The organism is Bradyrhizobium sp. SZCCHNS2022 (genome assembly GCF_032377575.1).
Taxonomy (GTDB): Bacteria; Pseudomonadota; Alphaproteobacteria; order Rhizobiales; family Xanthobacteraceae; genus Bradyrhizobium; species Bradyrhizobium aeschynomenes.
In genome coordinates, this window is sequence record NZ_JAUHHZ010000001.1 from 2,903,964 (window position 1) to 2,960,676 (window position 56,713).

A 56,713-nucleotide genomic window follows, 5' to 3' on the forward strand; every position below is an offset into this window, starting at 1 on the left:
TCGGCGCGCTGACGGTCGGCATGCTCAAGACGACGCGCTATTTCGATCCGCAGAAGACCGCTGACCGCTTCGCACGCATCGCGCAGTGGATCGGCCCGAAGCTTCGCGAGCAGCGCATCGGCCGCGACAATCTCACCAAGGCTTTCCCGGAAAAGTCGCCCGAGGAGATCGAGCAGATCCTCGCCGGCGTGTGGGACAATCTCGGCCGTGTCGGCGCCGAGTTCGCCCATCTCGACAAGATCTGGGATTTCGACGAGGAGCATCCCGAGCGCAGCCGCATCGAGCTGTCGCCGCGCACCCATGAGCTGTTCCATCAGCTCCGTCTCGACGGCAAGCCCGCCCTGATCTTCGCCAGCCACCTCGCCAATTGGGAGATGCCGGCGCTCGCCGCCGTCGCCCACAAGCTCGATACCGCGATCCTCTACCGCCGCCCCAACATCGCTGCCGCCGACCGCATCATCCAGGAGATGCGGCAGGTCAAGATGGGCACGCTGATCCCGGCTGGCCGCGACGCACCGCTGCGGCTGGCCGAGGCTCTGAAGGCCGGCCAGCACGTCGCGATGCTGGTCGATCAGTACCTGACCGGCGGCGTCGAGGTGACGTTCTTCGGCCGCAAGACCCGCGCCAACCCGATGCTGGCGCGCCTGCTGCGTCAGGTCGAATGCCCCGTGCACGGCGTGCGCATCATCCGCCTCCCCGGCAACCGCTTCCGCGCCGAGCTGTCGGAGGAAGTGAAGCCGGTGCGCGATGCCAATGGCAAGATCGACATCCAGGGCACAACGCAGGCGGTGACGAACGTCGTCGAGAGCTGGGTGCGCGAATATCCGGAGCAGTGGCTCTGGCTCCACCGGCGCTGGCGGTAATCGCTTCGCGCAGCCAAATTCCACCGCAAGGAAGGCAGCCGATAGCATCGCCCTTCGCCGACAGGCCCTCCGAAGAAAACTCTTACTTCATGTAGCAACGCTCGCTACCTTGGAGCCCTAATCCGACAGCTGTTCGGAAGCTCCAGGGAGAACGACGCGAATGTTTTCGCACATCATGATCGGCACCAACGACCTCGACAAGGCCAAGGCCTTCTACGACAAGCTCTTGGGCACGCTCGGCGTGCGTCCGGCCAAGGTCGACGGCCACCGCATCTTCTACATTACCCCGACCGGCATCTTCTCGGTCTCCAAGCCGATCAACGGGCAGCCCGCGACGCCGGCCAATGGCGGCACCATCGGCTATGCCTGCAGTTCAACCGAACAAGTCGATGCCTGGCACGCAGCTGGCCTCGAAGCCGGCGCCACGACGTGCGAGGATCCGCCCGGCGTACGCCAGGGATCGACCGGCAAGCTGTATCTCGCGTATCTGCGCGATCTCGACGGCAACAAGCTGTGTGCGATGCACCGGCTGGCGTGATCTCGCCGCCGTCATTGCGAGGAGCAACGCGACGAAGCAATCCAGAGTCGCGGTCTCCGCCCTGGATTGCTTCGCTTCGCTCGCAATGACGATAGTGACGACTACCGCCCCGTCTTCACCTTGGTCCACAGCCGGTTGATCACGCGCTGCGTCGCCGGCTCGCGGGCGGTGATGACGAAGAGCTTCTTCAAGGTTGCGTCATCAGGATAGATGTTCTTGTCGCCCAGGATCTTCGGATCGATCAGCTTCTGGCTCGCCAGATTGCCATTGGCGTAGGACAGGAAGTCCGAGTTCTTGGCCGCGACCTCGGGCCGGTACAGATAGTTGATCAGCGCGTACGCCTCGGGCACGTGCTGGGCATCGGCGGGAATCGCAAAATTGTCGAAGAACATCTGCGCACCCTCTTTCGGGATCGCGTAGCCGATCTCGATGCCGTTCTTGGCCTCCTCTGCACGGCTCCTGGCCTGCATGATGTCGCCGGACCAGCCGACGACGAGGCAGATTTCGCCGGTGGCGAGCGCGCTCAGATATTCCGACGAATGAAACTTCCGCACGGAGGACGCGACCTTGCCGACCACCTCGGCCGCCTTTTCCAGATCCGCCTGCTTGGTCGAGTTCGGATCGAGGCCGAGATAGTTCAGCGCCGCCGGAAAGATGTCGTCGGCGGAATCCAGCATGTGGACGCCGCAATCCTTGAACTTGGCCAGGTTCTCCGGCTTGAACACCATATCCCAGCTGTCGATCCGCGCGCCCGGCCCAAGGATCTTCTCGATCGTCTTGACATTGTAGCCGATGCCGGTCGTGCCCCACATGTAGTTGGCGGCGAATTGATTGCCGGAATCGTAGATCGCGAGGCGGTCGGTCACCACAGGCCAGGCATTGGCGAGGTTCGGCAACTTCGACTTGTCGAGCGGCTGGAAGATCCTGGCCTTGATCTGGCGCTGCAGGAAATACGCGGTCGGTACTACGACGTCGTAGCCGGACTTGCCGGCAAGCAACCGCGTCTCCAGGGTCTCGTTGGCATCGAAGGTGTCGTAGACGACCTTGATGCCGGTCTCCTTGGTGAAGGCGTCCAGGACGCCGGGCGCCATGTAGTTCGACCAGTTGTAGAAGTTCACGACGCGATCTTCGGCCGCGGCGGCCGACACCGAAAGCATCAGTGCTGCAACCGCCAGCGCCGAACGAATGCAGCCGCGCGTCATCGATCTCGCCTCCTAGCGCCGGTGGATCGCGTCGGACAGCCGCTCCAGCGCCGTGTCCAGGGTTGCATCCCTCTTCGCGAAGCAAAACCGCACCACCGAGGTCACCGCATCCTTCTCGTAGAACGCCGATACCGGAATGGCCGCCACCTTGTAGTCGTGAACGATGCGCCGGCAGAACTGCTCGTCGGTCTCATTGAGGCCGAGCGGCGACAGGTCGACCGTGAGGAAGTAGGTCCCCTGCGCCTTCAGCACGGGAAAGCCGAGGCTTTCCAGTCCCGCCGTCAGGCGGTCACGGCTCCTGGACAGCTCGGCGCGCATGTTGACGAAATAGTCGTCGGACTTGCCGAGTCCGTAGGCCACCGCGACCTGGAGATTCGGCGCGGTGGTGAAGGTCAGGAACTGGTGCACCTTGGCGGCGACGCGCAGCAGCTGCGGCGCGGCGCAGACGAAGCCGATCTTCCACCCCGTGAGCGAGAAGATCTTGCCGGCCGAGCCGACCTTGATGGTACGGTCGCGCATGCCGGGGATGGTGATCAGCGGGATGTGCTCGCGGCCGTCGAACACCACGTGCTCCCAGACCTCGTCGCAGATCGCGACGGCATCGAACTCCTGGCAGAAGCGCGCCAGCAGCTCGAGATCCTCGCGCGGATACACCACGGCGGCAGGGTTGAGCGGATTGTTGAACAGCACCGCCTTGGTCTTCGGCGAGAACGCGGAGCGCAGCATCTCCTCCGACAACCGCCAATGCGGCGGCTCGAGCCGGACGAGACGCGGAATGCCGCCAGCCTGGCGGATGATCGGCAGGTATGAATCGTAGACCGGTTGGAAGCAGATCACCTCGTCGCCGGGCTCGACCACCGACAGGATCGCCGAGGTCAGCGCCTCGGTGCCGCCCGAGGTGACCATGACCTCGCTCATCGGATCGAGATCGAGCTTGTGCCAGTGCTTGTAGTGCGCAGCGATCGCCTGGCGCAGCTCCGGCAAGCCCATCATCGAGGGATACTGATTGTAGCCGTTCAGCACGGCGTCGGCGGCGGCGCGGCGGATGTCCTCCGGCCCAGGGTCGTCAGGAAAGCCCTGCCCCAGATTGATCGCGTTGTTGTCGCGCGCGAGCTGCGACATCTGTTCGAAAATGGTGACGGGTAGGTCGGCGAAGACCTTGTTCTGCGAGATCATGATCGCGCGTCAGCCGCCGGTCTTGCTTGGCAGACCGGCCGCCTTCCAGCCGAGCATCCCGCCCTGCAGGTGCTTGTCGTAGGGCAGCCCCGCGGCCTGCGCGGCGAGTGAGGCGGTCACCGAGCGCTTGCCCGAGCGGCAGGCGAACACGACGTCCTTGCCCTGCGGATCTGGGATGAGCTTCGGGTCGAAGGCCGACAGGGGAACGACGACACCGTCGGGATAGGCTTCCGCAGCAACTTCGTTCGGCTCGCGCACGTCGACGAGAAGAATTCGCCCTTCGGCGATCCCCTTGGCCACGTCCTGCGGGGTCAAATCGTGCACAACAGCCACGCCCATCCTCCAAGCCTTCGAGGGAGCCGCACCCGGCTCCGAACAGGCGCCAAACTCACCCCAGACGCAGCGAAAATCAAGCGCTTCGGCTGCACGCCCTGCTCGTACCCGGCCGTTCCAGCCAGCCGACCTGCGCTCAGATCGTGACCTGCGTGCCGACCTCGACCACGCGACCGCTCGGGATCTGGAAATAGTCGGTGGCGTCGTTGGCGGAGCGGCTCATGGAGATGAACAGGTGATCCTGCCAGCGCGGCATGCCGGAATGCGCCGCCGGCTTGAGCGCGCGCCGCGACAGGAAGAACGACGTCGACATGATATCGAACTGCCAGCCGAGCTTACGCGCGATCGCCAGCGCCCGCGGCACGTTGGGCGATTCCATGAAGCCGAAGCGCAACGTCACCTTGGAGAAGGTCGGGCTGATCTGCTCCAGCCGCACGCGCTCCGAGGGATCGATGCGCGGCGTCGGCGCGGTCTCGATCGTCAGGATCACGTTCTTCTCGTGCAGCACCTTGTAGTGCTTGAGGCTGTGCATCAGCGCCGTCGGCGCGCTCAGGGGATCAGAGGTCAGGAACACGGCCGTGCCGGGCACGCGCTGCGGCGGCCGCTTCTCGAGCATGGCCACGAGGTCGTCGAGCGGGAACTCCAGCTTGCGCGACTTGTCGAACAGCAGACGGCTTCCCCGTCGCCACGTGTACATCAGCGTCATGACGAAGCCGCCCAGCGCCAGCGGCACCCAGCCGCCTTCGAGCACCTTCAGCAGGTTGGCCGACAGGAAGGTCAGGTCCAGGAACAGGAACGGCGCGATCAGCGCCCCTGCGGCGAGCGGTGACCACCTCCAGACTTTCCAGATCACGACGAAGCCCATCATGGCCGTCACGACCATGGTGCCGGTCACCGAGATGCCATAGGCCGAGGCCAGCGCGCTGGAAGACTTGAAGAGGAGCACCAGCAGCACCACCGAGACCAGCAGCAGCTTGTTGATGCGGGGAATATAGATCTGGCCGGAATGCGCCTCCGAGGTGTGACGGATCTCGAAGCGCGGCAGCAGACCGAGCTGGATCGCCTGCCGGGTCAGCGAATAGGCGCCGGTGATGACGGCCTGACTGGCGATCACCGTCGCCGCCGTGGCCAGCGCCACCATCGGGATCAGCGCCCAGTCCGGGAACATCAGGAAGAACGGATTCTCGATCGCCTTGGCGTCGGCGATCACCAGGGCGCCCTGCCCCAGATAATTCAGCGCCAGCGACGGCAGCACGATGAACAGCCAGGCGGTCTGAATCGGCCGTTTGCCGAAATGGCCGAGATCGGCATAGAGCGCCTCGGCGCCGGTGACGGCCAGGAACACCGCGCCAAGCGTGATGAAGCCGATGATGCCGTGATGCAGCATGAAGGTCACGGCGTTCAGCGGGTTGACCGCCCACAGCACCTCGGGATGACGTAGGATCGGCGGGATCGCCGCGATCGCGATCACCAGGAACCAGATCAGCATGATCGGTCCGAAGAATGCAGCCACCTTGGCCGTGCCCCGCACCTGAACGGCAAACAGCGCGACCAGAATCACGATCGTGAGCGGCACCACGTAGGGATCGAACGCCGCCGTGACGAGCTTGATGCCTTCGATCGCCGATAAGACGGATAAGGCTGGGGTGATCACTGCGTCGCCGTAGAACAGCGCGCCGCTGATGATGCCGAGCAGAACGATGACACTGGCGCCCCGCGTGACGCCGCGCTGGGCCAGCGCCATCAGCGCTAAGGTCCCACCCTCGCCATTGTTGTCAGCCCGCAGCAGGATGACGACGTATTTCAGCGTCACGACGACGACGAGAGCCCACAGGATCAGCGAGAGCACGCCCATCACGGCATGCGGCGCGGGATCGCCGCTGCTGCTGGCTGCCGCGACCGCCTCGCGGAGCGCGTAGAGCGGGCTGGTACCGATGTCACCATAGACCACACCGATGCTGCCCAGGGTGAGTGCAGTGAAGCTGGCCGTGGAGTGGGCCTCGCCATGTCCGTTGGCCGCCGGCGCTTCCGGGGGCGTGGCGACGACGTCAGCTGTCATTGGGGTAGCCCCCTCGAGGACTTGTTGAATGCTTCACTGCACAAACCGGCAGAGCGCGCGGCTTATAGCGACAAGGCTTGGCGACGGACTGGACGAGATTGCGGGTCAGCCATGCAATGCAGCATACATCGGTGACCAGGAGCACGAAAGGTTCTCAGATCGTTACCTGAGTACCAACCTCAACAACCCGGCCGGTCGGAATCTGGAAGTAGTCCGTCGCATCATTGGCCGACCGGCTCAACCCGATAAACAGGTGATCCTGCCAGGCGGGCATGCCGGACTGAGACGACGGCTTCAGCGACCGTCGCGACACAAAGAACGACGTCGACATGATGTCGAACTGCCAGCCGAGCTTGCGCGCCACGGCGAGGGCCCGAGGCACGTTTGGCGATTCCATGAAGCCGAAGCGCAGCCGCACCTTGGAGAACTTCTCGCTGATCTTCTCCATGCGCACGCGCTCCGCCACATCGACCCGGGGCGTCTGCGCGGTCTCGATGGTCAGGATCACGTTGTGCTCATGCAGCACCTTGTTGTGCTTGAGATTGTGCAAAAGAGCGGTCGGCACCGAGGTCGGATCGCTGGTCAGAAACACCGCGGTGCCCTTGACGATATGCGGCGGCCGCTTCTCGAGGCTGGCGACCAGATCGTCCAGCGGGACTTCGATCTTGCGCGTCTTCAGCATCAGGATCGCCGAGCCACGCCGCCAGGTCCAGATCGTCACGACCATCGCCGCGCCGAACAGCAGCGGCACCCAGGCGCCCTCAAGCAGCTTCAGGAGGTTGGCAGCGAAGAAGCTCATGTCGACGATGACGAACGGCGCAATGACCGCCGCGGCCACCGCGGCGCGCAAGTTCCAGAGCTTCCAGATCACCACGAAGCCCATGATGCCGTCGGCCACCATGGTGGTGGACACCGCGATGCCGTAGGCGGAGGCGAGATTGCTGGACGTCCGGAACAGCAGCACCAGCAGCATGACGCCGATCAGCAGCAGCCGGTTGACGCGCGGCAGATAGATCTGCCCGGCATGGCTCTCGGAGGTGTAGCGCACTTCGAAACGCGGCAGCAGCCCGAGCTGCACCGCCTGGCTGACCAGCGAGTACGCACCGGTGATGACGGCTTGGCTCGCGATGACGGTCGCGGCGGTCGCCAGCACCACGAGCGGCAACAGCAGGAGCTCAGGCACCATCCGATAGAACGAGTTCTCGATCGCGGCCGGGTCGGACAGCACCAGCGCGCCCTGCCCGAAATAGTTGATCAACAGCGCGGGCAGTACGAAGAACAGCCACGCCGACTGGATCGGCTTGCGGCCGAAATGTCCGAGATCGGCATAAAGCGCCTCACCGCCGGTAACGGCAAGAAACACCGCGCCGAGCGTGACCAGACCGACGGTGCCGTGTGACAGCAGGAACTGCACTGCGTAATAGGGATTGATGGCGGCGAGGACGGAGGGATCGTCACTGATGTGCACGAGTCCCATGACCGCGAGGCATGCGAACCACGTGACCATGACCGGGCCGAAGGCGGAGGCCACCCGTGCCGTCCCCTTGCTCTGCACCGCGAACAGCACGACCAGGATCATCACGGTCAGCGGCACGACGTAATGCTCGAGCGCGGGCGCCGCGAGCTTGAGGCCTTCGACCGCCGAGAGCACCGAGATCGCCGGCGTGATCATCGAATCGCCAATGAACATCGAGGCGCCGATGACGCCGAGCGCCATCAGGAACATGCTGCGCCGGCCCAGAGCCCGCTGGCCGAGCGCCATCAGCGACAGCGTCCCGCCCTCGCCGTTATTGTCGGCCCGCAACAGCAGCAGCACGTATTTGGCCGTGACCACGATGAACAGCGACCAGAGAATCAGGGAGAGCACGCCGAGCACGATCATCCGGGACACTGGCTGTCCCTGAGCAGCACCGTGCGCGGCCTCGCGGAAGGCGTACAGGGGCGAGGTGCCGATGTCGCCGAACACGACGCCGATGCTGCCGAGCGTCAGCCCCCAGAACCCCGATGGGGTGGCGGTTTCCTGTCCTTCGGTCGATGTAGCCGTGGCCGTCATGTCGCTTGGAACGCATCTTCCCGTTTAGCCCGGCGCGTGTGGACGCAGACCGGCCGCAGGTCAAGTCTCTACCATATCAGACCGTGCTTCCCGGCCTCCAGGCGAGCTGTCTTGCACAGAATGTCTGGTATCGCGCCGCAGCGAGTTCCCGGGCAGCGAGGGTTTTCCGCAGCGGATGTCGGATCAATCGCCCGTAAATCAAGGGCTTGCCGGTGCTGTTGAATGCCGTTCGCAAACAGCTGTGCGGCAATGTGATGCGGCCAGAGCCGGTGCGGCTACGGCTTCAAGTCCGGCGGCAATGGCGGATCTTCCCGCATCAGGGTGATCGTGACGCGGCGGTTCGCGGACAGCGAAGGGTCGTCCGGAAACAGCGGCTGAGTATCCGCTTTGCCGGACACCGCGAAGATGTGGCTCGCCGGCAGGCCTTCCCGCTCCAGGATTTGGCGCACGGCGTTGGCGCGGTCCGCCGACAGGTCGAAACCACCGTAATCGCTGCGGGCCGGAACGAAGCCGGCGGCGGTATGCCCGGTGATCTGAACCCGGAGCGGCGTCGCCTTGAGCGGCGCCGCCAGCTTCTCGATGAGCCGCCGGGTGCGGTCATAGGGCACCTTCGAACCGTCGGCGAACATCGAGCGGCCGTCCTGGTCGACGATCTCGAGGTTGAGCCCCTGCTTGGTCTCCTCGAACATGATGTGCTTGGAGATCTCGGTCATCTCCGGCATGTCCTGCAACGCCTGGCGCAGCGAGGCTGAGGCCAGCGCGAATTGGCGATCGATCTTCAGCTTGGCGCCATTGGTGTGCTGGCGCTCCTCCTGCTCCGGGCTCGGCTCGCGCGCGGTCTCCTCAGGCGAGATGTGGGCGGCGTTCTTGAGCTTCGGCCGGGTCGGCAGGCCGTCGGATTCGACGATGCCGGAATAGCGCGACTCCGACTGCACGCCGAAGGCGTCGCGCATCGAGCCGGCGACGACCTTCAGCTTGTTGTTGTCCATGGTGGAGAATGCGACAAGCATGACGAAGAAGGCGAGCAGCAGCCCCATCAGGTCGGCGAAGGTCACGAACCAGCCGTGACCGCCGCCATGCGCATCGCCCCGTTTCTTCTTGGCCATCTCTCAACCCGCCCCAGATCCCCTTGAGTCCCCGCCGGTCAGGCCGGCACGGGCTCGCCCTCGGCATGGCGGTGCTTCTCCGGCAGATAGGCCAGCAGCATTTCGCGCACCAAGGCCGGGCTCTTGGAATCGCGGATCATCAGGATGCCGTCGATGATCAGGGTCCGATTGGTCTCCTCGTCGAGCAGCTTGCCGTGCAGCTTGTCGGCGATCGGCAGACAGATGAGATTGGCGACGAGCGCGCCATACAGCGTCGCGAGCAGCGCGGTCGCCATGAACGGGCCGAGCTTCGAGGGGTCGGTCATGTTGGCGAACATCTGCACCATGCCGATCAGCGTGCCGATCATGCCGAAGGCCGGCGCGCAGTCGCCGATCGCGCGGTAGATCTTGCTGCCCTCGTCGAGATGCATCAGGAAGTTGTCGCGGTCGCGCTCGAGATTGTCGCGGATGAATTCGAGGTCGTAGCCGTCGGCCACGTAGCGAATGCCCTTGGCGAGGAACGGCTCGTCGGTCTCGACCTTCTCGAGGCCGACCGGTCCCTGCTTGCGAGCGATCTCGGCGATGCGGGCGAGCTCGTCGACCAGCTCGCGGGCCGACAGGCGGCTCATCGTGAACGCGAACTTGATGCCGAGCGGCATGCCGTGCAGCATGGCCCCGAGCGGGAAGCGGATCATGGTGGCGGCGGTCGAGCCGCCGAAGATGATGATCGCAGCGTGGTCGCTGACGAACATCCCGAAGTCACCGCCCAGCAGCATCATGACGGCGATGACGATCATGCCAAACACGAGCCCTGCGCCCGTCATGATATCCATGAGCTTACTCCACCCGCGTACGCGAACCACCGGCCGTCCTGGACGGGCGCGGCGGCCCTGCCCCACGCGCGCTCCACACTAGATGCGCGCAATTAAGGACGAGTTACCGAATTTGGTAGGCATAATGAGACGTAAACGGAAGCCGATGAGCCGCGCATCGGAGATCGTCGGCCGCGTTCACGCCGCCGCCGCGCCGGACTTCAGCAGGTTCGCCTCGGCGAACACGACCGCCTGCTCGAACGATTTTTCCATCTTGCGGACCATCTCCAGCATCTGCGCCGGCTCCATCGTCGCCGAGCCGAGCTCGAGCTCGCGCGACAGGCGCGACAGCGCCGCGAAGCCGAACGTCGCCGACGAGCTCTTGATCGAGTGCGCCTCACGCTTCAGCTCGAGGCGATCCTCGAACTTGCTGGCGAGCGTGCCGAACTTGCTGGAGGTGTCGTCCAGGAACGTTCTGAGCACTTCCAGCGCATCCTCCTCGCCGAGCTCGGAGATCAGGATCTGATAGACGGATTCATCGAATTGCACCAAGTCGGTCATGCAACAAGCCTTTCCTTGTTTGTAGCAGCGGCCGCGCGGAGCAGAGCGGCATTCAATCGATCGCGCGTGACCGGCTTGGTCACGAAGTCGTTCATGCCGGCGTCCGTGCACGCCAGGTGATCCTGGCTGGTGGCGTTGGCCGTCAGCGCGATGATGTAGATGTCCTGCGCCGGGGGCGGCAGCGAGCGGATCATCCGCGTCGCCGTCAGCCCGTCCATCTCCGGCATCATCATGTCCATCAGGATGAGGTCGTAGGTCTGCTTCTGCACGGCGGCGACCGCCTGCGTGCCGTTCTCCACCAGCTCGTAGCTGTGACCCAGCTTGTCCAGAAGCTTCTTGATCACGAACTGATTGGTGAGATTGTCCTCGGCCACGAGGATCTTCAGCGGCTCGACGCTGGCCGGGCGCTCCTCCGCCTTCGTCTCACCGACCGGGACGATGGTCGCCTCGGGCGCGCTGACCTGCTCGACGTCGGGCTGCGGCTGAGGCTGGACCTGGATGGAGAAGGTGAAGGTGCTGCCTTCGCCGACCTTGCTCTGCACCTTGATGTCACCGCCCATGCAGGTGACGAGGCGCTTGCAGATCGCGAGCCCAAGCCCGGTGCCGCCGAAGCGGCGCGAGATCGAGTTGTCGACCTGCGAGAACTGCTTGAACAGGCGGCCGACGGCTTCCGCCGGAATGCCGACGCCGGTGTCGGCGACGGAGAACACCAGGGTCAGGTTCGGCCCGGCGAGATCCTCGGCCCGCACGTCGATATGAACGCTGCCGGCTTCGGTGAATTTGAGGGCGTTGCCGACCAGGTTGAACAGCACCTGGCGCAGCCGCGCCGGGTCGCCGACCACGTAGTTCGGCACCTCCGGCGCGATCGAGGTCGTCAGCTGCAGCCCCTTCTCCTTGGCACGGGACACCAGGAGCTCGGCCGTCGCCGTCACCGAGCGATGCAGGTCGAACTCGATATGCTCGATCTCCAGACGATCGGCATCGAGCTTCGAGAAGTCGAGCACGTCGTTGAGGAGTTGCAGCAGATAGTCTGCCGATTCACGCAAGGTGGTAGCGATCTTGCGCTGCTCCGGCGCGAGATCGGCCGACAGAAGGAGATCGGCCAAGCCGATGACGCCGTTCATGGGCGTGCGGATCTCGTGGCTCATCATCGCCAGGAATTCCGAACGCGCCCGCGTGCCGGCTTCCGCCGCGTCGCGCGAGGCGGCAAGGCCCGCCTGGTAGCGCGCGATCAGGACCGTGATGATGCCGATGACGACGGTCAGCAGCGCTCCCACCAGCAGATCGCGATCGCGATTGACCTTGAAGGCGCTGAAGATCTCCTCGGACGCCTGGCCGACGATGACCACCAGCGGCTGCTCCTTGATACGCTGGAAGGTATAGATGCGGGATACGCCGTCGATCAGACTCTTGACCGTGTAGGAGCCGCTATCCTTCTGCTGGACGGCGGTCATCACCGGGCTGCCGGCGAGCGAGGATCCGACGCCGGCGGGACCCGCCGAGGCGCGCGCGCGCACGATGCCGTCGAGGCCGACAAGCGTGACGTTGCCCTTGTTGCCGAGATCAACCGTGTTGTAGAAGCTCGACAGATATTCCGGATCGAGCGAGACCACGACGACGCCGCCGAACGAGCCGTCCGGCATGACGATCCGCCGCGTCAGCTGGATCGACCATTTGTTGGAGACGCGCCCGAAGATCGGCTTGCTGATGAAGAGGAAGTCGTCCTTGCCGTCGGCGTGGACGCGGAAGTGCTCGCGATCGCGCAGGTCGAGCCCGCGCATTTTCGGATCGATGTTGCTGGACAGCATGATGCCGTCCTTGCCGATCACGACCACCTGGAACGAGAAGTCGGACAAGAACTGGCTGTTCTTCGACCACAGCGACATGTCGAAGTTCTGCGGGTCCTTGGCATAGGAATCGCGGACGTAGCGCAGGGTCTGGTCCGCGGCGCGGATCGAGCGGATGATCTGCTCCTCGAAGGCACGCGCCAGATTGGAGCCGTTCTTGAGCGCCGACTGCTCGGTGCGTGCGTATTCTTCCGAAATCGTATAAAAGATGCCGGACCATACCAGCGCGATCGCCGACAGGCCGATCACCGCGCTGCCGAAATGCCCGATCAGCCGCACCACCCTGTCGACGGCCCGGTCGAGCCGGCCGAAAAACGGCATCGATTTCGATATCAGCCTGCGCATCTCTCTCGCCCTCGAAAGACATGCCTATCCGGACAGGCTAGCCATCAGGTAAAGCTTGATGGATAAAATCTTCTCAACGAGCGAGAGCCGCTTAACCTTCGGCCGATCCGGCGGGCTGACGGGTAATCAGTCACCGAAATCGCGGGTTTGAGCTGGCGCCGACGCCTCGCCCCCGTAATCGCCCGGATGCGCTCTCCGGCCGGGCTGAGGCCGGCATTGCCGGCGAGTGCCGCACCGTCGTGCGGTGCGGCCCCTGAACGTGCTGCGCGCAGCCGTACTCAGTGAATCTCGGCCGAGCGCTTCAGCGCGGCCTTCAGCTTCTCGAGCGAGAAATCCGCCGATCGCGCGATCTCCAGGATCGGCGTCTCGCGGCGGGCGCATAGCTCGGCCGCCTCGGGCAGCTTGGCGGCGATGTCATGGGGGATCACGATCGCGCCGTGACGATCGGAATGGATCAAATCGTCGGAGCGCACCGTCATCCCGGCAACGCGGACCTCGCCGCCGAAACCTTCGGCATGAACCCACGCATGCGAGGGTCCGATCGAGCCCGCCAGCGCCTGGAAGCCATCAGCCCATTGCGGAATGTCGCGGATCGAGCCGTCGGTGATCACGCCGAGGCAACCGAGCGCCTTGTGCACGCTGCTCTGCACCTCGCCCCAGAACGCGCCGTAGCCGATATCGGGGCCGTCGATGTCCTGGATCACCACGATGCGGGGGCCGTGGCCGGTGCCGACATATTCATAGTAGTCGGTGCGCCGCCTCGCCTGCTCCTCGGCGGGCAGGCCGGACTTGACCACGGACCGGATCGTCGCGGTGCGGGCATAGCCGACCATCGGCGGCAGATCAGGGAACGGGCAGACCAGCGGCTTGGTGGTGTAGCCGATCAGGCGGCGCTCGGGCGCCACGATCTCCATGGCATTGCAGATCGTCGGGGTGTCGTAGCGCGCGAGCGCCTCGAGGACGGAAGCAGCGAGGGGCGCGGCGGCAGAGCTTGTCACGGGCGTTTTCTCCGGATGCTGCGGACAGACGTGATCGCCGTCCTTGGATCCGGTATAACTGACGCGTCCGAGCCGGCAAAGCTTCGGGCCGGTCTACGGCCCTGCGCTCAGTGCAGACGATCCGGTGCTCGCGGCTCCTGCTCGGCCGGCACGCCTGCAGGCACGAAGGGCTCCGCCGACGTCGAGGGCGATTGCGCCGCCGCGCCGGCGTCGCCAAGAGCTGCGGCATGCCGCGCCGCCTGCTGACGGTACAGCCGCCAGCCGAACGGCAGGCTGAGCATATAGAGGATCGAGCCCGCCGACAGGATGTGCCAGGGATAGACCACCAGTAGCGCGACGAAGAACACCACCGCGGCGAACACCGGCAGCACGAGCTCAGGGGCGACGCGCATCCGCGCGGTCTTGCCGGAGAACACGGGCAGCCGCGACACCATCAGGAAGGCGATCAGCAGCGTGTAGAACGCGGTCACCAGCGCGGGCGGCTTCGGCAGGTCCAGAAACGCCAGATAGACCGGCAGCAGCACCGTGATCGCGCCGAGCGGCGCCGGCACGCCGGTGAAGAAATTGGCGGCGAAGGGCGGCTTGTTGGGGTCGTCGATGCTGGCATTGAAGCGCGCCAGCCGCAGCCCGCCGCTGATGGCGTACATCATGGCGGCGATCCAGCCGCCGTCGCGCAGTTCGTGAAGCTGCCAGAAATACAGGATCAGGCCCGGTGCCACGCCGAAATTCACGAAATCGGCCAGGCTATCGAGCTCGGCACCGAACTTCGACTGCCCCTTGATCATGCGCGCGATGCGGCCGTCGATACCATCCAGGAAGGCGGCGAAGACGATGGCCCCGACCGCGAGCTCCATCCGGCCCTCGGTCGACAGCCGGATCGCGGTCAAGCCGGCGCAGATCGCCAGCAGGGTGATCATGTTCGGCACCAGCAGCCGCACCGGGATCGGGCGGAAGCGGCGACGGCGCAGTTCGGAAGAGTTCGGATCGAAGCTCATGATCACACCGCAGAGTGGCAGGTCTCGACCTTGTGCCGGATCGCGACCCAAGGTCCCGTTAATGAGTCACACCGGCCCGGCGACGGTTCACTGGCTCCGGAAGCTCAGTCCGGGCACCGCCACGTCGAAATCGGCCAGGATGGTTTCGCCGGCAATGGCGGTCTGGCCTTCCGAGACCAGAACCTCCGTGCCGTCGGGCAGATAGACGTCGAGGCGCGAGCCGAACCTGATCAGCCCGAAGCGCTCCCCGGCCCCGACGGTCTGGCCTTCACGGACGAACGACACGATCCGCCGCGCCACGAGACCGGCGATCTGGACCACGCCGATCTTGCCGTGCGGCGTCGAGATCGCCAGCGAGTTGCGCTCATTGTCCTCGCTCGCCTTGTCCAGCTCGGCGTTGATGAAGGCGCCGGGACGGTAGGAGATCTTCTCGATCCGGCCGGCAATCGGGCTGCGGTTCACATGCACGTTGAACACGCTCATGAAGATCGAGACACGCAACAGCGGCCGGTCGCCAAGGCCGAGCTCGGCCGGCGGCAGTGCCCGCGTGATCATGGAGATGCGCCCGTCGGCCGGCGCCACCACCAGCCCGTCCCGCTGCGGCGTCACCCGGATCGGATCGCGGAAGAACAGCGCGCACCAGACGGTGAGCAAGGTGCCGATCCAGCCGAGCGGCGTGAAGATCCAGAACAGGACCAGACTGGCCAGGGCAAAGCCCCCGATGAACGGATAGCCCTCGGGATGAATCGGCGGAATCTGCGCGCGGATGGAGTTGCTGATCGACATGGCCTGCTTCGTTGAGATGTCGTCCCTCTGACCTCAGAGCGGACCGCCGCCTTGACTAGGTCGATGCGCGGCCAAGGTCAAAATGATTCCTTAACTGTGGATCAAGGCGGTTCGCGGGCTCATTCGGCCGCCGTGGCGACCGGATCCGTGGCCACCGGCGGATTGCGGTTCGGTGCAGCAGCGTCGTCGCCGATCTGCGCCAGCTTCTCGCGCGCCTCCTCGGCCTCGCGCTGCCGGTTCCACATGCCGGCATACAGCCCGCCTCGCGCCAGCAGGTCGGCATGGGTGCCCCGCTCGGCGATCCGGCCGCGGTCGAGCACGATGATCTCGTCCGCCGCCACGATGGTCGACAGCCGGTGCGCGATCACCAGCGAGGTGCGGTTGCGCGACACGCCGTCCAGTGCCTCCTGGATCTCGTGCTCGGTGTGGCTGTCCAGCGCCGAGGTGGCCTCGTCGAGCACCAGGATCGGCGGTCCCTTCAGGATCGTCCGCGCGATCGCCACCCGCTGCTTCTCGCCGCCGGACAGCTTGAGGCCGCGTTCGCCGACCTGGGTCTCATAGCCCTTGGGCGCCATCCGGATCAGGCCGTCGATCTGGGCCAGCCGCGCCGCCTCCTCGACCGCGGCATCGTCGGCGTCCCAGCGGCCGTAGCGGATGTTGTAGCGGATGGTGTCGTTGAACAGCACCGTGTCCTGCGGCACCATGCCGATCTGGGCGCGCAGCGACACCTGGGTGACGTCGCGGATGTCCTGCCCGTCGATCAGGATGCGACCGCCGGAGACGTCATAGAGGCGGAACAGCAGCCGCGAGATGGTCGACTTGCCGGCGCCGGACGGCCCCACGATGGCGACCGTCTTGCCGGCCGGCACCTCGAAGCTCAGCCCTTGCAGGATCGGCCGCTCCGGCTCGTAGGCGAAGCGGACGTCCTCGAAGCGGACATGGCCCGATGTCACGACCAGCGGCGTCGCCCCGGGCGCGTCCTTGACCTCCGCGTCCCTGGTGAGCACGCCGAACATCATCTCGATGTCGATGATCGCCTGCTTGATCTCGCGATAGACCATGCCCATGAAGTTCAGCGGCTGGTACAGCTGGATCATCATGCTGTTGATCATGACGAAGTCGCCGACCGTGTTGCGCCCCTGGCGCACGCCCTGCGCGCACATCAGCATCGCGACCGTGAGCCCGATCGTGAAGATCACGGCCTGCCCGGCGTTCAGCACCGCCAGCGAGGTGTAGGTCTTCACGCTGGCGCGCTCATAGCGCTCCATCGAGCGGTCGTAGCGCTCGGCCTCGCGGGCCTCGGCGCCGAAATACTTCACCGTCTCATAGTTGAGAAGCGAGTCGATCGCCTTGGTGTTGGCGTCGGTATCTGAGTCGTTCATGCGGCGCCGGATCTCGATGCGCCACTCGGTCGCGATGTAGGTGTAGTAGAGATAGGCTGCGACCATGGTCAGCGTCACTAGCACGTAGCGCCAGTCGAACTGCCACAGCAGCACGGCGGTCAGCAGCGAGACCTCGACGATGGTCGGGATCAGCTGCAGGATCACCATCCGCACGATGGTTTCGATCGCGTTGCGGCCTCGCTCGAGCACACGCGTCAATCCGCCGGTCTTGCGCTCCAGATGAAAGCGCAGCGACAATTCGTGCATGTGGACGAAGGTGATGGTCGCGAGCTTGCGCACCGCATGCATCGCGACGCGGGCGAAAATACCGTCGCGCCATTGCGTCAGTACCGCCATCAGCACGCGCATCGCGCCGTAGCTCGCCGTCATCACGATCGGCGAGGCGACCAGCCAGAACGCCCAGTCGTCCGGCTTGATCGGCGCGGTGTTGGCGCCCGTCAGCGCGTCGGTGGCCCATTTGAAGGTGAAGGGCAGCACCAAGGTCGCGACCTTGGCCGCGAGCAGCAGCACGACAGACCACAACACCCGCATTTTCAGATCGGCGCGATCGCTCGGCCAGATGAAGGGCCAGAGATGCCGCAGGGTGCCAGCCAGCGTTCCCTGCTCGAGGGACGCGGGCGGCTGAGCGGCGCCGTGATGGGGGGAGGAATCAGGAGGCATCAAGCGATCTGGAACAGCGAGGGTCTTGGCATGTTGTGATGCCGGGCGTTGCCTGCGTCATATAGAGTGTCCGTGCGCCGGATGCACCCGTGTGCCCACGGAAACCGTTGCGGCGGCGCAGTATTTGCATATTTGTTTTCCGACAAATGGATCGAAACCGTCGGCATCACACGATGAAATCCCGGGAATTCACCCCATCCGCCTCCGTCTTGACGCCTTTCAGCTGCAGTGTCACATCCATCACATGACTGAAATCCGCACCGTCTGTGTCTATTGCGGCTCCGGCCCGGGCACCAATCCCAGCTTCATCGAATCGGCGAAGGCACTTGGCAAGGCGCTCGCCGACAACGGCGTCAGGCTCGTCTATGGCGGCGGCTCCATCGGCATGATGGGCGCGGTCGCCAAGGCCGTGCTCGATCATGGCGGCGACGTCACCGGCATCATCCCTGACTTCCTGGTGAAGAAGGAGGTCATGATGCCGCTGAAGGATCTGATCGTCACGCCCGACATGCACGAGCGCAAGCGGCTGATGTTCGAGCATTCCGATGCGTTCGTCGCCTTACCCGGCGGCATCGGCACACTCGAGGAGCTGGTCGAGCAGCTGACCTGGAAGCAGTTGGGACGCCACGCCAAGCCGGTGCTGATGGCCAATATCGACGGCTTCTGGGAGCCGCTGTTCGCCCTGCTCGCCCACATGCGGGAAACCGAGTTCATCCGCCCCGGCTTCCAGATCGAGCTGCTCAAGGCCGACCGCACCGAGGACATCCTGCCGCGGCTGCGCGAGGCCGCCGCCCGCGTCGCCAAGGAAGAGACCGAGATGGCGCCGGAGATTGCCAAGCGGCTGTGACTCCCTACTCGCTGGGAAACGTCACCGCCTCGATCCGGTTACCATCGGGATCGAGCACGAAGGCCGCATAATAGCGCACGCGATCATGCGGCCGCAGCCCCGGCGCGCCGTCCGAGATGCCGGCTGCTTCAACAGCTGCCGCGTGGAACGCATCGACCTCGGCCGTGGTCTTGGCGCGCAAGCAGAGATGCGAGCCGGTGTCGGCCGGCACGCGCGCCATCGCCGGGCGCAGGTTGATCCAGAGCTCCGGATAGGTTTTGCCGAAGCCGATGGTGGCAGGCCGCTCGACCAGCCGGGTCATGCCGAGCGGCGCCAGCGCAAGCCCGTAGAAGCGCGCGCTGCGGGCGAGGTCGCTGACACCGACGGAGACGTGGTCGATCATGCGTTGACTCCCCGCTCTCTCCATTCGTCATTGCGAGGAGCGAAGCGACGAAGCAATCCAGAGCCGAGGGCGGAACTCTGGATTGCTTCGCTTCGCTCGCAATGACGGCTCCTCATTGTCATCCCGGCGCGCCTGATTTCACCAGCTTGTAGAACACTGAATCCATCAGCGCCTGGAACGAGGCGTCGATGATGTTGGGCGACACGCCGACCGTGGTCCAGCGCTCGCCGGTCTCGTCAGCGCTCTCGATCAGCACCCGCGTCACTGCCTCGGTGCCGCCATTGAGGATGCGGACTCGGTAGTCGATCAGCTTGAGGCCGTCGATGAAGCCCTGATACTTGCCGAGATCCTTGCGCAAGGCAACGTCGAGCGCATTCACCGGGCCGTTGCCTTCGGCGGCGGAGATCAGCCGCTCGCCGGCGACGTCGACCTTGACCACCGCCAGCGCCACCGTGACGCGCTCGCCGAGCGCGTTGTAGCGCTGCTCGACATTGACGTCGAACTGCTCGACCCGGAAATACTCCGGCACGGAGCCGAGCGTACGCCGCGCCAGCAGCTCGAACGAGGCGTTCGCGGACTCATAGGCATAGCCCAAGGCCTCGCGCTCCTTCAGCTCCTCGACCAGCCGCGTCAGCTTCGGATCGCTCTTGCTGAAGGGAATGCCGCCGCGCTCCAGCGCTGCGATCACGTTGGAACGGCCGGCCTGGTCCGACACAAGCACCTTGCGATGATTGCCGACGCTCTCGGGCAGCACATGCTCATAAGTGTGCGGATCCTTCAGCACCGCAGAGGCATGGATGCCGGTCTTGGTGACGAATGCGCTCTCGCCGACGTAAGGCGCATGCCGGTTCGGCGCGCGGTTGAGCATGTCGTCGAGCGTGCGTGACACCTTCATCAGGCCGCCGAGCTGCTGGTCGGAGACGCCGATCTCGAACTTGTCAGCGAACTCCGCCTTCAGCTTCAGGGTCGGAATCAGCGAGCACAGATTGGCATTACCGCAGCGCTCGCCAAGCCCGTTCAACGTGCCCTGGATCTGGCGCACGCCGGCGCGCACCGCGGCCAGCGAGTTCGCCACCGCCTGCTCGGTGTCGTTATGGGCGTGAATGCCGAGATGATCGCCTGGCACATGCTTGGCGACCTCGCCGACGATGGCCTCGATCTCATGCGGCATGGTGCCGCCATTGGTGTCACACAGCACGACCCAACGCGCGCCGGCCTCATACGCGGCTCGCGCACAGGCCAGCGCGAACTCGGCATTCTCCTTGTAGCCGTCGAAGAAATGCTCACAGTCGAGCATCACCTCGCGCCCGGCCGCCTTGGCCGCAGTCACGCTGTCGCGGATCGAGGCGAGGTTCTCCTCGTTGGTCGTCTCGAGCGCGACGCGAACCTGATAGGCTGAGGACTTGGCCACGAAGCAGATCGCATCCGCCTTGGCGTCGAGCAGCGCCGCGACGCCGGGATCGTTCGACACCGACCGCCCGGCGCGCCGCGTCATCCCGAAGGCCGTGAAACGGGCATGTCCGAGCTTGGGCTTGGTCGCGAAGAACTCGCTGTCGAGCGGATTGGCGCCGGGATAGCCGCCCTCGACATAGTCGATGCCGAGATCGTCGAGCATGCGCGCGATGACCTGCTTGTCGGCCAGCGTGAAGTCGACGCCGTTGGTCTGCGCGCCATCGCGCAACGTCGTATCGAACAGATAGAGTCGCTCTCTGCTCATGACTGCGCTCCCGCGCCGAGCGCCTTCTTCATCCTTGTGTTGGCGAGCCACTCGCCATTGATGGAGACGCTGTTGCGCTGCTGCGCGACGTAGCCGCGCTTCCTGAAGAAATCCACCGCAGTGTCGCTGGCATCGACCACCAGCCCCGTCGTGCCGCGAGCGCCGGCAAGCTTCTCCAGCGCATCGCACAGCAGCGCTCCGACGCCCTGCCCCGCGACGCTCGGATGCACGTAGAGCATGTCGATGTGATCGTTGCCCTTCAGCGACGCGAAGCCGACCGGCGCGCCTTTCAGGGTTGCGATCAAGGTCAGCGTCGACGCCAGCTTCTTGCCAAAACACGCCTCGTCGTCGGCAGCGGCGGCCCAGGCCTCCTGCTGCTCCTCGCTGTAGTCGTCCGAGGTCAGCTGCTGGATACTGGCGACGAAGATCGCCGCGAGCAGCGGCGTATCGGCAGCGAGAAACGGCCGGAGCGCCGCCTTCGGAAGAGCCTGTCCCATCGTCTCACCAGAGTCCATAAAGCTTCGTGACCAATGCAACCGCGCCTGCGATCACCGCGAGCTTGAGCAGGATGTAGTACAGCCAGTGCCGCGGGAACGGCGTATCGGGCCTCTTCATCGCGCGATCTCCCAGGTCGTGACCGGCTTGCCGTCGGCGCCCTTGCCATCCTTGAGCACGACGCCCATCGCCGCGAGCTCATCACGAATGCGGTCGGACTCCTTGAAGTCCTTGCGCGCACGGGCGGCGGTGCGCTCGGCGATCAGGCTATCGACCTTGCCGGCGTCGACGCCACGCGCCTGCTGCTTGCGCGCCTCCCATTGCGCCGCCGTTTCGGACAGAAAGCCGAAATAGCGCAACGAGCCGGCAAAAGCGGTGCGAGCGGCGTCATCCCCGGACGACGCCCGTCCGCGCAATGCGTGCAGCTCCGCGATCATCAGCGGCGTATTGATGTCGTCCAGCAGCGCGGCGATGACCGCGGGGTCGGGCTGCTCGCCGGACGCATCGGCCGCGACGCGATACCATTCGTCGAGCGTCTTCGCACTCTCCTCCAGGCCCTTGACCGTCCAATCGGCCGGCGAGCGGTAGTGCATCTTGAGCATGTTGAGGCGTAGCACCTCGCCCGGCCAGTCCGCCAGCAGTTCGCGGATGGTGACGAAGTTGCCGAGACTCTTCGACATCTTCGCGCCCTCGACCTGCACGAACTCGTTGTGCAGCCAGTAGTTCGCCATGACCGAGGTGCCATGGGCGCAGCGCGACTGCGCGATCTCGTTCTCATGATGCGGGAAGATCAGGTCGAGACCGCCGCCATGGATGTCGAAGACGTCACCGAGATAGGCGGCGCTCATCGCCGAGCATTCGATGTGCCAGCCCGGGCGGCCGCGACCCCATGGGCTGTCCCAGCCCGGCTCGTCATCGGACGACTGCTTCCATAGCACGAAATCAGCCGCATCCTTCTTGTGCGCATCGACCGCGACGCGGGCGCCGGCGAGCTGCTCGTCGAGCTTGCGGCCCGACAGCGCGCCATATTCCGGCATCGATCGGGTATCGAACAGAACCTCGCCCGCAGCCTCATAGGCATGCCCGCGCGCGATCAGCTGGCGGATCAACGTCACCATGTCGGCCTTGCCGTCCGCGCGCGGCAATACGAAATCGGTCGCGCGCGGCTCGAAGGTCGGCGGCAGGCTGCCGAGCGCAGCGGTGTCGCTGCGAAACTGATTGGCTGTGACCTCGGTGACCTTCCGAATCGCCTCGTTCAGCGGCAGCCCCGGATAGTCGCGCGCGGCCCGCGCGTTGATCTTGTCGTCGACGTCCGTGATGTTGCGGACATAGGTCACGTGCTCGGGGCCATAGAGATGCCGCAGCAGCCGGAACAGCACGTCGAAGACGATCACGGGCCGCGCATTGCCGATATGGGCGAAGTCGTAGACGGTCGGTCCGCAGACATACATGCGGACATTGTTCGGATCGAGCGGCACGAAGGGGCGCTTCTCCCGCGACGCGGTGTCGTACAAACGCAAGTCCATGGTCAGTCCCCGAATGCCTCAGTCCCGAATGCCTGTGCCCGCGTCTCGCCAAGCGAGACGCAACGGGTGTCCTCCGCCAGATGACGGCCCGAAGACGGGCGGCCACGGCAAACAGCACGCTTCCGACCTGCCGGCGGGGCGTCCTGATCATCTCTGTTGAGAAAAGACGGCCTCAGCCAGCGAATCGCTAGCGCGTAATCTCGCGGCAAATGCAGCAGATGGCGAGGAAACCGTTCATGGGTTTCACCATGATGCAGCGGGATGTTGCCGTCAAGAGCCGCAAATCGGCCGCTTTCACCGCCCAAATCGTCCCGCCCTGCCTCATGGTTAATCATTTTTAACCTTTTTGGCCTAACCGTGAGTTGTAGCCATCATCGACCGGTGCACCATGCGCTTCTCCTCGGGCCTGCTCGCCTGCTGTGTCCTCCTCGCCGCCGCGACCACCGCCTCGGCCGAGAGCCGAATCTTCATCATCGCCAACGAGGCCGACGGCTACGGCGTCGACCAGTGCCTGGCCAAGGGCGACAAATGCGGCGCCCCGGCCGCCCGCTCCTACTGCCAATCACGGGATTTTGCACAGGCCTCCTCCTACCGCCGCGTCGACCCCGACGAGATCACCGGTTCGGTGCCGAAAGCCGGCGCGAGCTGCGCTCATGGCGGCTGCAGCGAGTATGTCGCGATCACCTGCCAGCGCTGACGGCTTCGGGAACGACTGTTCCCGCCACGCCAGCGCCCCGGAAACGACGTGACGCTGCCCGACAAAGCGGCTATGGGATGCGCGCCGCTGCCGCGATTTTTCCGAATTCTGTGCTCGTCCCGCGGCAGCACCCATGGACCGGAATACCGCATCTTGATCGCATCCCTGTCTCCGCGCCTGTTGGCCTGCACCGCGCTGCTCGGACTGACCCTGACCGGCTCGCACGCCCTGGCGCAATCCAGCTCCGATTCCTACGCGCAGATGGCCCCGGGTCAGCCGCAGGCCGGCGTCAACCCGATCTGTCCGCGTCTCGAGGCTCAGCTCGCCTCGATCGACCGTGGCGGTGGCGGCGGTGATCCGGCACGCGAGGACCAGATTCGGCGCTATCAGGACGCTGCCGCCAAGCAGCAGGCCGAGCTCGATCGAGTCAGCATGCAGGCCAAGCGCATGGGCTGCGACAGCCCCGGCTTCTTCTCGATCTTCAACGGTCGCGCGGCCGAATGCCAACCGGTCAACAATCAGATCCAGCAGATGCGCTCCAATCTGGACCAGATCACCGGCAGCCTGGAGCGGCTGCGCGGCGGCGGGTTCGGCGGCGAACGCGACAACCAGCGCCGCTCGGTGCTGGCCGCGCTCGGCCAGAACAATTGCGGGCCGCAGTACCAGCAATACGCGAATCGCGGTGGCGGCGGAAACGCCGGCGGCAATTTCCTGACCAGCCTGTTCGGTGGCGGCGCCGACAGCAACCCGGCGGCCTCGCTGCCGCCGCCGAGCGCCGATCTCGCCGCCCCGCAGGGCACCTATCGCACCGTCTGCGTCCGCACCTGCGACGGCGCCTATTTCCCGATCTCGTTTGCCACCGTTCCCGGCCGCTTCGCCGATGACGAACGCGCCTGCAAGGCGCAATGCCCGGCCGCCGACGCGACCTTGTTCACCTATCGCAATCCCGGCGAGGACATGAATCAGGCGGTGTCGGTCAACGGCCAGTCGTACACCGCGCTGCCGAACGCGTTCAAATATCGCACCGAGTTCAACCCCTCCTGCTCGTGCAAGGCGCCAGGCCAGACCTGGGCGGATGCTCTGAAGTCGATCGACGAGAGGGCCTCGGCCGCCGAGCAGGGTGACATCATCGTCACCGAGGAGAGCGCCAAGCGGATGCAGCAGCGCCAGACCGGCAAGCCTGTCGCCGGCAAGAAGGGCGCGGCGCCCGCAGATGCGGCTCCGGCGACCACGACCGCCGACACCACGACCGGCGCCGGCGGCGACAAGCAGATCCGCACGGTCGGCCCGACCTTCATCCCGGCGCGCTGAGCAGTCTCGCCGGGTCATCTGCATCATCCTTCAGTCTCAGCACGGGCGATGAGATCGGGCGAGATCACCTCGCCCGACGGCCCGCGCGCGTCCGCGGGTGTCCAGCGATTGCGCAGCGCGGCCAGACGAGCAGCCTGCGCCGGGGCGATGTCGCCGAGCGCAGCGACGATGCCGCTCCGGCCGGCGATCCCACCGCTGACATCGACGGCAAGCGCGCCCGATTGATTCGCCAGTGCCGCCAGCAACGTGCTGCGCAGCCGCACCAGCAGATCGCGATGGGCATCGACCGGCAGCGGGCCGGGCAGGATCGTTTCAACACCTTCGATGGCCGCCGCGATCGGCACGATCTCGGCGGCAATACCGAGCCGCGCCGCGAACGCGATCGCCTCGTCCCGCAGCTGCTGCGGCGTGTCCGGCCCGGCCAGCAGCACGGCGCGAACCTCGTCGGCTCCGAGTGCATCGACGGCCAGGGCCAGTGACAGCGCGGATTCGATGCCTGCCGCCAAGCCCAATATCGCGTCGCTGAAGCCTGCCTTGGCGACGCGGTCGCGCAGGCGGAGCACATGGGCGGCATAGTCCGCCTCGTCGCCCTCGATCAGCTCGGCAACCGGCCCGCGGCACTGCCAGCCGTCATCTCCCCTGCGCCATGCCAGCGTGGTCACGTGCTCGACGAAGCCCGGCAACTGCGCGGCGATCGAGAGATCGGCGTTGAGTGCGAAGGACGCGCCGTCGAACACTTCGCCGTCGTGACCGCCGGTCTGATTGAGCCAGAGCAGCGGCAGGTCGCTCTCGGTGACGCGCGCCACGGCCGCCGACAGCCGGCGGTCGCCATCGCCGCGGATGTAGCGCGCGGCGGCGGCGACCACGACCAGCTCGGCGCCGGTCTCGGCCAGCGTCTCGACGACGTTCTCGTCGCTGGGCTGCTCGGGCCAGATGTCCTCGCCGATCGCGACGCCGATGCGCATGCCGCGCACGCTGATCGGGCCGGCCGCGGGGCCGCGCGCGAACAGCCGCTTCTGATCACCCGGCAAATTGGTCTTGAAGCGCGTCGCGGCGATGCGGCCGCCGTCGAGGAGCGCAAGGGCGTTGTAGAGCTTGCCGTTGTCGCTCCATGGCGTGCCGATCAGCATCGCCGGCCCGCCATCGGCGGCCTCGCGCGCCAGGGCTTCGACGGCGTCGCGGCAGTCGGCCTCGATGCGCGGCGTCAGCTCCGCGGCAAGGCCGCCGGCGATGAACAGCTCCGGCAGCACCACGAGATCGGCGTCGGCGGCGTTCGCCAGAACCTCCCGGGCCTTGGCGGCGTTGCCCGCGATGTCGCCCACCGTCGGATTGAGCTGCGCCAGCGTGATCCTGAAACCGTCAGCGGCCATCGCTCAACTCGTTCACAACAGCCCGATCCGCTCGGCGATCGCGAACAGCCAGAAGCCGCCGGACATCAAGAGCGCAACGCCGACTGCGGCCGAGCCGAGATCCTTGACCCGGCCGATCTGCAGATCGTGCTCGGTGGTCAGGCGATCGGCGAGCTTCTCGATCGCTGTGTTCAAGAGCTCGACCACCAGCACCAGCAGGACGGCGCAGACCAGCTCGACGCTGCGCATCGGCGTCACGCCGATCACATAGGCGAGCGGCAGCGACAAAACGAAGGCGATCACCTCCTCGCGCACCGCCTGCTCGGAGCGGAGCGCGAAGGAAAGACCATTGCGCGAGTTGAGCGTCGCGCGCCAGAAGCGCAGCATCAGAAGCCCGCGACCGCCGGAATCGGAGACGACTTGCCGCCGCGCTGCTGCTTCAACAGCTCGGCGATCAGGAACGCCATGTCGATCGACTGCTCGGCGTTCAGCCGGGGATCGCACACCGTGTGATAGCGGTCGTTGAGATCCTCGTCGGTGATCGCGCGCGCGCCGCCGATGCATTCGGTGACGTCCTTGCCGGTCATCTCCAGATGAATGCCGCCGGCATGGGTGCCCTCGGCGGCATGCACCGCGAAGAAGGCGCGGACCTCCGATACGATGCGATCGAACGGCCGGGTCTTGTAGCCCGAGTTCGAGGTGATGGTGTTGCCGTGCATCGGATCGCACGACCACACCACCTTGCGCCCCTCCCGCTGCACCGCGCGGATCAGCCCCGGCAGGTGATCGCCGACCTTGTCGGCGCCGAAGCGGTTGATCAGGGTCAGCCGGCCCGGCTCGTTGTCGGGGTTGAGAATGTCGATCAGCTTGATCAGTTCGTCCGGCTTCAGCGACGGGCCGCATTTCAGGCCGATCGGGTTCTTGATGCCGCGGAAATACTCGACATGGCCGTGATCGAGCTGGCGGGTGCGGTCGCCGATCCAGATGAAATGGCCCGAGGTCGCGTACCAGTCCCCGGTCGTGGAGTCGACGCGGGTGAAGGCCTGCTCGTAGCCGAGCAGCAGCGCCTCGTGGCTGGTGTAGAAATCGGTGGCGCGCAGCTCCGGATGGCTCTCGAGATCGAGGCCGCAGGCGCGCATGAAATTGAGCGCCTCGGAGATGCGGTCGGCGAGCTCCTTGTAGCGCCGCGACTGCGGAGAATCCTTGACGAAGCCGAGCATCCACTGGTGCACGCTGCCGAGATTGGCGAAGCCGCCGGTGGCGAACGCACGCAGCAGGTTCAAGGTCGCGGCCGACTGCCGGTAGGCATCGAGCTGGCGCTGCGGGTTGGGGATGCGCGCCTCCGGGGTGAAGGCGGTGTCATTGACGATGTCGCCGCGATAGCTCGGCAGCTCGACGCCGTTGACCTTCTCGGTCGGCGACGAGCGCGGCTTGGCGAACTGGCCGGCGATGCGGCCGACCTTCACCACCGGCACCGCGCCGGCATAGGTCATGACCACGGCCATCTGCAGCAGCACGCGGAAGAAGTCGCGGATGTTGTTGGCGCCGTGCTCGGCAAAGCTCTCGGCGCAGTCGCCGCCCTGCAGCAGGAAGGCTTCGCCCGCGGCGACACGCGCCAGCGATTTCTTCAGGTTGCGCGCCTCGCCGGCGAACACCAGCGGCGGGAAGGTCGCGAGCTGCGCCTCGACCTCGGCCAGCGCCTTCTGGTCGGGATAGTCAGGCACCTGCTGCACCGGCTTGGACCGCCAGCTCTCCGGGCTCCAGCGCTCCGTCATGGCTCTCTACTCCCTCTGGACATCCGCTCGCTCGTTCCCCCGCAGCGGCGCGCCGCGTTATACACAGCCCGTCTCCGAACTGCCATCCGGAATTTAAGTCGTTCGTCCAAGCCCTTGCTGCTACGGATGGATTTTGGCCCGGCCGAGATTCCGTATGATCCCGTAGCCCCCTCTTTCTCCCCGTCATTGCGAGCGCAGCGAAGCAATCGAGGGTGGTGGGCGGGACTCTGGATTGCTTGCGCCTTCGCTCTCCGAGCTCGTGGACACGTCGCTGCGCTCGCAATGACGTGGGGTGACGACTTTGCCCCGCATGACGACCGCCTGTCTCGGATGGAAGAGCAGTGTCTCCACAATCACCGCTGTCATCGCCCGGCTTGACCGGGCGATCCAGTACGCCGAGACGCCTGTAATGGACTCGATGGGCCGCGGCGTACTGGATCCCCGCTTTCGCGGGGATGACGACCGAGTTCGACGCGCTCAGGTCGCCCCTCTCGCTGAATCCGTCTCAAATGAGCCCACACAGCAGCCACGGGCTCTCATCCTCGCGCGCCGCTTGGGCCGAGTCATGCTGCTCATCCGCCCTCTCAGACATCGAAGGGCGCAGGGAATGCCGGACGATGGCCTCGCCCATGGCCCGCCTGCGGAAAAAATGCAGGCGGCAGGTACCACAGGTTCAGCCGATCATTCCGGCATTCCCTGCGCGACGGTCTTCACGCTTATACGCAGTCTGCCTGGTGCGCCGGGCTTGTTGGCCACCATTGCCCGTGCGGCGCGCAAGCGCCGTCACGAGCGTAGCACCAGCATCGGGGTGCCAGCACGCTGCGACTTCACGTCCGCGCCAAGCCGTTCGTCCGCGCATCCTTTCGGACACGCTGCGGCTCCCTCGCGGCCATCGCTCCCCGCCTCGCGTGTCGTGACGATCGCGCGCAACGCCCCTTCGAGTGAGGCGGGATGCGTGGGAGTAGATCACGAATTCTGAAATTCGTAAAGCAAAATTTTGAGGCAACCGCTCCTGAGCCGATCACACGACCAGCAGCAGCCCCGAGAGCAGCAGAATGCCCAGGATGATCTTCCTGAAAAAGACGTCGTTGACCTTGCGGAACGCGAACACGCCGAGCGCCGTGCCGGCGAGCAGCGCCGGGATGCTCAAGGCGAGGTCGATGATCACCTTGGAGGACAGGTCCTGCCGGGCCAGCATCACCGCGAGCGAGGCGATCTGGATAGCGGCGATGAAGGGCTGCACGAGGCCGCGCTGTTCGGTCTTCGGCAGGCCGTGCATCTCGCACCAGATGGTCGGCAGCGCGCCGGGCATCGCGGTGAGGCTGCCGATCAGGCCGCCACCGAAGCCGATGATGGCGGTGCGGCTTCGGCTCATCGGTTGAAGACTGCCCAGCGCCGGCTTGCACAGCATGGTGCCGGCGTAGATCGCAATGGTGAGGCCGAACACCTGCTGGAACACGCGTGTATCTGCATTGTGCAGCAGCCACAGCGCCAGCGGCACGCCGAGCAGCCCGCCGATGATCAGGACCAAGCTCTCCCTCCAGCGGATGCTGGCGCGCAGCGCCCAGAGGTTCGTCGCCTGCACGCCGACGCTGCACGCCATCATCAGCGGCACCGCCTCCAGGGGCTGAAGCATGTGCAGCAGGATCGCGCCGGCAACGGCCGAAAATGCAAAGCCGGCGAGGCCGGAGACGAAGGCGCCGAAGAACACGGCGACGCTGAGCAGCAAGAATGATCCGAAACCGGGCATGGAAATGCTCCCGCTGATGAGGCTGAAAATGGGTGGTGGTCAATCGATGGATTGAAGCGTCGCCATCGGCTTCGTCGACGCTTCGTCGGGCGTGTCAGCCCCTCGCAGAATCGCAATCGCGACGACGTGCAGGATCAGGAAGCCGACGAGGACGGCGGCGCCGAGCGCCGGCTTCGGCGCGACCGGCTTTCGCTGCGTTGAATCCTGATGGGCTTGCATGTCCGACGTCTCCGGCAAGTGGTATCGGATTGCTAGCAGCCCGCCGTCTCCTCAGCGTCCCCCGAGCGGGGGATGAGGTGTGCCTGGGTTTCTCGCTGTGTGCTGGAGATCACCTCGAGCTCATTTCGCCGCAATCACGCGAGCCCCGTTTGACAAACCCATAACCAATCGGTTATGAATTAACCCATAACCAACAGGCTATGGATTTCATGCCGCGCTCGCCCGATCTGCTGTTCCGCTCGCTCGCCGATCCCACCCGGCGCGCCATCTTCGAAGGGCTGTGCCGGCACGGCGAGCAGACGGTCGGCGCGTTGACGGCCAAGGCCGGCGTGTCGCAACCGGCTGTCTCGAAGCATCTCGGCGTGCTCAGGCAGGCGGGCCTGGTGCGCGAGCGTCACGAAGGCCGCCTGACGCATTACCGCGCGCAACCGAAGGCGCTCGCGCCGCTGCTCGACTGGACCAGCCGCATGGCCACGTTCTGGGAAAGCCGGTTCGACGATCTGGAAAATCTGCTCAACAGGATGGATCAATGAGCTCAGCTGCGCCCGAAACCCGCACCGTCGTCGTCGAGCGCGAATTCGCACATCCGCCGGAAAAACTCTGGCGCGCGTTGACGCAGCCGCATCTGATCGCGGAGTGGCTGATGGCCAACGACTTCGTGCCAGCGCTCGATCATCGCTTCAAGCTGAAGGCCGATTGGGGCGTGGTCGATTGCCAGGTCGTGACCATCGAGCCGCACAGGACGCTGGCCTATAGCTGGGCGGCGCTCGGCCTCGACAGCGTCGTGACCTGGACGCTGACGCCGACGGCAACCGGCACGCATCTGCGCATGGAGCAGACCGGCTTCGCCGCCGATCAGACCCGCGCCTATCAGGGCGCGCGCTTCGGCTGGCCGAGATTCTTCGATGGGTTGGAGCAGACATTGGCGCGGCTCGACTGAGCTGCACCGGCAACAAACTCCGCCGTCATTCCGGGGCGACGCGCGCAGCGCGACGAGCCCGGAATCCATCAAGCCGCGCAACTGCCGCACGATGGATTCCGGGCTCGTGCTGCGCACGCCCCGGAATGACGGAGGAGAGATCTCGCGCATTCGTCAGCATTGTCATCATGGGGAGGAGCAGATGAATTGGTCCAATGCGATCCGGCAGGTGCATCGCTGGGTGTCGATCGCGTTCACCATCGGAGTCATCATCAACATCGCGGCGATGACGCAGACGCAGCCGGCCTTCTGGATCGGGCTGCTGGCGCTCGTCCCGCTGATCGTGCTGCTGGCAACCGGGCTCTATCTGTTTGCTCGGCCGTATTTGACGAGGACGGCCAAGGCTCAGCCCTGAGGATGTCGGCGGGCAAACGCGCGGCCATGCGCTGCCTGCCTCGCGAGACCGCCTACTCCAGCCCGTTCGCCGACACCCAGCCGACGACGCCGTTCCACACCGCACGACACGACGGAAACCGGCTGACACCGTCGCCGGGCATCACGCAGCCGCCGACCATCGCAGTCTCGCCGGCGGGGATGCGCGTCAGGATGTCGGATTTCTGCCCGGGCTCGCGGCGCAGGTTGAGATAGCCCTGCGAGACGTTGCGCTTCACCATGCGCGGCACGAGATGCGGATTGGGCAGAACGGCCTGCGCCCGCTCGGTCGGTGACTCCGCCGGACGCGTTGCGGTCTGCGTCTTCTTCAGCTCCTCGATCCGCGCCCGCGCCATCGAGCCGTAGGGCGTAGCGCCGAACTGGCGCACGAAATCCTCGAGCACGGCGATGCTGGTGGTGTTCTGCGTCACCGCCCAGGCGCGCTCGGCCGGATCGGACGAGGCGGCCGAGGCAGGCTGCGTGGCCGAAGCCGGCGCGAACGTCTGGCCGGCGAAGAAGAAATCGCCATCGACCGGCGAGCTCGACACCCAGGGCTGCTGTGAGCCGGCAGTGGCGCGCTTCACCTCGAGGCCGACCTGGTTGAAGGTCTTGAAGATGTCGAGCCCGGGCCGCTTGATCGTCTCAGCCAGCGCCTTGGTGAACGGGCTGTTGCCGTCGCGGCCATCGAGCGCGACGTTGCCGGGCTGGGTCGCGAACGAGATCAGCGTTCCCTCGGGCGCGCGCATCTGCGCGAGTCCGCTGCCGGCGTCACGCAGCCCGCGGCCACCGAACGGATTGTTGCGGCAGGCATCGAGGATGACGAGGTTGAGCTTGGTGCCCGCGCTCTCCATCTGCCGCAGCACGACGTTGACGTCGAGCATCTGGAAATCGACGTCGGCCTCCCGCGTCGGGTTGGCGTCGACCGGCACGAGATAGTTAGCGCCGCGCACCTGCACGCCGTGGCCCGCATAATAGACCAGCGCCACGTCGGCGCCGCGCGCCTTGCCGCCGAACTCCTGCACGGCGCGGCGCATCGCGGCCTCGTCGAGATCGAACTGCGCGCTGCCGCCGACCAGCGTGAAGCCGAGTCCCTGAAGGGTCTCGGCCATCAGCGCCGCATCATGCTTGGGGTTGTCGAGACGGCTGACCGTCCGATAGGCCGAGTTGCCGATGACGAGCGCGATGCGGGTATCGGCGAGCGCGGGGCTGCCAACGCCGAGCAGGCTCAATCCGGCCAGCGCCAGCATCTTCCATCGTCGCATCGGTTCCCCCGCCATGTCCTGACGGCGGGAGCTTATACGCGGTCGGGCGGAGCTGGAAAGCGCGGCCGCCCTACTGCGCCGCCTGCCTCACATGCCGCTCGGTCACCGTGCGCATCGTCACCAGTTCCTCGGCGGCGGAGGGATGCAGCGCGACGGTCGAGTCGAAATCGGCCTTGGTCGCCTTCATCTTGATGGCGATGGCGACGGCCTGCGTGATCTCGGCAGCCGTGTCGCCGACGATGTGGCAGCCGAGCACGCGGTCGGTCGCGCCGTCGACCACGAGCTTCATCAGCACGCGGGTATCGCGGCCGGACATCGTCGCCTTGATCGGGCGGAAACTGGTCTTGTAGATGTCGACGCGGTCGTACATCTCGCGCGCCTGGGTCTCGGTCAGGCCGACGGTGCCCACTTCAGGCTGGCAGAACACGGCGGTCGGGATGTCGGCGTGATCCACGCGCACGCTCTTGCCGCCGAACACAGTGTCGGCGAAGGCATGGCCCTCGCGGATCGCGACCGGCGTCAGGTTGAAGCGATGGGTGACGTCGCCGATCGCATAGATGCTCGGCACCGAGCTCTGCGAAAACGCGTCGACCGCGATGCCGCCGTTGCGCGGATTGATCGCGACGCCCGCCTTCTCCAGACCGAGATTGGCGACCGCCGGATGGCGGCCGATCGCGAACATCACCTTGTCGGAGGCGATGCTGGAGCCGTTCGACAGGTGCGTGGTGTAGTCACGGCCGTGCTTGTCGACGCTCGTCACCGTGCAGCCGGTCAGGATGGTGATGCCTTCCTTCTCCATCTCCGCGCGGACGTGCTTGCGGACGTCCTCGTCGAAGCCGCGCAGGATGTTGTCGCCGCGATAGACGACCGTCACATCGGAGCCGAAATTGGCGAAGATGCAGGCGAATTCCAGCGCGATGTAGCCGCCGCCCTGGATCACGATCCGGCGCGGCAGCTCCTCCAGATGAAACGCCTCGTTGGAGGAGATGACGTGCTCGATACCAGGGATCGGCGTGCCGTGATTCGGCGCGCCGCCGGTCGCGATCAGGATGTACTTTGCGCGCACCGTCTCGCCGGTCGCGAGCCGCACGGTGTTGGCATCCTCCAGCACCGCACGGGTCTTGACGATCCTGGCGCCGGACTTCTCGACATTGGCGGTATAGGCCGCCTCGAGCCGCGCGATCTCCTTGTCCTTGTTCCTGATCAGCGTCGGCCAGTCGAAGGTCGCGGTCGGGATCGTCCAGCCGAAACCGGCGGCATCGGCGATCTCCTGGCGGACATGCGAGCCGATCACGAACAGCTTCTTGGGCACGCAGCCGCGGATCACGCAGGTGCCGCCCATGCGGTATTCCTCGGCGACCATCACGCGGGCGCCATAGCCCGCCGCGATGCGGGCGGCGCGCACGCCCCCCGAGCCGCCACCGATCACGAACAGGTCGACGTCGAATTCAGCCATCTCTCCCCCGACCTGTTCTCGCCGCGACAAGCCTCAGATCGGCTTGTTGCGCTTGCGCATCTCGGCGCGGAACTGCGCGGTGACGGTGTCGGAAAACTCCGCTGCCCACAGGTTCATCGCCTGCATGCTCATCTGGATCGCCTTCGGCTCCGCCGCAAGCAGCTTCTGGCCGATCGGCGACTTGTAGAAGGTGACGAGGTTGGCGATCTCGGCGTCCGAGAACTCGTTGCAGTAGATCTGCGCCATCTTCTCGCCGATCTCCTTCTCCTTGCCGGCATAGGTCTGGGCGACCATCACGGCGACCTCGTCGAGGTCCTTCTGGTAGTTCAGGTTGGACTGCAGCAGAGCCTGCTTGGTCTGCTGCACCATCCCGGGAACGGCATTGGCGTACATCGCACCCGCGTTCTTCATCGCCAGAATCTCGCGCGCGCCCGCCATGCAGGCGGCCGAGGCCGGCTTCAGGGCCGGCGGCTGGCCCTGCGCGGCAGCGGGGCTCGCAGAGGCCAGAGCCAGCACGATTCCGGCGGCCGGCAAGATTCTGAACACGCTCTTCATTCCAAGTCTCCTGTGAGATTGCCGCCTTGAGCAGACAGTCCTGCTTCACTCAAGGCCGCTGGATAACGCGAATTCCCTGTGCGCCTGCCAGGATCGCGGTGCTGCCGAGGCCGATGAACAGCCCGTGCTCGACCACGCCTGGAATTGCGCTCAAAAGGCCCGCCAGACGCGGGGGATCCTCGATCTCCCCCAGGCGGACGTCGACAATCCAGTGGCCGCCATCGGTGACGAAAACGTGGCCATCTGCGGACTTGCGCACGCTCATTGGCCCGGACACGCCGGCCTTGGCAAAGGCTTCACTCATCTCGCGCTGGGTGGCGGCGAGGCCGAACGGAACCACCTCGACCGGCAGCGGGAAGCGGCCGAGCCGCGCGACCCATTTGGTTTCGTCGGCGATCACGATCATGCGAGCCGAGGCGCTGGCGACGATCTTCTCGCGCAGCAGCGCGCCGCCGCCGCCCTTGATCAGGTCGAGCGCCGGATTGATCTCGTCGGCGCCGTCGATGGTGATGTCGAGGCGGTCGATCTCGTCGAGCGTGGTCAGCGGCACGCCGCAGGCTTCCGCCTGCGCCCGCGTCGCCTCCGAGGTCGGCACGCCCACGACCTTCAGCCCGTCACGCACCTTTTCACCGAGCAGATCGACGAAATGCTTGGCGGTCGAGCCGGTGCCGAGGCCGAGCCTCATGCCGCTCTCGACCTCCTCCAGCGCGCGCGCCGCCGCCTGCCGTTTCAATGCGTCCATATCGACCAAGACACCCGCCCCTCGGATGGACCCCCACCGGGCGGGGGCCGAAAACCGGCGCATATCTAGCGGTGTTTTGCCGCAAGGCCTAGCTCTTGCTGGCTCCCGGCAGTCACGAAATCGGACAAAAAGCAGGCCCGGCCCTCTTGCAAGGGCGAGGGCTGCCCGGTAGCGGATACCGATGGCCATCTCCAGCACCATCGTCTTCGATCTCGACGGCACCCTGGTCGACACGGCGCCGGACCTCATCAACGCGCTGAATTACATCTTGCAGCGCGAAGGGCTGCGGCCGGTGCCGCTGGCCTCGGCCCGCAAGATGATCGGGCACGGCGCGCGCAAGCTGCTCGAGCGCGGGCTGGAGGCGGAGGGCCGCTTCGCCAGCACGGAGGACATGGACCGGCTCACCGCCGATTTCATCGATTTCTATGCCGAGAACATCGCGATCGAATCGCGCCCCTTCGACGGGCTGGAGGCAGCGCTCGACGAGCTCGCCGGCCGCGGCTGCCAGTTCGCGGTCTGCACCAACAAGCTCGAATGGCTGTCCAAGCGCCTGCTCGACCAGCTCGGCCTGTCCGCCCGCTTCGCCGCCATCTGCGGCGCCGATACGTTCGGCGTCGCCAAGCCCGACCCGACGATCCTGCGCCAGACCATCGCGCAGGCCGGCGGCGAGATCGGCGCCGCGATCATGGTCGGCGATGCCGGCACCGATGTCGGCGCGGCGCGTCGGGCCGGCGTACCGGTGATCGGCTGCACGTTCGGCTACACCGACGTCCCGATTGCCGAACTGAATCCGGACCACCTGATCGACCACATGCGCGAGCTGCCGGCCGCAGTCACAGCGCTCGGGTCCTCGCTCAAAAACGGCTGACCAGACCGCGATTTTCAGGAACGCACGCACCGGGATCGATCTCTCCCGCACGGAGAAACGTGCTCTCGATGCAACTCCCGGCCGACAGCGCGGATCTCCGATCCGACTGCCGGATTCCGGATCAACTCCTTGTTCTGCCGACAGAAAATGGGACGACGCGGAACGTTAACGTTCTGTTGAGAATAGGGTTGACCGCAGTTGCGCCGCTGTTCTGACGCTCCTATGGTCGCCTTGGGATTGCGGCCGATGGCCGCAGGGTTGTGGGGCGGACATCATGATGCGGCGTGTCATCGCAATTGCGGTTGCGGGAGCCGGCCTTGCCGGCTGCTCGTCCTTCTCCATGGACAGCTTCAAGCTGGCGGCGCCCGAGGTCCCCGTGCAGCTCGAATCGGTGCCACCAGGCGCCGATGCCAAAACCTCGCTCGGGCCGGGCTGCAGAACGCCGTGCACAGTCCAGGTTCCGGCGCCCGATGCGGGCTTCAGCGTCACCTTCACGATGGACAGATACCTGCCGGCGACCATCCCGGTGCAGGTGATCCGCAACACCGGCGATTTCAACTCGTCGCCGCCGGTCGTGATGGATCCGAGCCCGGTGGTGGCCGAGCTGCAGCCGGCGCCGGGAGCACCGCCGAAAGCGGTCAAGCACATGCGGCCGAAGAAGCCGAAGCCGCAGAAGTCCGCCGCCGCGCCGGCGGCCGCCGCGCCGGCAACCACCGGCTCGGCCTTCCCCGCACCGGTTCCCGGCGCGGCGCGGCAGTAACGGCCGCGCTCGCGTGCGGCGCAACATCGACGATGCGGCGTTGGCGATTGTGAGGCGCGCGGATCATGATTAGATTGGCTCGTAACTGACATCGGCCACGTGCCTCACGCGGCCGCCTCGTGGCATCGCCGCCACCCGCAAGGCCATCCATGACTGCTGAGACGTTGAGCGACACCGCCCTGACGCGCCCGATGACCGACCCGTTCGGCCGTCGCATCTCCTATCTGCGCGTCTCGGTCACCGACCGCTGCGATCTGCGCTGCTTCTACTGCATGTCGGAGGACATGACCTTCCTGCCGAAGGCCGATCTCCTGACGCTCGAGGAGCTCGACCGGCTCTGCTCGGCCTTCATCCACAAGGGCGTGAAGAAGCTCAGGCTCACCGGCGGCGAGCCGCTGGTCCGGCGTAACGTCATGGGCCTGGTGCGCTCGCTGTCGCGACATCTGACGAGCGGCGCGCTCAACGAGCTGACGATGACGACCAATGCGACGCAGCTTGCGAAATATGCCGCAGAGCTCGCCGATTGCGGCGTCCGCCGCATCAACGTCTCGCTCGATACGCTCGATCCCGACAAATTCCGCACCATCACCCGCTGGGGCGATCTCGACCGCGTGCTCGCCGGCATCGAGGCCGCGCAGGCCGCTGGGATCGCGGTCAAGATCAACGCGGTCGCGCTCAAGAACATGAACGAGGACGAGATCCCCTCGCTGATCGACTGGGCGCATGGCAAGGGCATGGCGCTGACGCTCATCGAGGTGATGCCGATGGGCGAGATCGGCGAAGGCCGCATCGACCAGTATCTGCCGCTGTCGCTGCTGCGCAGCCGCCTCGCGCAGAAATACACGATGACCGATCTCGACGAGACCACCGGCGGTCCCGCGCGCTATGTCCGCGTCGCCGAGACCGGCGGCACGATCGGCTTCATCACGCCGATGACGCATAATTTCTGCGAGAGCTGCAACCGCGTGCGCGTCACCTGCACCGGCACCCTGCACACCTGCCTCGGCCACGAGGACGCCTCCGATTTGCGCAAGCCGCTGCGCGCCTCGGCCAGCGACGAGCAGTTGAGCGATGCGATCGACCGCGCCATCGGCCTGAAGCCGAAGGGCCACGACTTCATCATCGACCGCCGCCACAACCGCCCGAGCGTCAGCCGGCACATGAGCGTGACGGGCGGCTGACGACGTGCTGCCCTGGAAGCTGATCGACACCGCTGACGTGCCCGGCGGCGGCGAGCCGCTGCGGCTGATGCAGCGCGGCCGCGAGTTCACGATCAAGCTCGGCCAGAACGAGCTGATGAGCAGCCGCCTCTACGGCTCCGAGGAGGCGCTGGCGACGTTGAGCTGCGCGCGGCTCAAGGACCGTCCTGCCCCGCATCTGCTGATCGGCGGCCTCGGCATGGGCTTCACCCTGCGCGCCGCGCTGAAGGTGCTGGGACCGCAGGCGCGCGTCACCGTGGCCGAATTGGTGCCGGCGGTGATCACGTGGGCGCGCGGGCCGATGGCCGCACTGTCCGGCGACAGCCTGACCGATTCGCGCGTCGACATTCGCGAGGGCGACGTCGTGAAGCTGATCGCGTCCGCGCGCGGCGCCTATGATGCGATCCTGCTCGACGTCGACAATGGCCCGCAGGGCCTGACCCGGCAGTCCAACGACGCGCTCTACGACTCCTCTGGCTTGCGCGCCGCGTTCTCGGCGCTACGTCCCGGCGGCGTGCTCGCGGTGTGGTCGTCGCATCCGGCCGACCACTTCACCCCGCAGCTGCGCAAGGCCGGCTTCGCCGCCGAGGAGATCAAGATCCGCGCCACCGGCCGCGGCGGTCGCGGCGCGCGTCACGTGATCTGGATCGCGACGCGGCCGGCGTGATGAGGCAGCACCGCCGTCGCGCTTGCACCCGTCGCAGTTGAGTTCTCACCCCCGCCTGTTAAGCTCGCAAAGTTCCTTTTGAATTGCTTTTTCGACACGCCCTCTCCGCGAGGCTCATTGGCATGACCGTCGACCTTTTGCAGGACACCAAGACCTATCCGCGGATGACGCGCTGGTTCAATCCACTGCTTCTCATCAAGCTGCTCAACAACGTCGTCACATCTGCGATGTTCGGCCAGTATGCCGACCGACGCCTGATGGTCGCCGCGCTCGACACGGTGACGCCCGACGAGCACATGGCGCGCGCGACGGCGTTCGCGAGGAGCCTCAGCCCGACGACGCAGGGCCCCGTCTGGATCGACTTCGTCGCCGATCTCGGCGACGGCTTCGACAGCACCTATGCAGTGGCCTGCCTGCTCGCCCGCCAGACACTGGAGCTCGGCGGCGAAACTCTGCCGCGCGGCGAGATGCTGATCATGGGCGGCGACGAGGTCTATCCGCTCGCCAACGCCCAGACCTACCGGAATCAGTTGCGCAAGCCCTATCAATGGGCCTCTCCCGACCACGACAAGACCGACGACGACGGCGTTCCGCTGTTCGCGATCCCCGGCAACCACGACTGGTACGATGGGCTGGTGCAGTTCCTCGCCTACTTCACCCGGCCGACGCCGACCCATTTCGGCTCCTGGCGCACGCAGCAGAAGCGCAGCTATTTCGCGCTCCAGCTCACCGAGAGCTGGTGGCTGTGGGGCATGGACATCCAGCTCGCCGACAACATGGACCAGCCGCAGGCGGACTACTTCAATCTCATCGCGCGGTCGGACCGGCTCAAGCCGGGATCGAACATCATCCTGTGCACGGCGGAGCCAGGCTGGCTCTACACCGACACCAACATGCGATCGTGGGAGATCGTCGACTACGCCTTGGGCATCGCGAAGAAGGCGGACAAGGCCCTGACGATTCCGCTGCTGCTGTCCGGCGACACCCATCACTACAGCCGCTATCACGCTGAAGACGGCACGCAGTTCGTCACATCCGGCGGCGGCGGCGCCTTCCTGCACCCGACCCACCAGCTCGAGAAGAACGTCAGCGTGCGCTGGACCGGCACGAAGGTGCCGCTGACCCTGGCCACCAAGGCTGGCAGCAACGAGCCTGCCGCCTACCCCTCCATGCCGACGAGCCGCCGCCTGCTCTGGCGCAATCTGTGGTTCGCCGTCACGAACTGGGATTTTTCGATTTTCATGGGGCTGGTGTATTTCGCCGTCGGCGTGCTGGTCGGGCTGCGCGACGAGATCGACATCTACATCCTGGTGACGCTGGCGCTTGGCGCCGGCATCATCGGCTACACGACGCGGCAGGAACATGTGTCGCTTGTCGACATCTTCCACAAATGGCGGCGCCGGCGCATCAAGCCGGACGATTTCGACGAGCTTGCCAATGAAAATCTCTGGCTTCAATTCCGCAAGGCGATGATCGTCACCGGCACGAGCCTGGTCCACGTCGCCGCCCATGTCGGCACGGCTCTCACAGCCGCCATTTTCTTCAACGCGTATAATGGCGATCTCTTCCCGCCCGGCCATCCGTGGTACAGCGTCTGGATATGGCTCGGCTGGCTGGCGCTCGAGATGGGCAGCGTCGGCTTCGTGCTCGGCAGCAGCTATTTCGGCCTCAACATGCTGATCACCTGCCGCTGGTTGCGCATGAACCGCAACGACGCCTTCAGCGCGCTGCGCATCGGCCACTACAACAACTTCCTCCGGCTGCGCATCGAAGGCGACGACGTCCAAGTCCACGCCGTCGGCCTCGATCGCGTGCCGCGACGGCGCGACTGGAAGGCGAACCCCGCCGCCAACGCCGGGAATTCGGCACAGCCGCAATGGATTCCAGCGATGCCCTTGCAGCCGCACCTGATCGAAAGGTTCGTGGTCTCCGGCCAGTCGGGACCGGCAAGTCGACCTGAGGCCTGATCACGTGGATGGCGCGTCGGCTGAATCCGGCGTGACGGCCGGCCGGTCCTGCTCTATGTTATGGCCGCTGCCGGTCGTAGCCGCGAGTTGCGACTTATCTGTTCCGTGCTACGGCATGGAATACCGGCGCGCCGGCAGCACTCAACTCTGCCCTGCGAGGTCGCGCCCCGATGGGGCAAAGTCGGCCATGGGACGCCGCAGCGGCAGGCGGAGCGCGGTGCGCAGTTCCGCCACGGCGTCGGGCTCAAGGGATCGGTCGGTATAGCGGCAGTGCGCGAAGCCCTTCGTCACCCGGAGCTTCACATCCCTGATCCACTCGCCGAAGCATGGCCGAAGCGGGCCGGCGATGGGGTCGCCGGCGATCAGCCCCGTGTAGGGAAAGTACAGGTTCGTCCACCGCGTCAGCGCGAACAGCCCGCCATGATGCGGCACCTGAACTGACCGCGTCCGACGTGGACTTCGCTCGTCCTCATAGGCATGGGTGAAGGTGAAGACCTTTCGCAAGATCCCGACCGCCGGGCTGGGAATCTGTTCCGTTTGCGGAGGACAGGTGGGAAAGGATCGCTCGCGAACGAGGTCCGCGAATTCAGTGGCTGCATCCAGGTTCAGAAGCCAGCGGGCATGCGCGAGCGGCGAGCCCGCCGTGACGAAATCGCTGACCCGCCAGAGAAAGCCGTTGCGCCGATATTCCAGCCACGCGGCATGCTGCATCGACTGCACCTGATCGACATCGACCGCCTTGTCGCGACCGGGGCGTGGGTTGAGCAGATTCTCCAGCGCCCGCAGCGCGCGGCTGCTGGTCTTCGGCACGGCCCCCCGGCTGCGGGCGTGCCTGGCCCATGCATGGCTGAGGATGTCGTAGGCGATCACGCTGCCGAGGCTATGACCATAGACGATGATGCGGGCATAGCGTCCGCCGTCGTGCAACGCTTCGAGCAGCTTGGTGCCGGCCTCGCGGATTTCCTGCCGGCGCGCGATGTTCTCCGCGCGGGGCTCGAGATAGCGCGCGGCGTCGCCGGCATAGCCGACGACGAACTGGTCGCGCAGCGCTTTGAGCACGAAGGAGGCGATGGCCGGCAGCGAAACCAGCGCGCCGCCCGCAATGCCCTTGAGCCAGCCGGACACGTCCAGCGTCATCAGCCACGCGAATGCGATGATCGCGGCGACCAGCACGACGCGGATTAGCCAAACCAGCCGGACCAGCGTCGGCGGAATCCGGTTGTCGCGCGACAAGATCAGTCGCAGCATCCATCCGTAGACCTGCGCAACGGTGGTGTCGCGGATCAGATGCGCCCAGTACAGCTCGTAGATGTCGGTGGTCGGTCGCGCTGCATCGCTGCGGGGCACGGTGGCGACCCGCATTTCGAACAACGGGGACACATAGTCGGGCTTCACGAAGTGAAGATCGCCGGCATCGGAGTCGAAGATGTTCGCGACGAACCCGCGCAGCAGCTGGCCGGGGCGCTGCTCGCCGATACCGTGAACGACGATCACCGCTTGCCGATCGCGACGGCGGCTCCGCTCGGCCTGAACCAGGATGCGTCCTATTCTCGTCAGCGCGCCCGACCAAGCCTTCAGGCTGGCGCGCCGCTCGGCTTCGCTTTCGAGCCCACTGTGCTGGATGCGCAGCCGGGACGTGCCGTTCGGCCGTGGAGACAGCCGAAAGGCCACGCGCGCTTTGGCAGGCGCATCGTCCAATACGACGACGATCTCGTAGCTGCGATGCTCGACCGTCAGTCCCGCAGCATCACCGTCGCCCGCTGATGCGGAGGGCCAAGTCAATGATGTGACTTGTCCACGTCCGGGCCCGCCAGAACCGATCCACTGCGAACGCCGGTGGACGGTCGCATCGGGCAGCAGGACGATCGCGCCCCGGGCGGGAAGAAGCGCGCATCCGTCACCGAGCCAATACGCGACGACATCAGGCTCGAACAGATATTCGGCGACTTCCGCCGTCGGATAAGGCAGTTCGAGCGCAACGCGAACCGACGATCGCGGCAGAGCTGTGGTGGCTGTCACGGCCGATCTCCCCGATGACGACGTCGCAGACGGCAAGGCGGCCAGCCCCCGACCAAGACCCGCGTGCAGGAGCAGCGGAGGTTTGCAGCCCGACCGACACGTCGCCGTCAGGGCGAGTTGTCGCAAACATACACCCAATGCCGGTCTGCCGGGAGATTGTCGCCGAGCTTTTTTGCTCAGGCTGCGCTATCAAAGCGACAACCGATTGCGACGCCCAGGCAGATCAACGGGAATCTCTTCCCGGCCGGCCATCCCTGGTACCGCGTCTGGCATGGCTCGGCTGTCTCGATCTCGAAATGGCCCTGGTCGGCGTTGTGCTCGGCAGCAGCTATTTCGGACTCAACATACTGATCACCTGTCGCTGGCTGCGCATGAACCGCAACGATGCCTTCAGCGCGCTGCCCATCGGCCGCTTCAACAATCTCCCTGCTGACTGCGAGCGGAGCTAGGAGGCGGTTCTCGGCAATCGAGACACGTCCACTCCGGCTGCCTCCAGTCGCTTCTGAGCCGCAGAGACGACGCTCGCGTCGAACTGATCAGCATGCCGCAGGACGATTGCCTCGCCCGTGAGCTCCGGCATTTTGCGCTCGAGCAGCATGTCGAACCCATCCGTGCTCTGGCCGGCGAGAGCCCAGTCCCTCAGCGTCGCGATCTCACCAACCCTGGACACTTTTTGCCTGGTACGCGCCAGCCGCGTTGTCCTGCCCCGCTCCGCAGTGAGGATATGTTCGAATGCATAGATCGTTCTCCAGAAATCGTGTTGCACGGTGCCCGGAGCTTCCTTGGGCAGGATTTCCACCAAGCGACGAAAGGCAGCATCTTCAACGTCCTTCTGCTCAGCCTTCCGAGCATTGGCAATCCAGCTGCGCAGCTTCTCCTCATCATGGCAGGCGGCGATCAGACCAAGCATCCTGGTGGAATCCGGCATCCGTCTCTCCCTCAGACAAGCACAACAGAGCGTACACGCCGCTCCTGATGAGTCGAGGGCTGCATCCATTCATCTCCGCAAAGGATGTGACGAAGCTCCGCGCAGTTCATATTGCCGTGCGTATATGCGCGATGCCGGCGTCATCGTCCCCTGACGCGCTCGAGCGTTCACCGCACAGCACGCTGCGGCGCGGCGATTGTCCTCAGCCATGCCCGGTCGGAACCACAGACGGCCCGGCGAGTTGCTCAGCCACGGAGAGGATCGACCGATGCCCAGCTCGTCTGTTCATCGCCTCGGTGCTTCCCTTCGGCAAACAACTGGACAGAGAGGCGACAATGAAAGCTCCCCTTCTTCTCGCTGGCGCACTGATCGTCGGATCGCTGGCCCCGGCGCTTGCTGATGAATACTACGTCGTGCAGGGACCGAGCCACCGCTGCACGATCACCACCACCCGTCCCGCCGACCGGGAGATCGTGACGCAGATCGGGCCGATGGCGTTCACCAGCCGCGTCGAGGCCGAGGACCGCATCAGGCAGACCAAGGTCTGCGAGGACTCGGGCACCGTCGGCACCAGCACCACCACCACGATCATCAAGGAGAAGTAGTCGGCATCGATCCCTGAACTCTGGCGATGCGAAAGGTCGTGCCCATCGCGACGGGCACGACCTTTCTGTTTCCGCGGGATCGTTCCGTCGAGGCGGTATCGTGGCCCGGTGCCTCGCCGAGCATGCGACGAAGCATCAACTCTCCTGCGATCCGGTCGCAGCAACAGACGTTGCGTTCCATCGCCGCCTTGAGTACCTCGCAACTCTCGGCCGGATCAGGACATCATGCTTTCGCAATCGCTCAAGCTCGCCATCGGCAGTCTCGTGGTCGGAGCGATCGTGCTCGGCCTGAAATTTCTCGCCTATTGGCTGACCGGCTCGGTCGCGCTCTATTCCGACGCCGTCGAGAGCATCGTCAACGTCGTCACCGCCGCGGTCGCGCTGCTCGCGGTGCGCATCGCCGCCAAGCCTCCGGACGCCAACCACCCTTTCGGTCACCACAAGGTCGAGTATTTCAGCGCGGTGATCGAAGGCGTCATGATCGTCGTCGCGGCGCTGCTGATCATCCACGAGGCCTATGGCAATTTCCGCGATCCGCAGCCGTTCGCGGCGCCGGTCGAGGGCCTCGCCGTGAACGGCTTCGCCAGCGTCGTCAATGCTGCCTGGTGCTGGCTGCTGATCACGCGCGGCAGGCGCCTGCGCTCGCCGGCGCTGGTCGCAGACGGCCGGCACCTCCTCACCGACGTCGTCTCCTCCGGCGGCGTGGTCATCGGGCTCGGCCTCGCGGTGGTGCTGAAGCTGCCCATTCTCGACCCCGCGCTGGCCTTGCTCGTCGCCATCAACATCCTATGGTCCGGATGGCAGGTCCTGAAGGAATCGACCGGCGGGCTGATGGACGAAGCCGTCTCCGATGCCACGCTGGCGCGCATCCGCCAGATCATCGGCCAGCATGCCGACGGCGCGCTGGAGGCGCATGATGTCCGGACCCGGCATGCCGGCAAGCTGACCTTCATCGAGTTTCACCTCGTGGTCCCCGGAGAGATGTCGGTCAACCGGGCCCACGAGATCTGCGACCGGATCGAAGCCGCGCTGCGCGAGGACGACGAGCACAGCTGGATCACCATTCACGTCGAGCCGGAAAACAAGGCCAAGCACTCCGGCGTGGTCGTGCTGTAAAGCCGAAGCTTGCCGCGGCAGGGACCGGCGGCCGCTGATGCGGCTCTCGCCGACCCGAAGATCCGGCTGGAGGATGTAGCCGCCAGGGATGGCCAGCGCGGTGTCGCGCCGGCCGGCTGCGACAAGCTGTGGCGCGGCGTCGTCACCGGTGCAACACATTGCGGCAGCGCCCCTTTTTGCCCATTTTCCGATTGACGGCAACAACGGGCGCTGAAATGGTGCCCCGGTTTTCGGAGCCTGCCGGGCCGCAAAAGGCCGCTGCGTACGCGCAGCCAGACGCGGGCCGTGAGACAATCTTGGGACAAGGGGGAGGATTGCGTTGCAAGCGTTGCTGAAATTGAGCCGTGGGATCGATGCGTTCACGACCTGGACCGGCAAGCGACTGGCCTGGCTGATCCTGCTGGCCGTCATCATCTCGACCGTCAACGCCATCATCCGCAAGACGCTCGACACCTCGTCGAACTCCTGGCTGGAGCTGCAATGGGTGCTGTTCGCGGCGGTCTTCCTGCTGTGCTCGCCCTGGACCCTGCTGGACAACGAGCACATCCGCATCGACATCGTGAACGCCATGCTGCCGAAATGGCTGCGCGACACCATCGACGTCGTCGGTCACGTCCTCTTCCTGATCCCGCTCTGCATCGTCATGATCATCACCAGCGTGCCGTTCTTCCTGCGCTCGGTGGAAATCAACGAGCAGTCCAGCAATGCCGGCGGCCTGCCGCAATGGCCGGCGAAATCGCTGATCATGATCGGGTTCGTCTTCCTGCTCGTGCAGGCCATCTCCGAGCTGATCAAGCGCATCGCGGTCATGCGCGGGCTCATTCCCGATCCCCACGCTTCGAAGCCTCACGGGATCGAGGCCGAGGTCGAGCACCTCGTCGAAGCGATCGAGAAGAAGTAAGCGACGGGCTGGGGGATTATTTCAATGGAAGCGTTTCTGATCGCCAATATGGCGCCGATCATGTTCGGCTCGCTCGTCGTCATGCTGCTGCTCGGTTATCCGGCAGCGTTCTCGCTCGGCGCCGTCGGTCTGTTCTATGCCCTCATCGGCATCGAGCTCGGTGAATTTCGGCCGGACTTCCTGCAGGCACTACCCGAACGTGTCTACGGCGTGATGAACAACGACACGCTGCTGGCGATCCCGTTCTTCACCTTCATGGGCCTGGTGCTCGAACGGTCGGGTATGGCGGAGGATCTGCTCGACACGATCGGGCAGCTGTTCGGCACCATCCGCGGCGGCCTCGCCTATGCGGTCATCTTCGTCGGCGCGCTGCTTGCGGCCACCACCGGCGTGGTCGCGGCGTCCGTGATCTCGATGGGCTTGATCTCGCTGCCGATCATGCTGCGCTACGGCTATGACCGGCGCCTGGCCTCGGGCGTCATCGCCGCCTCCGGCACCCTGGCGCAGATCATCCCGCCGTCGCTGGTTCTGATCGTGATGGCCGACCAGCTCGGCAAGTCGGTCGGCGACATGTACGAGGGCGCCTTCATCCCCGGCCTCGTGCTGTCGGCGCTCTATGCCGGCTACGCCTTCCTCGTCAGCATGATCTTCCCGAAGGCGGCGCCCGGCCTGCCGGCCGAGGCGATCGGCTTCCGTGAGGACTCCGGCGACCGCGGGCTGCGATCGCTCGGCGTGCTGTTCCTGGCGAGCTGCGTGTTCGGCTGGTACGTGATGCGCGGCTCCGAATATCATGGCGCCGACTTCGTTGTGCTCAGCATGTTCTCCGGCATCGTGTTCGCCTTCGCCGTCGCGGTGGTGAACTGGCTGCTGGAGCGCACCACGGGATACCGCTTCCTGTCGCGCATGGCGCAGCAGACCACCTTCGTGATGGTCCCGCCGCTGTTCCTGATCTTCCTGGTGCTGGGCACGATCTTCATCGGCTTGGCGACCCCGACCGAAGGCGGCGCGATGGGTGCCGCCGGCGCGATCATCCTCGGCGCGATCAAGCGCCGGCTCAGCTTCGACCTGGTTCGCCAAGCCGTCGAATCCACGGCGAAGTTGTCGGCTTTCGTGGTCTTCATCCTGGTCGGCGCCCGCGTGTTCTCGCTGACCTTCTACGGCGTCAATGGCCACGTCTGGGTCGAGCACCTCTTGACCTCCCTGCCCGGCGGCCAGATCGGCTTCCTGATCTTCGTCAACGCCTTCGTGTTCGTGCTGGCCTTCTTCCTCGACTTCTTCGAGCTGGCCTTCATCATCATCCCGCTGCTCGGGCCCGCCGCCGAAAAGCTCGGCATCGACCTGATCTGGTTCGGCGTCATCCTCGGCGTCAACATGCAGACTTCGTTCATGCATCCGCCGTTCGGCTTCGCGCTGTTCTATTTGCGCTCGGTGGCGCCGAAGGATTCCTATCTCGACCGCGTCACCGGGAAGCGGATGGAGCCGGTCACGACGGGACAGATCTATTGGGGCGCGGTGCCGTTCGTGGTGATCCAGCTGATCATGGTGATGCTGGTGATCCTGTTCCCCTCGATGGTGATGCACTACAAGGGCGCCGTCTCCACCGTCGATCCAAACTCGATCAAGATCGACATCCCGCAGATCGACGCGCCGCCGCTGGATTTCGGTCCGCCGAAATTCGACACCGATCCGCCGAAGCAGTGATGACCGCGGCGCTCCATCGCTCAGACAACGAAAAACCCCGGCGCATTGCGCCGGGGTTTTGTCTTGCGTGTGCGCGAGACGAAAGGCGGCGCGAGCTCAGGCGAGCGGATTGCGCGCCATGAAGGCGTCGTAGCCGATCTCGGCGACCTGGAACCAGGAGTAGCCGTTGCCGGCGAAGGCCGACAGCGATTCGTAGGTCTTCTTGAAGTCGGGGTTGGTGGCCGCGACCTCGTTGTGCAGCTCGCGGGCGGCCTTCAGGCAAGCCTGCATGATCTCCGGCGAGAACGCGTGCAGCTTGGCGCCGGCGGCGAGCAGCCGGCGCAGCGCCGCCGGATTGCTCTGGTCGTACTTGGCCATCATCCAGTTGTTGGCATAGTGGCCGGCGTGCTCGAGGATCTTCTGATAGTTCTTGGGCAGCGCATTCCAACGATCCTGGTTGACGAAGGAGAGCAGTATCGGTCCGCCCTCCCACCAGCCCGGATAGTAGTAGTGGGGCGCGACCTTGACGAAGCCGAGCTTCTCGTCGTCGTAGGGTCCGACCCACTCGGCCGCATCGATCGTGCCCTTCTCCAGCGCCGGATAGATGTCGCCTCCGGCGATCTGCTGCGGCACCGCACCGAGCTTCTGCAGCACGCGGCCGGCAAAACCGCCGACGCGGAATTTCAGTCCCTTGAGATCGTTGACGCCCGTCAGCTCCTTGCGGAACCAGCCGCCCATCTGGCAGCCGGTGTTGCCGGCCAGCAGCGAGACGACATTGTACTTCGCGTAGAACTCGTTGAGGATCTCACGTCCTCCGCCGAGCATGTACCAGGCCTGATTGAGGCGCATGTTTGGCCCGAACGGCACCGACGAGCCGAAGGTGAAGGTCGGGTCCTTGCCGAAGTAGTAGTACGACGCGGTGTGGCCGATCTCGACGGTGCCGTTCTGCACGGCGTCGAGGACCTGCAGGCCGGGCACGATCTCACCGGCTGCGAACGGCTGGATCTGGAATTTGTTGTCGGTGGCCTCGGCGACCACCTTGGCCATGATATCGGCGCCGCCATACAGCGTGTCGAGCGATTTCGGCCAGCTCGTCGGCATGCGCCATTTCAGCTCGGGCATCGATTGCGCGATGGCCGGCGCCGCAATGGCCGCCGCACCAGCAGCGCCGAGTCCCGTGACCTTGATGAAGTCTCTACGCTTCATAGTCTTCCTCCCTTGGGTGTGTGCGCGTTTCCTGGGCAGCCTTCTTGTGAGGCTTGTGTTCCAGTGTGGATCAAAGCGCGGCAGAGTGCCATTGCGAAACGTTGTCGCAATGCAAAAGCCCGGCCTCTTGCGAGGCCGGGCTTTATGTCGATCCGCCGATCTTGGATGCTTGCGATCAGCCGCGGGTGCGCGAGCGGATCATGAAGCTGTCGTAGGTATACTCGGCGACCTGCCACCACAGATATTCATCCGAGCGGTAGGCCTGCATCGCGTCGATCACCTTCTTGAAGTCGGCATTCTTGGCCGAGATCTCGCCCCACAGCTCATTGGTCGCCTTGAGGCAGGCTTCGAGCACCTCGTTGGTGAACGGACGCAGCTGCGTGCCGCCGGCCACCAGCCGCTTCAGCGCCGCCGGGTTCACCTGGTCGTAGCGCGCAGCCATCCAGGTGTTGGCGTTGATCGTCGCGTTGGCGAGGATCGACTGATAGTGCTTCGGCAGCTCGTTGTACTTGTCGAGGTTGGCGAAGGCGTGGACGGTCGGACCGCCCTCCCAGAAGCCCGGATAGTAGTAGTACTTGGCAACTTTCTGGAAGCCGAGCTTCTCGTCGTCATAGGGACCGACCCACTCGGCGGCGTCGATGGTGCCCTTCTCCAGCGACGGATAGATGTCGCCGCCCGCGAGCTGCTGCGGCACGACGCCGAGCTTCTGCAGCACCTGACCGGCGATGCCGCCGATGCGGAATTTCAGGCCCGAGAGGTCGGCGACGGTCTTGATCTCCTTGCGGAACCAGCCACCCATCTGGGTGCCGGTGTTGCCGCAGGGGAAGCCGATGACGTTGGCGGCCTTCTTGTAGAACTCGTTGGCGAGTTCGTTGCCGCCGCCCTGGTACAGCCAGGAGTTCTGCTGCCGGGCATTGAGGCCGAACGGGACCGAAGCGAAGATCGCGAAGGTCGGGTCCTTGCCGACGTAATAATACGACACCGTATGGCACATCTCGACGGTGTTCTTGGAGGTGGCGTCGAGCGCCTGCAGACCCGGAACCAGCTCACCGGCCTGGAAGACCTGGATCTGGAACTTGTTGTCGGTCATCTCGGCGACCTGCTTCGCCATGTACTCGGCGCCGCCATAGATCGTGTCGAGCGACTTCGGGAAGCTCGAGGTCAACCGCCACTTGATTTCCGGCATCGACTGCGCGATCGCCGGCGAGGCCACCGCAGCCGTCGCCGCGGCACCCGCGGCCGAAACCTTCAGAAAATCACGACGCTTCATATTAAGGCATCTCCTTGTTGGGGGCGTTTCCCGTTGCAAACTTTATCCGCCGACACGATTGGCCGCGTACGGTCGAAGGCGATCCGGGCCGGGCTTTAGCACGGAACCGGTTAAGCGAAAACGCGACGTTGGGATGACAAACAGTCCAATGGTCGCACGCACTTCGCTGCAGTGCATCAAGCCGCAGCGATGGCGCCCTTGAGCTGATCCCGCACCGAGGACGCGATGCTCCGGTAGATCGCCGCATGCGGGCCGTTCGGCTCGCTCTCCACCACCGGGTTGCCGGCATCCGAGGTCGAGCGGATGTCCATGTGCAGCGGGATCTCGCCGAGGAACGGCACGCCGAGACGCTCGGCCTCGTGGCGCGCACCGCCATGGCCGAAGATGTCCGAACGCGTCCCGCATTGCGGACACTGGAAATAGCTCATGTTCTCGATGATGCCGAGCACGGGCACGTTGACCTTGCGGAACATCGCAAGCCCCCGGCGGGCGTCGATCAGCGACAGATCCTGCGGCGTCGAGACGATCACGGCGCCCTTCAGCGGCACGTTCTGCGCCAGCGTGAGCTGGGCATCACCGGTGCCGGGCGGCATGTCCACCACCAGGACATCGAGCGTCCCCCAGGCGACGTCGCGCAGCATCTGGTTGATGGCCGACATCACCATCGGGCCGCGCCACACCAGCGCCGAGTCCTCGTCGACCAGGAAGCCGATCGACATGATCGCAAGGCCGAAGCGGGACAGCGGGATCATCTTCTTTTCGGGCGTCAGCTGCGGCTTCTCCTGCAGCCCGGTGAGCCGCGGCACCGACGGGCCGTAAATGTCGGCGTCGAGCAGCCCGACCTTGAGACCGAGATCGCGCAGGCCCAGCGCGAGATTGATCGCGGTGGTCGACTTGCCGACGCCGCCCTTGCCGGAGGCGACCGCGATGACCGCAGCGATGCCGGGAATCGCCGCCTGCTTCGACATCGGCGAATCGGCCGGATGCTGGTGCTGATGCGGCCGATGCGCCGCGACCGGCTGCACGCCGCCCTGCCGCGGCGGCGGGGCCGCAGCACCCGCCTTGCGCTCGGCGGTCAGCGCGATCATCGCCATGGTGACGCCGGGAATGGCGCGCACGGCGGCCTCGGCCTTTGCCCGGGTATCCTCCCAGGCGCGCGCCTCGCTGGCCTCGACATTGATCGAGAAGAACACCTTGCCGTCGTTTGCCGTGATCGGCGACAGCACGCCGGCTTCGGGCAGCGCCACGCCGCGCGGCGAGCGAACCTGCTTGAGTGCCTCGATGACCTGCTGCTGCGTCACGCTCACGGCGCGTCTCCTGAATAGGCTCAGAACGCGCCACATCGTCGCGCCCTATGATGTTGGCCCGACGCGATCTTCCGTCGTTGCCGAAAGGATCGCGTCAGCCCTCTGTTGCGCTGCTTCATAATGAAGCCTGGCTCAAAACGCCACCATGGTTCCGACGTCGCCGGAGTTCTCGTCAGGCGCATCCTCGGCCTGCTCCTTCGCTGCCTCGTAATTGAGCTCGATCATCACGCCGTTGGGGTCGCGGACGAAGATCTGCCACAGCTCGCCGCCCGGCACCTGCCGCGCATCGAACGGCATGCCCTTGGCTGCGAGCCGCGCCTTCATGCCGGCAAAGCCACGGCTGACGAAGGCCACGTGGTGGACGACGCCGGAGTCCGGCTTCTGCGCCTCGGAGGTCGGCGAGATGTCGACCAGATGCACGACGGGACGGCCCTCGCTGTACATCCACGCGCCGGGAAACGCGAAGTTCGGCCGGTCGCCATTCTCGAGCCCGAGCACGTCCTCATAGAAGCGCACGGTCTCCTGCAGGTTGCGGGTCCGGATGTTGAAATGATCGAGCACGCCGACGCTGACGCCCATGCGAGACACTCCCTGGTTGGTTCGTTGCTTGTCTGGATTTCGTCGTGGAATGACGGCTTTGCAAGCCGTCCTGATCATCCCTCTTTAGCACGCCGGCGCCTTTTCGCATCCGTCACGAAGCCGTTGCCCCCGCCTCGCAAGCCGTTATGGTGCGGCGTCCAGCGCGCCGCCGGAACCCGGCCGGCTGCTGATGTTTTCCTCTCCAAGAACCGCCCGGCCATCGCAAGGCCGCCGGCAGAACCCAAGGGCAAGGTCACTCATATGGCTAAAGTCGCTTTCATCGGTCTCGGCGTCATGGGGTTCCCCATGGCGGGACATCTCGTGAAGAAGGGTGGTCACGAGGTCACCGTCTACAACCGCACGGCAGCCAAGGCGAAGGAATGGGCCGACAAATTCGGCGGCAAGACCGCGGCGACGCCGAAGCAGGCCGCAGAAGGCCAGGACTTCGTGATGTGCTGCGTCGGCAACGACAACGATTTGCGCTCGGTCACGATCGGCCCCGACGGCGCCTTCGCCGGCATGACCAAGGGCGCGACCTTCGTCGACCACACCACGGCATCAGCTGAAGTGGCACGTGAGCTCGACGCCGCAGCCACCAAGTCCGGCTTCAAATTCATCGACGCGCCCGTCTCGGGCGGCCAGGCGGGCGCCGAGAATGGCGTGCTGACCGTGATGTGCGGCGGCACCCAGGATGCCTTCGCGGGCGCCGAGCCGGTGATCGCGGCCTATGCCCGGATGTGCAAGCTGCTCGGACCGGCCGGCTCCGGCCAGCTGACCAAGATGGTCAACCAGATCTGCATCGCGGGTCTCGTGCAGGGCCTCGCCGAGGGCATCCATTTCGCGAAGAAGTCGGGCCTCGACGTGCCGGCGGTCATCGACACCATCTCCAAGGGCGCCGCGCAGTCCTGGCAGATGGAGAACCGCTACAAGGCCATGAACGAAGGCAAATACGACTTTGGCTTTGCAGTGGAATGGATGCGCAAGGACCTGTCGATCTGCATCAGCGAGGCGCGCCGCAACGGCGCCCATCTGCCGGTGACCGCGCTGGTCGATCAGTTCTACTCCGAGGTCGAGAAGCTCGGCGGCAAGCGCTGGGACACGTGCAGCCTGCTCGCGCGGCTGGAGAAGTGACGCGGTCGCGTCCCATCTGATCCCCTGCCGCCGCTTCCGCGCGGCGGCAGGCTCCGCCCGCGCTGGCGCTTCCTCGTCCCCGCCCTGTCCGCGGCGCGACCGGAACATGACGCGCCCACCCAGAGCAGCGCCCGTTGCGCGCCAAGCGACTCGCTGTTACCGATTGCAATCGCTAATCGTTCGCAAATGTTGCTCGATCGAGACACATACGAGGAGAAGGAAGCAAATGTAATGTTATAACATTACATTTGCTCCCACCTACGCTAGCTCTCGTCCCCGCTACGACGAACTTTGGCTTGGAAGCGGAGCGCCGGGCAGCCGGGCATCCGCGGTGGGGAATTCGGAATGAGCACGCGGAACGTCTGGGCTTCGATATCGCTGGCGGGAGTAATGCTGGCAGGCTGGTCCGCCATGCCGGCGGCCCATGCGCAGCAGGCCACGAGCGGGAGGCGGACGACGGCGGATACGCCGCTGCCGGACGTCACGGTCGATGCGCCGCGCCAGCGGCAGGTGGCCGGCCGGACGTCATCGGCGGGGCAAGCCGCCAGGCGGATGCTGCGGCCTGCGGCGCGGCGCGCGGCTGCGCCGGCACAGGCAGCGGCGCAGGCCACTCCCTCCTCCGCCGGCTCGGCCGCGACGCCCCTCAACGGCAATGCGACGCCTGCGATCGGCAGCCGCCTCGGCCTGACGGCCCGCGAGGTGCCGGCAACCGTCGAAGTGGTCGGCGCCGCGACGCTGCGCGAGCAAGGCTACCATACGACGGTCGACGCGGTGAAAGGCGCGACCGGCGTCAGCGCCGGCGATGCGCCGAACGATGTCGGCTTTGCGATGCGCGGCTTCCAGGGCAACCAGGTCAACGTGCTCTACAACGGCATCAACATCGGCCCGACCGGCTTCACGGCGCTGACGATGGAGACCTTCAATCTCGACCGCGTCGAGTTTCTCAAGGGTCCCTCCTCGCTGAGTTCAGGCCAGGGCGCCGTCGGCGGCACCATCAATTTCGTCACCAAGACCCCGCACACCGGCCCTGTGCAGAACGAGGCTTTCGTCGGCTTCGACCAGCGCGGCACGTTCCGGAGCGGCTTCGGCTCGGGCGGCAGCACCACCGTCCCCGGGCTCGACTACCGCTTCGACATCAGCCGGACCAAAGAAGTCGGCTTCATCGACGACACCGAGTTCAAGAACGTCCACGTGTCCGGACAATTGAACTACCGCTTGTCCGACAGCTTCAAGACCTTCGTTGCCGCCGAATTCAAGGACTACAAGGCCAAGCCCTATGAGGGCACGCCGCTGGTGCCGGCGGCCGACAGCGGCACCAATGCGACCGCCGGCATCGTCTCGGGCAGCAAGATATCCGCCTACAACAGCAGCAATCTCGACGCCGTGACGATCGACCGCCGCACGCTGTCGACCAATTACAACGTGATCGACGGCCACAAGACCATCAAGGAGTCATGGGTCCGCAGCGGCTTCGAATGGGACCTGAACAACGCGGTCACCTTGCGGAGCCAGATCTACAACTACAATGCCAGCCGCGACTGGTACAATAACGAGATCTCGGCCTACAACTCGCTCACTAAACAAGTCGATCGCGAGCGCTTCTTCGTCCACCACAACCACAACATCGTCGGCAACATCACCGACGTCACCTGGAACGGCCGCATCTTCGGTTTGGACAACCGCCTCGTCGGCTCGATCGAGAGCTCCCATACCGACTTCACGCGGCCCGGCGCCGCAAACTTTCCGGGCGAGCCGGTCCCGCTGGTCGGGTTCGACCGCGGCACCTATGGCGACTTGAGAACGCAGCTGCAGACCGCCACCATCGACAGCGTCGCGCTCAATATCGAGGACCGGCTGAAGCTCACCGACAGCTTCGCCCTGATCGGCGGCCTGCGCTACAATCCCTTCACGCTCGATCGCAACTGGATCAGGAACGGCGCTGATCGGCCCGGTTTTCCTTATTCAAAGAGCTGGCAGCCGCTCACCGGCCGCATCGGCTATACCTGGGAGGCGCTGCCGGGCACCACCTTCTACAGCCAATATGCGACCGCGACCGACATCTCGGCCGACAGCATCTTCATTCTCAGTCCGACGCAGAACCTGACACTATCTGACTCCCGCAGCTATGAGACCGGCGTCAAGCAATTGCTGTGGAACGGCCGCGCCGAGTGGACCTTCTCGGCCTTCGACATCGAACGCAACAACGTCTACAGCGCCCAGGCAGGCCAGCAGCTCAATCTTGCCGGCAAGGTGAAGTCGCAGGGCATCGAGATCGCAGCCGCGGTGCGGCCGACGCCGGAGAGCAAGCTCTGGGGCAATGTCGCCTATGTCCGCGCGCGCTATGCCGACTACGATCTCGCCGACGGCAGCGGCTCGTTCTCCGGCAACACGCCGCCGAACATTCCCGCCGTCATCGTCAATGGCGGTGCCTCCTATCGCTTCCTCAATCCGGGCTGGTGGCCGGTCGAGCTCGGCTTCTCGGTCCGTCACGTCGGCGACCGCTGGAGCACGGACGCCAATACGGTGAAGCTGCTGGCCTACACGACCGCCGACCTGTTTGCCTTTGTCGATCTGCCGAAGGTGCCGCTGTTTGCGACCGCGACCAGCACGCGCCTCGCCTTCCGCGTCCGCAACGTCACCGACAAGCGCTATGCGGCCTGGAGCGACCCGTTCTATCCCGACCAGATCTTCTTAGGTGCGCCCCGCACCTACGAGGTCGAAGCCTCGTTCAAGTTCTGAGGCGGCATGATCCGGGCGCTGATCCTCACGCATCGCTGGCTCAGCATTCCCCTTGGCCCGCTGTTCGTGCTGTGGTTCGCGACCGGGATCGTGATGCACTTCGTGCCGTTCCCGGCACAGACGGAGAGCGAACGCTTCGCGGGACTGGCGGCGTTTGACCTCACCGCCGGCCTGCGCAGCCCCGCGGAGGCGCTCGCCGCTGGTGGCATCGAGCGTCCCATCCGCGTCCGGCTGATGCAGCGCGTGGACGGACCGGTCTATGTCATCACCGCGCACGGTCGCAGCACGGCCATCCATGCCGACACGCTGGCGGCGGCCGATGTGACGGACCCCAACCTCGCTCTGTCGATCGCCCGCACCACCGCGCAACGGCGCGGACTTGACGCCAGCGGCGCTACCATCGCCGCACGCGACGACTACGATCAATGGACGGTACCGAACCGTTTCGATCCCCATCGCCCGCTGTACCGGATTGCGCTCAACGATTCGCAGGGCAGCGAGCTCTATGTCTCGTCGCGAACGGGAGAGGTGGTGCTCGACACCACGCACTTCGAGCGTGCCTGGAATTATGTCGGCAGCGTCGTGCACTGGATCTATCCGACATTGCTGCGCAAGGACTGG

Annotated in this window: 53 protein-coding genes (2 of these 53 only partly in view); 21 read left to right on the forward strand and 32 right to left on the reverse strand. The window is 65.5% G+C overall.

All coding sequences use genetic code 11. The annotated features are described in order from the left end of the window. Positions 1 to 863: the 3' portion of a lipid A biosynthesis lauroyl acyltransferase gene (locus QXZ94_RS12910; RefSeq protein ID WP_315720724.1), read on the forward strand. It extends 70 nt beyond the left edge of the window; the window shows 863 of its 933 coding nt (coding positions 71-933); its start codon lies off the left edge, out of view; its stop codon occupies positions 861 to 863. 160 nt (positions 864 to 1,023) lie between these two features. Then, positions 1,024 to 1,401: a VOC family protein gene (locus QXZ94_RS12915; RefSeq protein ID WP_315720725.1), complete on the forward strand. Its 378-nt coding sequence runs from the start codon at positions 1,024 to 1,026 to the stop codon at positions 1,399 to 1,401. A 101-nt stretch (positions 1,402 to 1,502) separates the two neighbouring features. Here the strand turns inward: QXZ94_RS12915 and QXZ94_RS12920 are convergent, their stop codons facing one another. From QXZ94_RS12920 to QXZ94_RS12980, 13 genes are all read right to left on the reverse strand, one after another. Further along, positions 1,503 to 2,603, reverse strand: a complete 1,101-nt coding sequence (locus QXZ94_RS12920; protein ID WP_315720726.1) for a polyamine ABC transporter substrate-binding protein — start codon at positions 2,601 to 2,603, stop codon at positions 1,503 to 1,505. A 12-nt stretch (positions 2,604 to 2,615) separates the two neighbouring features. Further along, positions 2,616 to 3,779, reverse strand: coding sequence for an aminotransferase (locus QXZ94_RS12925; protein ID WP_315720727.1), 1,164 nt, complete (start codon positions 3,777 to 3,779; stop codon positions 2,616 to 2,618). 9 nt (positions 3,780 to 3,788) lie between these two features. After that, positions 3,789 to 4,118, reverse strand: coding sequence for a rhodanese-like domain-containing protein (locus QXZ94_RS12930; RefSeq protein WP_315720728.1), 330 nt, complete (start codon positions 4,116 to 4,118; stop codon positions 3,789 to 3,791). Between the two features lie 130 nt (positions 4,119 to 4,248). Next, positions 4,249 to 6,171 carry a potassium transporter Kup gene (locus tag QXZ94_RS12935; protein ID WP_315720729.1) on the reverse strand — a complete coding sequence of 641 codons (1,923 nt, stop codon included), beginning with the start codon at positions 6,169 to 6,171 and terminating at the stop codon, positions 4,249 to 4,251. Positions 6,172 to 6,325: 154 nt separating this feature from the next. Then, positions 6,326 to 8,224 (reverse strand): potassium transporter Kup, encoded by a 1,899-nt coding sequence (locus QXZ94_RS12940; RefSeq protein WP_315720730.1) that lies wholly within the window; start codon positions 8,222 to 8,224, stop codon positions 6,326 to 6,328. A 275-nt stretch (positions 8,225 to 8,499) separates the two neighbouring features. Next, a complete protein-coding gene (locus QXZ94_RS12945) occupies positions 8,500 to 9,330 on the reverse strand; it encodes a flagellar motor protein MotB (RefSeq protein ID WP_315720731.1) in 831 nt (276 codons plus the stop codon). A 38-nt stretch (positions 9,331 to 9,368) separates the two neighbouring features. Next, positions 9,369 to 10,142 carry a motility protein A gene (locus tag QXZ94_RS12950; protein WP_172113449.1) on the reverse strand — a complete coding sequence of 258 codons (774 nt, stop codon included), beginning with the start codon at positions 10,140 to 10,142 and terminating at the stop codon, positions 9,369 to 9,371. Between the two features lie 177 nt (positions 10,143 to 10,319). Next, positions 10,320 to 10,682 (reverse strand): Hpt domain-containing protein, encoded by a 363-nt coding sequence (locus tag QXZ94_RS12955; RefSeq protein ID WP_315720732.1) that lies wholly within the window; start codon positions 10,680 to 10,682, stop codon positions 10,320 to 10,322. Beyond that, positions 10,679 to 12,874, reverse strand: coding sequence for a hybrid sensor histidine kinase/response regulator (locus tag QXZ94_RS12960; protein ID WP_315720733.1), 2,196 nt, complete (start codon positions 12,872 to 12,874; stop codon positions 10,679 to 10,681). Before QXZ94_RS12960 ends, QXZ94_RS12955 begins: the two co-directional genes overlap by 4 nt. Positions 12,875 to 13,152: 278 nt before the next feature. After that, positions 13,153 to 13,872 (reverse strand): RraA family protein, encoded by a 720-nt coding sequence (locus tag QXZ94_RS12965; RefSeq protein WP_172113446.1) that lies wholly within the window; start codon positions 13,870 to 13,872, stop codon positions 13,153 to 13,155. A gap of 107 nt (positions 13,873 to 13,979) precedes the next feature. Further along, complete coding sequence (locus QXZ94_RS12970) at positions 13,980 to 14,867, reverse strand: phosphatidylcholine/phosphatidylserine synthase (protein WP_315720734.1); 888 nt, start codon at positions 14,865 to 14,867, stop codon at positions 13,980 to 13,982. Between the two features lie 87 nt (positions 14,868 to 14,954). Next, on the reverse strand, positions 14,955 to 15,671 hold the full coding sequence (locus QXZ94_RS12975; RefSeq protein WP_311976770.1) for a phosphatidylserine decarboxylase: 717 nt from the start codon (positions 15,669 to 15,671) through the stop codon (positions 14,955 to 14,957). 101 nt (positions 15,672 to 15,772) lie between these two features. Next, positions 15,773 to 17,716, reverse strand: coding sequence for an ABC transporter ATP-binding protein/permease (locus tag QXZ94_RS12980; RefSeq protein ID WP_315720735.1), 1,944 nt, complete (start codon positions 17,714 to 17,716; stop codon positions 15,773 to 15,775). Between the two features lie 244 nt (positions 17,717 to 17,960). On the opposite strand from QXZ94_RS12980, the gene QXZ94_RS12985 reads away from it, so the two are divergent. Next, positions 17,961 to 18,563: a TIGR00730 family Rossman fold protein gene (locus tag QXZ94_RS12985; protein WP_172113442.1), complete on the forward strand. Its 603-nt coding sequence runs from the start codon at positions 17,961 to 17,963 to the stop codon at positions 18,561 to 18,563. A 4-nt stretch (positions 18,564 to 18,567) separates the two neighbouring features. Here QXZ94_RS12985 and QXZ94_RS12990 read toward each other — a convergent pair whose 3' ends face one another. The 4 genes from QXZ94_RS12990 to cysS form a co-directional block, all read right to left on the reverse strand. Further along, positions 18,568 to 18,945, reverse strand: coding sequence for a VOC family protein (locus QXZ94_RS12990; RefSeq protein WP_315720736.1), 378 nt, complete (start codon positions 18,943 to 18,945; stop codon positions 18,568 to 18,570). Between the two features lie 118 nt (positions 18,946 to 19,063). Continuing rightward, on the reverse strand, positions 19,064 to 20,662 hold the full coding sequence (gene cimA / locus QXZ94_RS12995; protein WP_315720737.1) for a citramalate synthase: 1,599 nt from the start codon (positions 20,660 to 20,662) through the stop codon (positions 19,064 to 19,066). Continuing rightward, positions 20,659 to 21,159, reverse strand: coding sequence for a GNAT family N-acetyltransferase (locus QXZ94_RS13000; RefSeq protein WP_315720738.1), 501 nt, complete (start codon positions 21,157 to 21,159; stop codon positions 20,659 to 20,661). The genes cimA and QXZ94_RS13000 overlap by 4 nt, the downstream gene beginning before the upstream one ends. A 114-nt stretch (positions 21,160 to 21,273) precedes the next feature. After that, positions 21,274 to 22,683 (reverse strand): cysteine--tRNA ligase, encoded by a 1,410-nt coding sequence (gene cysS, locus QXZ94_RS13005; protein ID WP_315720739.1) that lies wholly within the window; start codon positions 22,681 to 22,683, stop codon positions 21,274 to 21,276. A 388-nt stretch (positions 22,684 to 23,071) separates the two neighbouring features. Between cysS and QXZ94_RS13010 the strand changes: the two genes are divergently transcribed. After that, entirely contained in the window at positions 23,072 to 23,380 is a 309-nt protein-coding gene (locus QXZ94_RS13010; protein WP_315720740.1) for a hypothetical protein, read from the forward strand. Positions 23,381 to 23,533: 153 nt separating this feature from the next. Continuing rightward, entirely contained in the window at positions 23,534 to 24,691 is a 1,158-nt protein-coding gene (locus QXZ94_RS13015) for a DUF2865 domain-containing protein (protein WP_172185430.1), read from the forward strand. 23 nt (positions 24,692 to 24,714) lie between these two features. Here QXZ94_RS13015 and QXZ94_RS13020 read toward each other — a convergent pair whose 3' ends face one another. From QXZ94_RS13020 to QXZ94_RS13040, 5 genes are all read right to left on the reverse strand, one after another. Beyond that, positions 24,715 to 26,061, reverse strand: coding sequence for a nitrilase-related carbon-nitrogen hydrolase (locus tag QXZ94_RS13020; protein WP_315720741.1), 1,347 nt, complete (start codon positions 26,059 to 26,061; stop codon positions 24,715 to 24,717). A gap of 12 nt (positions 26,062 to 26,073) precedes the next feature. Further along, positions 26,074 to 26,427: a diacylglycerol kinase gene (locus tag QXZ94_RS13025; RefSeq protein WP_315720742.1), complete on the reverse strand. Its 354-nt coding sequence runs from the start codon at positions 26,425 to 26,427 to the stop codon at positions 26,074 to 26,076. Next, entirely contained in the window at positions 26,427 to 27,815 is a 1,389-nt protein-coding gene (locus QXZ94_RS13030) for a class II 3-deoxy-7-phosphoheptulonate synthase (protein WP_315720743.1), read from the reverse strand. The genes QXZ94_RS13025 and QXZ94_RS13030 overlap by 1 nt, the downstream gene beginning before the upstream one ends. A gap of 1,021 nt (positions 27,816 to 28,836) precedes the next feature. Further along, positions 28,837 to 29,565 (reverse strand): sulfite exporter TauE/SafE family protein, encoded by a 729-nt coding sequence (locus QXZ94_RS13035; RefSeq protein WP_315720744.1) that lies wholly within the window; start codon positions 29,563 to 29,565, stop codon positions 28,837 to 28,839. A 39-nt stretch (positions 29,566 to 29,604) separates the two neighbouring features. Next, a complete protein-coding gene (locus QXZ94_RS13040; protein WP_315720745.1) occupies positions 29,605 to 29,784 on the reverse strand; it encodes a hypothetical protein in 180 nt (59 codons plus the stop codon). Positions 29,785 to 29,993: 209 nt separating this feature from the next. Between QXZ94_RS13040 and QXZ94_RS13045 the strand changes: the two genes are divergently transcribed. From QXZ94_RS13045 to QXZ94_RS13055, 3 genes are all read left to right on the forward strand, one after another. Continuing rightward, complete coding sequence (locus QXZ94_RS13045) at positions 29,994 to 30,317, forward strand: ArsR/SmtB family transcription factor (RefSeq protein WP_172113429.1); 324 nt, start codon at positions 29,994 to 29,996, stop codon at positions 30,315 to 30,317. Then, positions 30,314 to 30,724, forward strand: coding sequence for an SRPBCC domain-containing protein (locus QXZ94_RS13050; RefSeq protein ID WP_172113428.1), 411 nt, complete (start codon positions 30,314 to 30,316; stop codon positions 30,722 to 30,724). Before QXZ94_RS13045 ends, QXZ94_RS13050 begins: the two co-directional genes overlap by 4 nt. A 181-nt stretch (positions 30,725 to 30,905) precedes the next feature. Then, on the forward strand, positions 30,906 to 31,118 hold the full coding sequence (locus QXZ94_RS13055; RefSeq protein WP_172113427.1) for a hypothetical protein: 213 nt from the start codon (positions 30,906 to 30,908) through the stop codon (positions 31,116 to 31,118). A gap of 52 nt (positions 31,119 to 31,170) precedes the next feature. Here QXZ94_RS13055 and QXZ94_RS13060 read toward each other — a convergent pair whose 3' ends face one another. From QXZ94_RS13060 to rpiA, 4 genes are all read right to left on the reverse strand, one after another. Continuing rightward, complete coding sequence (locus tag QXZ94_RS13060; protein WP_315720746.1) at positions 31,171 to 32,397, reverse strand: caspase family protein; 1,227 nt, start codon at positions 32,395 to 32,397, stop codon at positions 31,171 to 31,173. Between the two features lie 70 nt (positions 32,398 to 32,467). Next, complete coding sequence (gene gor / locus QXZ94_RS13065) at positions 32,468 to 33,853, reverse strand: glutathione-disulfide reductase (protein ID WP_315720747.1); 1,386 nt, start codon at positions 33,851 to 33,853, stop codon at positions 32,468 to 32,470. Positions 33,854 to 33,886: 33 nt separating this feature from the next. Continuing rightward, the gene (locus tag QXZ94_RS13070) at positions 33,887 to 34,408 is read right to left on the reverse strand and encodes a DUF2059 domain-containing protein (RefSeq protein ID WP_172113423.1); all 522 of its coding nucleotides are present in this window, start codon (positions 34,406 to 34,408) and stop codon (positions 33,887 to 33,889) included. A 49-nt stretch (positions 34,409 to 34,457) separates the two neighbouring features. After that, positions 34,458 to 35,150 (reverse strand): ribose-5-phosphate isomerase RpiA, encoded by a 693-nt coding sequence (rpiA, locus tag QXZ94_RS13075; protein ID WP_315726231.1) that lies wholly within the window; start codon positions 35,148 to 35,150, stop codon positions 34,458 to 34,460. 181 nt (positions 35,151 to 35,331) lie between these two features. Here rpiA and QXZ94_RS13080 point away from each other — a divergent pair, with 181 nt between their 5' ends. The 5 genes from QXZ94_RS13080 (at position 35,332) to QXZ94_RS13100 (ending at position 40,611) form a co-directional block, all read left to right on the forward strand. Then, entirely contained in the window at positions 35,332 to 36,018 is a 687-nt protein-coding gene (locus tag QXZ94_RS13080) for an HAD-IA family hydrolase (RefSeq protein ID WP_315720748.1), read from the forward strand. A gap of 277 nt (positions 36,019 to 36,295) precedes the next feature. After that, entirely contained in the window at positions 36,296 to 36,778 is a 483-nt protein-coding gene (locus QXZ94_RS13085) for a hypothetical protein (protein ID WP_315726233.1), read from the forward strand. A gap of 149 nt (positions 36,779 to 36,927) precedes the next feature. Further along, positions 36,928 to 37,959, forward strand: coding sequence for a GTP 3',8-cyclase MoaA (gene moaA, locus QXZ94_RS13090; protein ID WP_315720749.1), 1,032 nt, complete (start codon positions 36,928 to 36,930; stop codon positions 37,957 to 37,959). 4 nt (positions 37,960 to 37,963) lie between these two features. Beyond that, positions 37,964 to 38,644 carry a spermidine synthase gene (locus tag QXZ94_RS13095; RefSeq protein WP_315720750.1) on the forward strand — a complete coding sequence of 227 codons (681 nt, stop codon included), beginning with the start codon at positions 37,964 to 37,966 and terminating at the stop codon, positions 38,642 to 38,644. Between the two features lie 122 nt (positions 38,645 to 38,766). After that, a complete protein-coding gene (locus QXZ94_RS13100; protein WP_315720751.1) occupies positions 38,767 to 40,611 on the forward strand; it encodes a metallophosphoesterase in 1,845 nt (614 codons plus the stop codon). A 141-nt stretch (positions 40,612 to 40,752) separates the two neighbouring features. Here the strand turns inward: QXZ94_RS13100 and QXZ94_RS13105 are convergent, their stop codons facing one another. Then, positions 40,753 to 42,630 carry a hypothetical protein gene (locus tag QXZ94_RS13105; RefSeq protein WP_315720752.1) on the reverse strand — a complete coding sequence of 626 codons (1,878 nt, stop codon included), beginning with the start codon at positions 42,628 to 42,630 and terminating at the stop codon, positions 40,753 to 40,755. 137 nt (positions 42,631 to 42,767) lie between these two features. Between QXZ94_RS13105 and QXZ94_RS13110 the strand changes: the two genes are divergently transcribed. Continuing rightward, a complete protein-coding gene (locus QXZ94_RS13110; protein WP_315720753.1) occupies positions 42,768 to 43,079 on the forward strand; it encodes a hypothetical protein in 312 nt (103 codons plus the stop codon). On the opposite strand, the gene QXZ94_RS13115 is transcribed toward QXZ94_RS13110, so the two are convergent. Beyond that, entirely contained in the window at positions 43,076 to 43,558 is a 483-nt protein-coding gene (locus QXZ94_RS13115) for a hypothetical protein (protein WP_315720754.1), read from the reverse strand. The genes QXZ94_RS13110 and QXZ94_RS13115 overlap by 4 nt on opposite strands. Positions 43,559 to 43,893: 335 nt before the next feature. Here QXZ94_RS13115 and QXZ94_RS13120 point away from each other — a divergent pair, with 335 nt between their 5' ends. The 4 genes from QXZ94_RS13120 (at position 43,894) to QXZ94_RS13135 (ending at position 47,881) form a co-directional block, all read left to right on the forward strand. Next, a complete protein-coding gene (locus tag QXZ94_RS13120; protein WP_315720755.1) occupies positions 43,894 to 44,163 on the forward strand; it encodes a hypothetical protein in 270 nt (89 codons plus the stop codon). Between the two features lie 225 nt (positions 44,164 to 44,388). Next, positions 44,389 to 45,279 (forward strand): cation diffusion facilitator family transporter, encoded by an 891-nt coding sequence (locus QXZ94_RS13125; protein ID WP_315720756.1) that lies wholly within the window; start codon positions 44,389 to 44,391, stop codon positions 45,277 to 45,279. Positions 45,280 to 45,598: 319 nt separating this feature from the next. Continuing rightward, on the forward strand, positions 45,599 to 46,180 hold the full coding sequence (locus tag QXZ94_RS13130; protein ID WP_315720757.1) for a TRAP transporter small permease subunit: 582 nt from the start codon (positions 45,599 to 45,601) through the stop codon (positions 46,178 to 46,180). Between the two features lie 24 nt (positions 46,181 to 46,204). Next, positions 46,205 to 47,881 carry a TRAP transporter large permease subunit gene (locus tag QXZ94_RS13135; RefSeq protein WP_315720758.1) on the forward strand — a complete coding sequence of 559 codons (1,677 nt, stop codon included), beginning with the start codon at positions 46,205 to 46,207 and terminating at the stop codon, positions 47,879 to 47,881. 96 nt (positions 47,882 to 47,977) lie between these two features. Here QXZ94_RS13135 and QXZ94_RS13140 read toward each other — a convergent pair whose 3' ends face one another. The 4 genes from QXZ94_RS13140 to QXZ94_RS13155 all read right to left on the reverse strand — a co-directional run bounded on the left by QXZ94_RS13140 (position 47,978) and on the right by QXZ94_RS13155 (position 52,222). After that, complete coding sequence (locus QXZ94_RS13140) at positions 47,978 to 49,066, reverse strand: TRAP transporter substrate-binding protein (RefSeq protein ID WP_315720759.1); 1,089 nt, start codon at positions 49,064 to 49,066, stop codon at positions 47,978 to 47,980. A gap of 175 nt (positions 49,067 to 49,241) precedes the next feature. Further along, positions 49,242 to 50,336 (reverse strand): TRAP transporter substrate-binding protein, encoded by a 1,095-nt coding sequence (locus QXZ94_RS13145; protein WP_315720760.1) that lies wholly within the window; start codon positions 50,334 to 50,336, stop codon positions 49,242 to 49,244. Positions 50,337 to 50,512: 176 nt separating this feature from the next. Beyond that, positions 50,513 to 51,643 (reverse strand): Mrp/NBP35 family ATP-binding protein, encoded by a 1,131-nt coding sequence (locus tag QXZ94_RS13150; protein WP_315720761.1) that lies wholly within the window; start codon positions 51,641 to 51,643, stop codon positions 50,513 to 50,515. 132 nt (positions 51,644 to 51,775) lie between these two features. Then, the gene (locus tag QXZ94_RS13155; RefSeq protein ID WP_172113408.1) at positions 51,776 to 52,222 is read right to left on the reverse strand and encodes a VOC family protein; all 447 of its coding nucleotides are present in this window, start codon (positions 52,220 to 52,222) and stop codon (positions 51,776 to 51,778) included. Positions 52,223 to 52,483: 261 nt separating this feature from the next. On the opposite strand from QXZ94_RS13155, the gene QXZ94_RS13160 reads away from it, so the two are divergent. The 3 genes from QXZ94_RS13160 to QXZ94_RS13170 form a co-directional block, all read left to right on the forward strand. Continuing rightward, the gene (locus tag QXZ94_RS13160) at positions 52,484 to 53,353 is read left to right on the forward strand and encodes an NAD(P)-dependent oxidoreductase (protein ID WP_172113407.1); all 870 of its coding nucleotides are present in this window, start codon (positions 52,484 to 52,486) and stop codon (positions 53,351 to 53,353) included. A gap of 345 nt (positions 53,354 to 53,698) precedes the next feature. Then, entirely contained in the window at positions 53,699 to 56,092 is a 2,394-nt protein-coding gene (locus tag QXZ94_RS13165) for a TonB-dependent receptor (RefSeq protein ID WP_315720762.1), read from the forward strand. A 6-nt stretch (positions 56,093 to 56,098) separates the two neighbouring features. Continuing rightward, positions 56,099 to 56,713, forward strand: partial view of a PepSY domain-containing protein gene (locus QXZ94_RS13170; protein WP_315720763.1) — the start only. 834 nt of this gene lie beyond the right edge of the window; only the first 615 of its 1,449 coding nucleotides appear in the window; it begins with the start codon at positions 56,099 to 56,101; the stop codon falls past the right edge of the window.

Excerpts from the sequence above, each read along its gene's own strand:
- QXZ94_RS13050 (WP_172113428.1), top strand. The coding sequence starts at position 30,314 with ATGAGCTCAGCTGCGCCCGAAACCCGCACCGTCGTCGTCGAGCGCGAA.
- QXZ94_RS13030 (WP_315720743.1), bottom strand. The coding sequence starts at position 27,815 with ATGACGGAGCGCTGGAGCCCGGAGAGCTGGCGGTCCAAGCCGGTGCAG.
- QXZ94_RS12940 (WP_315720730.1), bottom strand. The coding sequence starts at position 8,224 with ATGACGGCCACGGCTACATCGACCGAAGGACAGGAAACCGCCACCCCA.
- QXZ94_RS13145 (WP_315720760.1), bottom strand. The coding sequence starts at position 50,336 with ATGAAGCGTCGTGATTTTCTGAAGGTTTCGGCCGCGGGTGCCGCGGCG.
- QXZ94_RS13085 (WP_315726233.1), top strand. The coding sequence starts at position 36,296 with ATGCGGCGTGTCATCGCAATTGCGGTTGCGGGAGCCGGCCTTGCCGGC.
- rpiA (WP_315726231.1), bottom strand. The coding sequence starts at position 35,150 with ATGGACGCATTGAAACGGCAGGCGGCGGCGCGCGCGCTGGAGGAGGTC.
- QXZ94_RS12985 (WP_172113442.1), top strand. The coding sequence starts at position 17,961 with ATGACTGAAATCCGCACCGTCTGTGTCTATTGCGGCTCCGGCCCGGGC.
- QXZ94_RS13020 (WP_315720741.1), bottom strand. The coding sequence starts at position 26,061 with ATGGCCGCTGACGGTTTCAGGATCACGCTGGCGCAGCTCAATCCGACG.
- QXZ94_RS13165 (WP_315720762.1), top strand. The coding sequence starts at position 53,699 with ATGAGCACGCGGAACGTCTGGGCTTCGATATCGCTGGCGGGAGTAATG.
- QXZ94_RS13100 (WP_315720751.1), top strand. The coding sequence starts at position 38,767 with ATGACCGTCGACCTTTTGCAGGACACCAAGACCTATCCGCGGATGACG.
- QXZ94_RS12920 (WP_315720726.1), bottom strand. The coding sequence starts at position 2,603 with ATGACGCGCGGCTGCATTCGTTCGGCGCTGGCGGTTGCAGCACTGATG.
- QXZ94_RS13025 (WP_315720742.1), bottom strand. The coding sequence starts at position 26,427 with ATGCTGCGCTTCTGGCGCGCGACGCTCAACTCGCGCAATGGTCTTTCC.
- QXZ94_RS13010 (WP_315720740.1), top strand. The coding sequence starts at position 23,072 with ATGCGCTTCTCCTCGGGCCTGCTCGCCTGCTGTGTCCTCCTCGCCGCC.
- QXZ94_RS12990 (WP_315720736.1), bottom strand. The coding sequence starts at position 18,945 with ATGATCGACCACGTCTCCGTCGGTGTCAGCGACCTCGCCCGCAGCGCG.
- QXZ94_RS13080 (WP_315720748.1), top strand. The coding sequence starts at position 35,332 with ATGGCCATCTCCAGCACCATCGTCTTCGATCTCGACGGCACCCTGGTC.
- QXZ94_RS13035 (WP_315720744.1), bottom strand. The coding sequence starts at position 29,565 with ATGCCCGGTTTCGGATCATTCTTGCTGCTCAGCGTCGCCGTGTTCTTC.
- QXZ94_RS13060 (WP_315720746.1), bottom strand. The coding sequence starts at position 32,397 with ATGCGACGATGGAAGATGCTGGCGCTGGCCGGATTGAGCCTGCTCGGC.
- QXZ94_RS13140 (WP_315720759.1), bottom strand. The coding sequence starts at position 49,066 with ATGAAGCGTAGAGACTTCATCAAGGTCACGGGACTCGGCGCTGCTGGT.
- QXZ94_RS12930 (WP_315720728.1), bottom strand. The coding sequence starts at position 4,118 with ATGGGCGTGGCTGTTGTGCACGATTTGACCCCGCAGGACGTGGCCAAG.
- QXZ94_RS12950 (WP_172113449.1), bottom strand. The coding sequence starts at position 10,142 with ATGGATATCATGACGGGCGCAGGGCTCGTGTTTGGCATGATCGTCATC.
- QXZ94_RS13045 (WP_172113429.1), top strand. The coding sequence starts at position 29,994 with ATGCCGCGCTCGCCCGATCTGCTGTTCCGCTCGCTCGCCGATCCCACC.
- QXZ94_RS12915 (WP_315720725.1), top strand. The coding sequence starts at position 1,024 with ATGTTTTCGCACATCATGATCGGCACCAACGACCTCGACAAGGCCAAG.
- QXZ94_RS13000 (WP_315720738.1), bottom strand. The coding sequence starts at position 21,159 with ATGGGACAGGCTCTTCCGAAGGCGGCGCTCCGGCCGTTTCTCGCTGCC.
- QXZ94_RS13125 (WP_315720756.1), top strand. The coding sequence starts at position 44,389 with ATGCTTTCGCAATCGCTCAAGCTCGCCATCGGCAGTCTCGTGGTCGGA.
- QXZ94_RS13160 (WP_172113407.1), top strand. The coding sequence starts at position 52,484 with ATGGCTAAAGTCGCTTTCATCGGTCTCGGCGTCATGGGGTTCCCCATG.
- QXZ94_RS13155 (WP_172113408.1), bottom strand. The coding sequence starts at position 52,222 with ATGGGCGTCAGCGTCGGCGTGCTCGATCATTTCAACATCCGGACCCGC.
- QXZ94_RS13040 (WP_315720745.1), bottom strand. The coding sequence starts at position 29,784 with ATGCAAGCCCATCAGGATTCAACGCAGCGAAAGCCGGTCGCGCCGAAG.
- QXZ94_RS12925 (WP_315720727.1), bottom strand. The coding sequence starts at position 3,779 with ATGATCTCGCAGAACAAGGTCTTCGCCGACCTACCCGTCACCATTTTC.
- QXZ94_RS13055 (WP_172113427.1), top strand. The coding sequence starts at position 30,906 with ATGAATTGGTCCAATGCGATCCGGCAGGTGCATCGCTGGGTGTCGATC.
- QXZ94_RS12960 (WP_315720733.1), bottom strand. The coding sequence starts at position 12,874 with ATGCGCAGGCTGATATCGAAATCGATGCCGTTTTTCGGCCGGCTCGAC.
- QXZ94_RS12955 (WP_315720732.1), bottom strand. The coding sequence starts at position 10,682 with ATGACCGACTTGGTGCAATTCGATGAATCCGTCTATCAGATCCTGATC.
- QXZ94_RS13135 (WP_315720758.1), top strand. The coding sequence starts at position 46,205 with ATGGAAGCGTTTCTGATCGCCAATATGGCGCCGATCATGTTCGGCTCG.
- cysS (WP_315720739.1), bottom strand. The coding sequence starts at position 22,683 with ATGGACTTGCGTTTGTACGACACCGCGTCGCGGGAGAAGCGCCCCTTC.
- QXZ94_RS13120 (WP_315720755.1), top strand. The coding sequence starts at position 43,894 with ATGAAAGCTCCCCTTCTTCTCGCTGGCGCACTGATCGTCGGATCGCTG.
- cimA (WP_315720737.1), bottom strand. The coding sequence starts at position 20,662 with ATGAGCAGAGAGCGACTCTATCTGTTCGATACGACGTTGCGCGATGGC.
- QXZ94_RS13070 (WP_172113423.1), bottom strand. The coding sequence starts at position 34,408 with ATGAAGAGCGTGTTCAGAATCTTGCCGGCCGCCGGAATCGTGCTGGCT.
- QXZ94_RS13115 (WP_315720754.1), bottom strand. The coding sequence starts at position 43,558 with ATGCCGGATTCCACCAGGATGCTTGGTCTGATCGCCGCCTGCCATGAT.
- QXZ94_RS12980 (WP_315720735.1), bottom strand. The coding sequence starts at position 17,716 with ATGCCTCCTGATTCCTCCCCCCATCACGGCGCCGCTCAGCCGCCCGCG.
- gor (WP_315720747.1), bottom strand. The coding sequence starts at position 33,853 with ATGGCTGAATTCGACGTCGACCTGTTCGTGATCGGTGGCGGCTCGGGG.
- QXZ94_RS12970 (WP_315720734.1), bottom strand. The coding sequence starts at position 14,867 with ATGAGCTTCGATCCGAACTCTTCCGAACTGCGCCGTCGCCGCTTCCGC.
- QXZ94_RS12945 (WP_315720731.1), bottom strand. The coding sequence starts at position 9,330 with ATGGCCAAGAAGAAACGGGGCGATGCGCATGGCGGCGGTCACGGCTGG.
- moaA (WP_315720749.1), top strand. The coding sequence starts at position 36,928 with ATGACTGCTGAGACGTTGAGCGACACCGCCCTGACGCGCCCGATGACC.
- QXZ94_RS12935 (WP_315720729.1), bottom strand. The coding sequence starts at position 6,171 with ATGACAGCTGACGTCGTCGCCACGCCCCCGGAAGCGCCGGCGGCCAAC.
- QXZ94_RS13110 (WP_315720753.1), top strand. The coding sequence starts at position 42,768 with ATGCCGGTCTGCCGGGAGATTGTCGCCGAGCTTTTTTGCTCAGGCTGC.